General features: G+C 32.9%; 54 protein-coding genes (2 of these 54 running past the window's edge). 17 read left to right on the top strand and 37 right to left on the bottom strand.

Features of this window, described 5'->3' with window-relative positions:
- The 12 genes from OZP08_RS00875 to OZP08_RS00820 form a co-directional block, all read right to left on the bottom strand.
- A protein-coding gene (locus OZP08_RS00875) for a glycoside hydrolase family 19 protein (RefSeq protein WP_281322760.1) crosses the window boundary here: on the bottom strand, positions 1–478 show its 5' portion. It extends 128 nt beyond the left edge of the window; 478 of the gene's 606 nt are visible here — the first part of the coding sequence; the start codon lies at positions 476–478; its stop codon lies beyond the left edge, outside the window.
- A gap of 103 nt (positions 479–581) precedes the next feature.
- Positions 582–1,241: a peptidoglycan-binding domain-containing protein gene (locus OZP08_RS00870; protein ID WP_281322759.1), complete on the bottom strand. Its 660-nt coding sequence runs from the start codon at positions 1,239–1,241 to the stop codon at positions 582–584.
- Positions 1,242–1,252: 11 nt separating this feature from the next.
- Positions 1,253–1,678: a hypothetical protein gene (locus OZP08_RS00865; RefSeq protein ID WP_281322758.1), complete on the bottom strand. Its 426-nt coding sequence runs from the start codon at positions 1,676–1,678 to the stop codon at positions 1,253–1,255.
- Positions 1,678–2,112, bottom strand: coding sequence for a hypothetical protein (locus OZP08_RS00860; protein ID WP_281322757.1), 435 nt, complete (start codon positions 2,110–2,112; stop codon positions 1,678–1,680). The genes OZP08_RS00865 and OZP08_RS00860 overlap by 1 nt, the downstream gene beginning before the upstream one ends.
- A gap of 21 nt (positions 2,113–2,133) precedes the next feature.
- Positions 2,134–2,337, bottom strand: coding sequence for a hypothetical protein (locus tag OZP08_RS00855; RefSeq protein WP_268847878.1), 204 nt, complete (start codon positions 2,335–2,337; stop codon positions 2,134–2,136).
- Complete coding sequence (locus tag OZP08_RS00850; RefSeq protein ID WP_281322756.1) at positions 2,325–3,089, bottom strand: hypothetical protein; 765 nt, start codon at positions 3,087–3,089, stop codon at positions 2,325–2,327. The genes OZP08_RS00855 and OZP08_RS00850 overlap by 13 nt, the downstream gene beginning before the upstream one ends.
- Complete coding sequence (locus OZP08_RS00845; RefSeq protein WP_268847876.1) at positions 3,077–3,391, bottom strand: hypothetical protein; 315 nt, start codon at positions 3,389–3,391, stop codon at positions 3,077–3,079. The genes OZP08_RS00850 and OZP08_RS00845 overlap by 13 nt, the downstream gene beginning before the upstream one ends.
- Before the next feature lie 23 nt (positions 3,392–3,414).
- Positions 3,415–3,780: a hypothetical protein gene (locus tag OZP08_RS00840; RefSeq protein WP_268847875.1), complete on the bottom strand. Its 366-nt coding sequence runs from the start codon at positions 3,778–3,780 to the stop codon at positions 3,415–3,417.
- A gap of 73 nt (positions 3,781–3,853) precedes the next feature.
- The gene (locus OZP08_RS00835) at positions 3,854–4,402 is read right to left on the bottom strand and encodes a hypothetical protein (protein WP_281322755.1); all 549 of its coding nucleotides are present in this window, start codon (positions 4,400–4,402) and stop codon (positions 3,854–3,856) included.
- 46 nt (positions 4,403–4,448) lie between these two features.
- Positions 4,449–5,057, bottom strand: coding sequence for a hypothetical protein (locus OZP08_RS00830; protein ID WP_268847873.1), 609 nt, complete (start codon positions 5,055–5,057; stop codon positions 4,449–4,451).
- Between the two features lie 20 nt (positions 5,058–5,077).
- Entirely contained in the window at positions 5,078–5,833 is a 756-nt protein-coding gene (locus tag OZP08_RS00825; RefSeq protein WP_281322754.1) for a hypothetical protein, read from the bottom strand.
- Between the two features lie 11 nt (positions 5,834–5,844).
- Positions 5,845–6,552 (bottom strand): transglutaminase-like domain-containing protein, encoded by a 708-nt coding sequence (locus tag OZP08_RS00820; RefSeq protein WP_281322753.1) that lies wholly within the window; start codon positions 6,550–6,552, stop codon positions 5,845–5,847.
- A 370-nt stretch (positions 6,553–6,922) separates the two neighbouring features.
- Between OZP08_RS00820 and OZP08_RS00815 the strand changes: the two genes are divergently transcribed.
- The 4 genes from OZP08_RS00815 (at position 6,923) to OZP08_RS00800 (ending at position 9,449) form a co-directional block, all read left to right on the top strand.
- Positions 6,923–7,813: a hypothetical protein gene (locus OZP08_RS00815; RefSeq protein WP_281322752.1), complete on the top strand. Its 891-nt coding sequence runs from the start codon at positions 6,923–6,925 to the stop codon at positions 7,811–7,813.
- Positions 7,810–8,280 carry a hypothetical protein gene (locus tag OZP08_RS00810; protein WP_268847868.1) on the top strand — a complete coding sequence of 157 codons (471 nt, stop codon included), beginning with the start codon at positions 7,810–7,812 and terminating at the stop codon, positions 8,278–8,280. The genes OZP08_RS00815 and OZP08_RS00810 overlap by 4 nt, the downstream gene beginning before the upstream one ends.
- Before the next feature lie 112 nt (positions 8,281–8,392).
- Entirely contained in the window at positions 8,393–8,866 is a 474-nt protein-coding gene (locus tag OZP08_RS00805) for a hypothetical protein (protein ID WP_281322751.1), read from the top strand.
- A 109-nt stretch (positions 8,867–8,975) separates the two neighbouring features.
- Positions 8,976–9,449 (top strand): hypothetical protein, encoded by a 474-nt coding sequence (locus OZP08_RS00800; protein WP_268847865.1) that lies wholly within the window; start codon positions 8,976–8,978, stop codon positions 9,447–9,449.
- Positions 9,450–9,469: 20 nt separating this feature from the next.
- Here the strand turns inward: OZP08_RS00800 and tssD are convergent, their stop codons facing one another.
- The 5 genes from tssD to OZP08_RS00775 form a co-directional block, all read right to left on the bottom strand.
- Entirely contained in the window at positions 9,470–10,147 is a 678-nt protein-coding gene (gene tssD / locus OZP08_RS00795) for a type VI secretion system tube protein TssD (RefSeq protein WP_268847864.1), read from the bottom strand.
- Positions 10,148–10,670: 523 nt separating this feature from the next.
- Positions 10,671–11,006: a hypothetical protein gene (locus OZP08_RS00790; protein WP_268847863.1), complete on the bottom strand. Its 336-nt coding sequence runs from the start codon at positions 11,004–11,006 to the stop codon at positions 10,671–10,673.
- Between the two features lie 24 nt (positions 11,007–11,030).
- Positions 11,031–11,261, bottom strand: a complete 231-nt coding sequence (locus OZP08_RS00785; protein WP_268847862.1) for a hypothetical protein — start codon at positions 11,259–11,261, stop codon at positions 11,031–11,033.
- 45 nt (positions 11,262–11,306) lie between these two features.
- The gene (locus OZP08_RS00780; protein ID WP_281322750.1) at positions 11,307–13,055 is read right to left on the bottom strand and encodes a hypothetical protein; all 1,749 of its coding nucleotides are present in this window, start codon (positions 13,053–13,055) and stop codon (positions 11,307–11,309) included.
- Positions 13,056–13,169: 114 nt separating this feature from the next.
- Positions 13,170–13,406 (bottom strand): hypothetical protein, encoded by a 237-nt coding sequence (locus OZP08_RS00775; protein ID WP_268847859.1) that lies wholly within the window; start codon positions 13,404–13,406, stop codon positions 13,170–13,172.
- A 232-nt stretch (positions 13,407–13,638) separates the two neighbouring features.
- Here OZP08_RS00775 and OZP08_RS00770 point away from each other — a divergent pair, with 232 nt between their 5' ends.
- From OZP08_RS00770 to OZP08_RS00765, 3 genes are all read left to right on the top strand, one after another.
- Positions 13,639–14,073 (top strand): helix-turn-helix transcriptional regulator, encoded by a 435-nt coding sequence (locus OZP08_RS00770; RefSeq protein ID WP_281322749.1) that lies wholly within the window; start codon positions 13,639–13,641, stop codon positions 14,071–14,073.
- Between the two features lie 814 nt (positions 14,074–14,887).
- A complete protein-coding gene (locus OZP08_RS19750; protein ID WP_489886167.1) occupies positions 14,888–15,166 on the top strand; it encodes a DUF8464 domain-containing protein in 279 nt (92 codons plus the stop codon).
- Between the two features lie 46 nt (positions 15,167–15,212).
- Positions 15,213–18,869, top strand: a complete 3,657-nt coding sequence (locus tag OZP08_RS00765; protein ID WP_281322748.1) for a YobI family P-loop NTPase — start codon at positions 15,213–15,215, stop codon at positions 18,867–18,869.
- Between the two features lie 272 nt (positions 18,870–19,141).
- Here OZP08_RS00765 and OZP08_RS00760 read toward each other — a convergent pair whose 3' ends face one another.
- Entirely contained in the window at positions 19,142–19,498 is a 357-nt protein-coding gene (locus OZP08_RS00760) for a hypothetical protein (RefSeq protein ID WP_268847853.1), read from the bottom strand.
- A gap of 291 nt (positions 19,499–19,789) precedes the next feature.
- Here OZP08_RS00760 and OZP08_RS00755 point away from each other — a divergent pair, with 291 nt between their 5' ends.
- Both OZP08_RS00755 and OZP08_RS00750 read left to right on the top strand, forming a co-directional pair.
- Positions 19,790–20,182 carry a helix-turn-helix domain-containing protein gene (locus OZP08_RS00755; RefSeq protein WP_268847852.1) on the top strand — a complete coding sequence of 131 codons (393 nt, stop codon included), beginning with the start codon at positions 19,790–19,792 and terminating at the stop codon, positions 20,180–20,182.
- 46 nt (positions 20,183–20,228) lie between these two features.
- Positions 20,229–20,456, top strand: a complete 228-nt coding sequence (locus OZP08_RS00750; protein ID WP_268847851.1) for a hypothetical protein — start codon at positions 20,229–20,231, stop codon at positions 20,454–20,456.
- A 117-nt stretch (positions 20,457–20,573) separates the two neighbouring features.
- Here OZP08_RS00750 and OZP08_RS00745 read toward each other — a convergent pair whose 3' ends face one another.
- Positions 20,574–20,936 (bottom strand): ribonuclease E inhibitor RraB, encoded by a 363-nt coding sequence (locus OZP08_RS00745; RefSeq protein WP_281322747.1) that lies wholly within the window; start codon positions 20,934–20,936, stop codon positions 20,574–20,576.
- Positions 20,937–21,256: 320 nt separating this feature from the next.
- Between OZP08_RS00745 and OZP08_RS00740 the strand changes: the two genes are divergently transcribed.
- Together OZP08_RS00740 and OZP08_RS00735 are read left to right on the top strand one after the other, a co-directional pair.
- Positions 21,257–22,222 (top strand): MvdC/MvdD family ATP grasp protein, encoded by a 966-nt coding sequence (locus OZP08_RS00740; protein WP_281322746.1) that lies wholly within the window; start codon positions 21,257–21,259, stop codon positions 22,220–22,222.
- Positions 22,223–22,232: 10 nt separating this feature from the next.
- Complete coding sequence (locus OZP08_RS00735) at positions 22,233–22,433, top strand: hypothetical protein (RefSeq protein WP_268847848.1); 201 nt, start codon at positions 22,233–22,235, stop codon at positions 22,431–22,433.
- A gap of 307 nt (positions 22,434–22,740) precedes the next feature.
- Here the strand turns inward: OZP08_RS00735 and OZP08_RS00730 are convergent, their stop codons facing one another.
- The 18 genes from OZP08_RS00730 to gldJ form a co-directional block, all read right to left on the bottom strand.
- On the bottom strand, positions 22,741–23,139 hold the full coding sequence (locus tag OZP08_RS00730) for an SMI1/KNR4 family protein (protein ID WP_281322745.1): 399 nt from the start codon (positions 23,137–23,139) through the stop codon (positions 22,741–22,743).
- A 343-nt stretch (positions 23,140–23,482) separates the two neighbouring features.
- Positions 23,483–23,677, bottom strand: coding sequence for a hypothetical protein (locus OZP08_RS00725; RefSeq protein WP_268847846.1), 195 nt, complete (start codon positions 23,675–23,677; stop codon positions 23,483–23,485).
- Between the two features lie 5 nt (positions 23,678–23,682).
- Positions 23,683–24,687, bottom strand: coding sequence for an RHS repeat-associated core domain-containing protein (locus OZP08_RS19710; protein ID WP_432419625.1), 1,005 nt, complete (start codon positions 24,685–24,687; stop codon positions 23,683–23,685).
- A 143-nt stretch (positions 24,688–24,830) separates the two neighbouring features.
- Positions 24,831–25,352 (bottom strand): hypothetical protein, encoded by a 522-nt coding sequence (locus OZP08_RS00715; RefSeq protein WP_268847845.1) that lies wholly within the window; start codon positions 25,350–25,352, stop codon positions 24,831–24,833.
- Complete coding sequence (locus OZP08_RS00710; protein ID WP_268847844.1) at positions 25,345–25,635, bottom strand: hypothetical protein; 291 nt, start codon at positions 25,633–25,635, stop codon at positions 25,345–25,347. Before OZP08_RS00710 ends, OZP08_RS00715 begins: the two co-directional genes overlap by 8 nt.
- A gap of 187 nt (positions 25,636–25,822) precedes the next feature.
- The gene (locus OZP08_RS00705; protein ID WP_281322744.1) at positions 25,823–26,296 is read right to left on the bottom strand and encodes an Imm26 family immunity protein; all 474 of its coding nucleotides are present in this window, start codon (positions 26,294–26,296) and stop codon (positions 25,823–25,825) included.
- A gap of 163 nt (positions 26,297–26,459) precedes the next feature.
- Positions 26,460–26,936, bottom strand: coding sequence for an Imm26 family immunity protein (locus OZP08_RS00700; RefSeq protein ID WP_281322743.1), 477 nt, complete (start codon positions 26,934–26,936; stop codon positions 26,460–26,462).
- Between the two features lie 15 nt (positions 26,937–26,951).
- On the bottom strand, positions 26,952–32,255 hold the full coding sequence (locus OZP08_RS00695) for a DUF6443 domain-containing protein (protein ID WP_281322742.1): 5,304 nt from the start codon (positions 32,253–32,255) through the stop codon (positions 26,952–26,954).
- 11 nt (positions 32,256–32,266) lie between these two features.
- On the bottom strand, positions 32,267–35,584 hold the full coding sequence (locus OZP08_RS00690) for a hypothetical protein (RefSeq protein WP_281322741.1): 3,318 nt from the start codon (positions 35,582–35,584) through the stop codon (positions 32,267–32,269).
- Between the two features lie 10 nt (positions 35,585–35,594).
- Positions 35,595–37,271 (bottom strand): T9SS type A sorting domain-containing protein, encoded by a 1,677-nt coding sequence (locus tag OZP08_RS00685; protein ID WP_281322740.1) that lies wholly within the window; start codon positions 37,269–37,271, stop codon positions 35,595–35,597.
- Positions 37,272–38,129: 858 nt separating this feature from the next.
- Positions 38,130–40,319, bottom strand: a complete 2,190-nt coding sequence (locus OZP08_RS00680; protein ID WP_281322739.1) for a VapE domain-containing protein — start codon at positions 40,317–40,319, stop codon at positions 38,130–38,132.
- Between the two features lie 96 nt (positions 40,320–40,415).
- Positions 40,416–40,742, bottom strand: a complete 327-nt coding sequence (locus OZP08_RS00675) for a hypothetical protein (RefSeq protein WP_268847830.1) — start codon at positions 40,740–40,742, stop codon at positions 40,416–40,418.
- Between the two features lie 16 nt (positions 40,743–40,758).
- Positions 40,759–41,043: a helix-turn-helix domain-containing protein gene (locus OZP08_RS00670; protein WP_268847829.1), complete on the bottom strand. Its 285-nt coding sequence runs from the start codon at positions 41,041–41,043 to the stop codon at positions 40,759–40,761.
- 85 nt (positions 41,044–41,128) lie between these two features.
- Positions 41,129–42,142: a hypothetical protein gene (locus OZP08_RS00665; RefSeq protein ID WP_281322738.1), complete on the bottom strand. Its 1,014-nt coding sequence runs from the start codon at positions 42,140–42,142 to the stop codon at positions 41,129–41,131.
- The gene (locus tag OZP08_RS00660) at positions 42,094–43,416 is read right to left on the bottom strand and encodes a tyrosine-type recombinase/integrase (protein ID WP_281322737.1); all 1,323 of its coding nucleotides are present in this window, start codon (positions 43,414–43,416) and stop codon (positions 42,094–42,096) included. Before OZP08_RS00660 ends, OZP08_RS00665 begins: the two co-directional genes overlap by 49 nt.
- Before the next feature lie 290 nt (positions 43,417–43,706).
- Entirely contained in the window at positions 43,707–45,170 is a 1,464-nt protein-coding gene (locus OZP08_RS00655; RefSeq protein ID WP_281322736.1) for an FAD-dependent oxidoreductase, read from the bottom strand.
- Between the two features lie 262 nt (positions 45,171–45,432).
- A complete protein-coding gene (locus OZP08_RS00650) occupies positions 45,433–46,719 on the bottom strand; it encodes a UDP-N-acetylmuramoyl-tripeptide--D-alanyl-D-alanine ligase (protein ID WP_268847824.1) in 1,287 nt (428 codons plus the stop codon).
- 62 nt (positions 46,720–46,781) lie between these two features.
- Complete coding sequence (gene gldJ / locus OZP08_RS00645) at positions 46,782–48,479, bottom strand: gliding motility lipoprotein GldJ (protein WP_281322735.1); 1,698 nt, start codon at positions 48,477–48,479, stop codon at positions 46,782–46,784.
- Between the two features lie 251 nt (positions 48,480–48,730).
- Here gldJ and porU point away from each other — a divergent pair, with 251 nt between their 5' ends.
- The 6 genes from porU to OZP08_RS00615 form a co-directional block, all read left to right on the top strand.
- Positions 48,731–52,561, top strand: coding sequence for a type IX secretion system sortase PorU (gene porU / locus OZP08_RS00640; RefSeq protein WP_281322734.1), 3,831 nt, complete (start codon positions 48,731–48,733; stop codon positions 52,559–52,561).
- Positions 52,562–52,600: 39 nt separating this feature from the next.
- The gene (porV, locus tag OZP08_RS00635) at positions 52,601–53,770 is read left to right on the top strand and encodes a type IX secretion system outer membrane channel protein PorV (protein WP_268847822.1); all 1,170 of its coding nucleotides are present in this window, start codon (positions 52,601–52,603) and stop codon (positions 53,768–53,770) included.
- Between the two features lie 160 nt (positions 53,771–53,930).
- Positions 53,931–54,413, top strand: coding sequence for a cytidine deaminase (gene cdd / locus OZP08_RS00630; RefSeq protein ID WP_281322733.1), 483 nt, complete (start codon positions 53,931–53,933; stop codon positions 54,411–54,413).
- Positions 54,414–54,565: 152 nt separating this feature from the next.
- The gene (gene pdhA / locus OZP08_RS00625; RefSeq protein ID WP_268847821.1) at positions 54,566–55,564 is read left to right on the top strand and encodes a pyruvate dehydrogenase (acetyl-transferring) E1 component subunit alpha; all 999 of its coding nucleotides are present in this window, start codon (positions 54,566–54,568) and stop codon (positions 55,562–55,564) included.
- Positions 55,565–55,571: 7 nt separating this feature from the next.
- Complete coding sequence (locus OZP08_RS00620; RefSeq protein ID WP_281322732.1) at positions 55,572–57,206, top strand: dihydrolipoamide acetyltransferase family protein; 1,635 nt, start codon at positions 55,572–55,574, stop codon at positions 57,204–57,206.
- Positions 57,207–57,301: 95 nt separating this feature from the next.
- On the top strand, positions 57,302–57,671 hold the 5' end (the start) of the coding sequence (locus tag OZP08_RS00615) for a hydrolase/aminopeptidase (protein ID WP_268847820.1). Its footprint extends 1,478 nt past the window's final position; the window shows 370 of its 1,848 coding nt (coding positions 1–370); it begins with the start codon at positions 57,302–57,304; its stop codon lies beyond the right edge, outside the window.

The following is a 57,671-nucleotide window of genomic DNA, read 5'->3' as shown; positions in this document are numbered from 1 at the left end:
AGGCTACGAGTTTAATACGCTCTTCCAGTCCGTTTGTACCTCCGTTAATCCCTTTGGTAACACTGGTAACATTGTCGAGATCGGCATATTTGTTAAGATTACCCCATGCACTGCCATAAACCCAATACCAACAGGCAATATCAATAGAGATTGCTAAATCGGATGCCAAACTGGGGTTATTTACAATATCAATTCCTGAGAAATTTTTGTAACGTTGGTAATTGGCTCGACCTGTCAATTGGATGAGTCCACGCCCTCGAAATCGATAACCGTCACCGACTTTGGTATTACCCAAATATTTATGGTTTTGATATTTCTTTTGGGCGTTGTTATAGGATATAGATTCAACGGAAGCGGTGAAATTTCGGCTCTCGTGAGCCAATTGTCCTAGAAAATGGGCAATTCTTAAAGGGGTGGTGATACCATATTTTACGAATGCATTGTAAAACAAGGTTTTATTAGATAAAACAAAACTCATTACAGGATTACTTTTTGAGGTTCAACTTTTGGTTTTTTAAATAATAGATACAATCCGATTACGGCAATTGCACCAATAACTACTTTGGTTTGTGTGGTCATAATCAATAAGGTTTTACGGCATCGGCTTTTACAAAAGCAAAGCCGTCAAAAATTTTGACTAAATAATTACCCGTCGCATTCACATCAACAAAAGTTCCCGCGAAATCCCCGTATTTTAAATCACCACCGCTAAAGAATTTATCTCCGGTACCAAAGTATTTTCCGTTGGCTCCTTTCTTGGCAATAAACAAACTGGTATCCTTTATCGCCTGTAATTTTTGACCCACTTTAGGTAAAACCTTTCTTGCGGCTTTTGCAATAGGTTTTGCAACGATCTTGGATTTTGTTTTGACGTTTGTTTTAACGTTTGCTTTTTTGGAAAAAGCATTGATACTTATCTTGCTAACCCCTTTCTGTGCCACTAAAGCTGCAAGGGTAATAGAACCAAAATCACCATCAATGGGTACACCTAACAAGCGTTGCAATTCCCTAACTTCAAGACCTTTGCTACCTTTGGTTAATAGTAGATTTCGGTTTAAGGAAGCACCGGTTTGCGGATTTGGGTTAGTGGCTTGCGAACTGGGTTCTGCGGACTCCAGCATAACGTCCGTTGTATTGTCTAAGGCTTCATTTTGCTTTTTTTTCCAATAAAAAAATCCCAAAGCTCCTACGCCAATTACGGTAACCCCAATTAATATTTTATTTTCATCACTCAATTTCATCGTCTCTATTTTTATAAATGCATTGGGAATTTCTTTCTCAATAAGTTGTAATCTGCTGTGCTCAGTTCTTCTTTTAACCACGTCTTTAAAGACAGATTCGCACCACCAATGGTATTGTAGCCTAATAATCGGTTGTAGTTTCGAAGACCAAACGCTTTACTGATTAAGGCAAACTGATTTTGTGTAACTCCTGTTAATTCTTCGATAATAGTTTGCTCATCCGTGCCGTTGTAAATGTTCATGGCATTATACAAAGCCGTAGCTTTTTGACTAGGGGAGAAAACAGGGACTTGATTGATATCACCTTCGTCAATGTATTTTTTCTTCCCTCCAAAAAGTGTTTTACCGTTTTTGCCTGTTTTGGTGGCAAAATAAATTCCCGCTCCCAATACCAGTACAGAAACACTTACGAGTACTGCTTTTTTTGTGTTTGTCATTAGAAAAATCCTTTAATTAGAAATCGGAGTTTGGCTATTTCCTTCTCATTAAATTGGTCTTGAAGCCATTCTACCAAAGTCAGTTTAGAAAGTGTTGAACTTCTGCGCTCGCCAAATGCATTAATGATTTTGATAAAAGCATTGTGATTTAGACCCGACAAATTGTTTTCTACGGTGGGGTAGTTGGCACCCATCCCCAATAAAGCGGTGTAAATGGCTTCGGCTCTGGCTTTGGCTTGACTATCATTTATGCTACTGGGTGCGTACCTTGGATCTAAACGAAGGGGCTTAAAACCCATGAATAATTTGTAATAGGCTATTCCAAAGACGGTACCAATTAGAGCCACTTTCAAAACGGTAAAGCCTAATTTTTGTCCCTCGGGGCTTGTTAATGCTTTTGTTATTGCGGGACTCCTTAAACCTTTCTTATTCATTTGATTACTGTTTTTTGATTTTTACGACGTCAAAAAACCTTTTATCATAGGAAAATTGGTTTTTAGCTGTGTAATAGCCATTGGATTTTTGGATAATTCAGCCAGCTTTGTAAGTACATCCAAATCCAGTTTGGACAATTGACTTAAAGCACTAGCTTTTGATTTGGTTTCAAAAGGATTGTTTCCTTTAACTATAATTTGTGAGGTGTTATTTATGCCTGCCATAATTGATGCTTTTGTAATAGTTCTGCTAATTCGTTCGTAAATTCGGGGTTGGTACCCATTGCGTTGTTGATACTCTCCAGTACGTTTGCGGTAGAATCATCAAGGTTTTGCAAAGCCCTTGCAAGATTTTGTTTTGCGGGAGTTGAATAGTTTTCGGTAGGGGAGGCTAATCCAGTAACCGGCGCGGCTCCGTTGAAGGTTGCCAAAATGGTTGGTAAATGTTGCATCGCTCCCAATAACATTTCCTGTGTCCCGTTGCTTCTAGCCGTATCATATTTTGATGCTAAACGCTCTTCTTTGAGTTCTTCAATCAGCTTTTTGTTTTCTTTCTCGGTTGCTTTTAAAATCTCATTTTCAGTATGCAATCGTTGAGCATCGTTTTTGGCCACAAACAAGTTAATCATATCAAGTGAACCCAAGCCAAACGAGTTGGGAAACATTTCAGCCTTATGAACAGTAGCGGGTTGTTTAACCACTTCTGTCGATTGGGTATTTTTAGAAAAATTCACATCAAAACTCTTGCCGTCCACTTTATAAGTACTACCGTTTTTACGCTTTAAAGTCAAGGTTAATCTTCTGTGCCCATTGGCAAAAAGAGTTTCAAAAAATTCTTCGGCACTACCGTATTCGGCTAGGATTTCGGCATGGCTTTTATTTCGAAACACAAAAGCGGAAGTATCCAAATCCAAAACCGAAACAGCGGAATACATATCGGTGTTAAGCTTGTCTATAAGTTTGTCTAATTCTTGCATGTGATTAATTTTCTGTAAATAATGTCCAACTCTTTTTTGTGCCAACTGAATTTTTTAAACTCTTCATTGATACCGTTGTCAGTTTGACTAAATTGAATATCCAAGACCACTTTTGTGATTGTGCCATCAGGGACAGCAAGGGTAAAGTGTTCGTTTGGTTGAAGTTCAAGCTCATTGATAAAGACACTAACAAGACCATTGTTTTTGACTTGTAAAGTGGTCACGTTATCGATTGTAATTTCTCTGTCGGATTTCACTTTTAAAAAGACTAAACCAGTCTCTATTAATGAAATATCATTCATAGGTCAGTTTTTAACGGTTTAATTTAAGCGCAGTCTTCCCTGATTTTGTACATTAAAATCAAATGAAAATAGGTGTCTTTTGATACTGCATTTAGCGTCTTTACTTTGAAACTAAAGGTTTTAGACTCAGTTTCAAAAAGCAAAGGCTTGTAGCTATCGTCGAATCCCGAACCCTCTCTGCGCTTCCAATGGTTAATATGACATGGTTTTGAGAATGCCACACCACTATCGTCATAAATACCATAAACCGCCATATTGTTTATATCCTCGTGGTTGGTGTGCAATTCAGCCCCAAGAATAAAACCGTTGTCTAATGCGGTGGTAAACGACATTTCGGTTTCATTTTTGGGAATAATTAAATGGATTACTTTTTCTCTTATTGCTGACATAATTTAAATTTTAAAAAAAGCCGTAAGCCTTTACGATTACGGCTCTTTATGTGTCTGTTAAAAAACTTTTGGATTATCGTTTAGCTTGGTGTGCCCTAAATTCAAAACGAACGTTATAATCCTTGTCGGTTGGAACCGATACGTTCTTAGGGTACTCGATTTCAATCTCGAATTCTAAATTGCTTCGGATTAATGGAGAGGTTGACAAGCTTCTGAAAGCCACAAATGGGTCAATGGTTAAATCCGTAATCGGCATATCGACCAAGACGGCACCCGCTTGTTTAACCCTAAATTCTGCTGCCAGAAACTCAGCGGGCATAAGGTTTTTTACAGTACCCCAATTTTGGGCTTTTAGGTTAGCATCCTGTCCCCATAAAACACGGATACCGTCTATAACATAATCACGCCCCGCATTCAATTTATTTCCGTCAATATTGGTGATTCCCACCTCTCTACGGGTATTTACATCAACAAGGTTTACAATACCCGCCTGACCTTTTACCGCCACATTTAGGTACAGCGTTTTGTCCGTTAATTCTACCTGACCGATTTTAGGGATCCCCCCTTTACCTTTAGCCTTGATTGTGGCTACTGCTGACGCTAGTTCTGTTCTTCTGCTCATTTGATTATTTTTTGATTGATGATTGTTTGATTTTTTTTTTTTGCTATTAATAAATTTCGTTGTACAAATCTTCCTCCGCTCCGTGAAGACCGTCTTCACCGTACACTTCTTCTTCTACACCTTGAAGTCCATTTTGATACAATTCGTCTTCCAATGCGCCATGAAGACCGTCTTGAACTTCAAAAACGTTTCCGTATTCATCCGTGAAGGTGCCATTTAGCCCGTTCTCTTGAAAAATATTTCCCGCCTCGTCTATATACGTTCCGTTCAATCCGTTTTCATCGTATTGGTAAACATGACCGTCACCACCCATAAAAGCGCCGTTTAAGCCATCTTCGTAAGGACAGGCAAGACCGACAGCCCCTTTCATAAACTGGGTTGCTTTACCGTCAGCGATAAGGCGTGCACTTAGGTTTTTTGTGGCAATCTTTTTGATGCTTATAGCAGCTTGTGTGAGTGTACTTCCTATCAAAGCCCCTTTTAGTAAATTGTCTCTAGTGCTTGTTCCTTTTACTCTGGTGACTCCAAAAGCGGAAGCTCCCGCAATTGCCAAATTGATAATTGGACTTTCGGAGTAGGGGATTAATGCGGTCAATCCATTGGATACTACACCACCAACTACACCACCCCCAATAATTACTACCTCTTTATTCATTTTTGTGTTGATTTAATTACTTACTTTTTTTTTGTTGCCATGTAAATTCCACCCACTATAACAACCGCTCCAATGACATAAAGCATAGTGTTGTTCTTTTTTCCCGCATCAGGTGGTATCAATTTTTCGGTAACGGGTTCTACCTGTTTTACAGGGGTTAATTCGCCTACAGGCTCATTCACGGCTTCCGATGTGTTCGTATTGGTACTGCTATTGGTGTCGTTAATTGCAATCTCTTTTGCAGCAGTTTCCGAAAACCCTCTAGGTTCAATCTCACTTACGCCTTCAATTTTTGCCCTAGCTTGGTTTACAACCGCTCTACCTACCTTTGACTGCGCCAGTTTGACCCCTTTTTTTACGATTTTGGATTTTGCCACTTTCATAACCGTTTTACCCACTTTGGAATCCAATACCTTCATTGCCGTGCCTCCTCCTGGTATAATTCCCGCTACTAGAGGACCTGCAAACTTTGCAACCTTAATAGTGTTTTTAAGATTCACTTTTCGAACCAGTTTTTTGAGACCTTTCTTAGGTCTTTTTGACCTTCCTAGTCCTTGCTCTTCGCTGTCTTCAAAGGAATCAGTTTCATTGTAACTGGATTCGGCATCGTCGTATATAGGTGGCGGAGGTGGAGGCGGTGGCGGAGGTCGTTTTGGATGCTTTTTCAAAATCAAAGTTTGTGGCGCAACTGTCGCTTTAACAGCATTTTTTAAATTGACGTTTCGCATCCACTTCGGTTTTCCTAAACCGTTTTCATCTGCATTAATAATTATCATACTTCATTGTTTTAATTTTTTTTTCCAAAAACAAACACACCGCCTATAATTCCGCCTATGACGGCATAAATCCCTAGGTTTGATTCTTTTTTTGAAAAGGTTTTAGTTTTCTTCGCAAACCCTTTACGGGTAGACCTAGGAGCGTTTAACCCATAATGCGGTAAATTAACTTCGGTATCTTCTGCCATTGTATATATCGGTTCTCTGTTATTACTGGTGGTTGCATCTATGATGAAATAACCGTCTTTTATGTCTGCTGTTTCTTGATTTAATGGCACTATCACATACACGTGGGTAAATAATTCAGGTTTCCAACTCGGCTGTTTTATTTGTCGGATATAGTGCCTAATTCCTAAATTAAGCAATATGCAACTCGCGAAAACGGAATATGATTTACAATCCATTCCTATTGCGCGATGCTCGAATGCATAAGAAGGACTTTGTAAGTCTTGGTTCTGCGTATCGGCTTTATACTGAATATGGTGATATAGGAACCAGTAAATACTATCGCATGTTTCTTTCAATGTGTCCTTTTGCAAAAGCTTTGCAATTTTCTTTGTTTGATAATTGTGCTTTGCTATCCATTTCTGCATGAATTGAACAGTTACAAAAGTATTGCCGTTGCCTAGGTAGGTTCTTTTTGAGCTAACCTTGGGGAACAACGGCTCATACTCTTGACCGCCTAATAAAGTTCTGTGTAACAAGTTATCTGCATTCATTTTCGTTTCGGTCTTGTATAGAGTATTAGGGGTGTTGTTTCATTGTTGAGTGCAAATATTAGACAGGATTTTATAGCGATTAGGGGTAATGCGGACTTTTGCGGACTTTACTTGAGGTTGGGTTTCTTTTGCAAAGGCTTTGCAAAAAATGGTGTAGTTTCACAATTCTAATCTTGTAAAAAACATTTTCTGCAATAGGGTGTATATTAAGAAAAAGCTTTAGATTTGTTTAAGAACTAATCTTACAAATTAGAATATCAAATGATGCTTTTACCGATTTAAGAATAATTACTATTAGCGATAAAGTAATACTGAAGGTATAGCGGAACTAAAGAAAGAAGTAAAATATAAACCTAGTAGAAAAAATATAATGGGCTTAACTTATCGAATTAAATCAGTAGACGGTGACACTAGTTTTCAGCACGTAACATTAAGAATTCTTGACATAGAAGAAGGTGACTATTTTGACATGTCAGGTAATTATCTTGGCTCAACAGAGAATAGCACAAAAAGAATATTCATTACAGGAAGGGATACCGCTAGAATACCTTATTCACATGGTACTCTCCCTAAAGAATTCTATGACAAAGATGTTTCTTTTACTGGTATTGGGAATATAGTAAACTTAGAAGCTGCTAAAAAATATGGAACTATAATAACTGATTTATCCTATGTAACCCGAATGAATGTTGCCGAAAAAATATACAATCATTACTATCAAGAAGCAGGTTATAGCTTGAATGAATTGAAATATAAAACTATCACAGATGCTGATAATTTAAATAGGCATTTAAGTAAAGCTGAAATAAAAAGAAGGACAGATGGATGGACAGATGGAGCAAGAGAACAACTTGAAGGAACAGAGCTTGGAATTACAAGGGTTGGGGGCTATGCTAAATATTCAGAATACTTAAAAGACCTAGAAGCTGAAATAAGCATAGATTATGGTCGAATTGGTCTGAATTTTGACACGGGTTATGATATTATGAGCGTTTGTGCCCACGAACACAAACATTTAGTAGATTGCATTAACGATGTAAAAAACAAAACACATATAAATTCAGAAAGAAGAGCTTATACCCATCAAACTTTAGTTGACAGAAATTGGAAATTTGTTTCCTTTCGTTTTAAAGCTGGTCAGTATCATTATGGTATGGCACAAGCTAATATGTATCCTGACGACTTTAAAAAAGCATTCGGAAAGCTTGAAGATTATAAGGGATTTATAGAACAAATTGAAAGTAAAAATATAACCTTATGAAAAAAGTATTAATCTTTTTAACAATAGTATTTATAGTTTCATGCCATACTGATAAAAAAACAAAATCAACTATTTGTGTAGAAAGTATAAAGTACTATGAACCTTTAAACGATAATTTAGGTGAATCACCAGCTGTAACAATAAATATTAAAGTTGAAGATTCGTCTGTTTGCAAGAAACTAGAAGGAGGAAAATTAAAAGAACTCCTTATATTTTCTATAAAAAAAGAGGATAAGCTATTTATTTATTATCAAACTCATGAACGCCTTTTTAGATCAGGAAATACCTTTTCTTTTCTAATTCGTACAAGTTATTTCAAACCTAATGTTCTAAATAACAGAAAAACATGGAAATCAGATGAAATAATAAAAGCATTGAACGGAGATATAGGTTTAGTTTTTGACAATGATACAATACGAGTTGGAAGTTGTAAAGACAGAAAATTTATAATTCAAACAATTAAGTAATTGACTCATATAAATTTAAAACACTTTAATGTGTGAAATCATTTTATTAAAGCTTTTAGGAATGAAATGCTACAGGCTTTAATCTAATTGTTACTAGTAAAAATATAACCTTATGAAAAAAACATTATTAATATTTTTATTCATAATCTCATGTAATTCGAATAAAGAAACAAAACCAACTGTTTGTATCGAAAGATTAGAATATGAGGAGTTTTCTAACTATAAATCAAAACAACCAACTTTACAAATAAATATTAAAGTTGAGGATTCAGCCATTTTGAAAAAAATTCTAAAAGGAAGGCTAAAAAAAATTATTATATTTTCAATGAAAAAAGGAGACAGGAATGTTGTTCATTGTATAGTTAGTAAAATACCATTAAAAAAAGCAAATTCTGTTTCATTTTTATTTTGGACAAAATCTTTTTTGCCTCTTAATTCAGATGGACAACTTCACAGAGAAAATGAGGATTTATTAATAATTACTGATAAATTAAGCGGAGATATAGGGTTGATTTTTGACAATGATACGATACGGGCAGGAAGTTGTAGCGACAATAAAGTAATCATAAAATTAATAAAAGGCTAAGGCTTTGAAAATATGAATATCCTAGTAATGTAATAGATTATTTCATAAAGTTTTGGGAATGTAAGAATATCAACAGCTTTATTCAATTGAAAAAGTAAAATGTAACTCTATGAAAAAAATCATATTTCTTGCTCTTCTTTGTATATGTTGTAATGAGAAACCAAAATTAGACGATTACTGTGTAACTAAAATAGAGTATAGCCCTCAATTAAAAATGATGGTACCCCAAGGTGCAATTATGGTTTATATCGAAGATAAAAATCATATTTTACGAGACAAATGTCCTTTAGATAAATTGACGAAAGTTATATTTTACTCTATAAAAGAAAACAGTGATTGTGATTTTCATTTAATTAAATATCAAGTAGAACCATTCAAGATTGAAAATAACATAATACATTTAACTATTTTGACTGCTCGTTTCTGGCCAGATATTTATATTAATGGTGTAAGAAGTGAAAATAAATGGACTCCTCAACAAATTCAAAAGGTACTAAAGGGTGATATAGGACTTGTTTTTGAAAAAGATACTGTTAGGGTAAAAGCTTGTAATAATGAACAATTCATAATGCACGAAAATTAATTTTGTAGGTTCAAAACAATTTAAAAAAGATTTGCTTCTTCTTTTTTTGCTGGTGTATGTATCATAACTTCTTTTTTTAGTTCTGCAAAACCGTCAGCATTTACTTGTCCACTAAATGTAATTTCTTTAGTATCAGTTTTAATATCTTCCCCATTTGCTTCATCAATTATTATAGATACAGTTTCGCCCTCTTTATAATTGATTGTTCTAACCAAAAGACTTACTTTGTTTCCAACATCAGCCTTGTTTATAGTTTTTTTCATTTCGGGACACATCCATTTTATATCAGTAATCCATTTGGACTCTTGCGGTTCTATTTTTACAGGTTGTACAATAGGTTTTTTAGGCAATAATTGTCTTGGTTCTGATATTGTTATAAATTGGTATAGGGGTAAGGTTCCATCGGACATAAACATTTCTGTATGCGAAACACAATATGCTTTTTTAAAATTTATGTCTCTATACTTACTCTCACCATCGGCTTTATAAAATGTAAAAGTACCGTCTTTTGGTTCGGCACTAATTATCCATTCTAACAGATCGGTACTATCATCTGATTCAATCACTACATTATAACTAAATGGACTTTGGTGTCCTTTTGACTTTCCCCAAGAATCAACTGGCTGCATGATATGGTAACGAAATGAGAGTAGCCTGTATTCTACGTTATCTAATTTTAAAATCCCTAAAAAAAACATATTCTTAATTGTATGAAATTATTTGTAAAAATCTGGCTTCAAATATAACAATGTTTTTTAGTATTTTAGCTACAAACAAAATATAATATTATAAAAATTAAAATGTAATGTGTTTATATCGAATTGTCAACAATGAATTTCCACAAATTTTTGAATTTGCATTTTCTAAATTTTTGAATAATCAAATAAAAAATGATTTTACTCCTAAATAAATACCATTTTTTTGAAGATTCTACCACTATAAAAGACTGGGGGATATTTATACAGAATATTTTGATTTAAATTGTGTAGAATCTATTAAGTTTTATCCATTTCAAAAAAAATATTACCGTATGAAGTTTTTCAATTGCATTCGGGTTATACATATCTTAATATAAATGCATATTTACGAGGCTATCATATAAAATATTATCCTTCATATTTGTAAACACTGTAAAGCTCTTTAAAAAAAATAGGCTGTCTCAAAAATGAGACAGCCTATTTTTTTAAATACATTTTAAATAATAATCGACATATTATATGCTTATTTAAAATTGTCTCTGCTTATTTTCTTATTCTGTTCAAACTCCCATTGCAATAGTTTATTTCTAGTCAATCGGTCTCGATACTTATTTAATTTAATTTCCAATTCCTCTGACAATAAATAACCGTCAGGTGTTCCGTTCCTGTCAATGAATATTATAATCTCATGTGTCAGTAAAGCTTTTGCTTGATGCCTCATACCCATCGGAACCCCAGTTCTTGTTTCTTTAAGAATGTCGTTAATTTCCCTTTCCAATACTCTTTCGGGTATTTGATTTAAATACAAATCCTGTAATTGGGATTTATTTCTTATATAATTTAAAGTTTTAAGATTCATAAATTATGTATGAGATTTGATTAGTTAATCAATGAGGTTTATTTGTTCAATTAAATTTCCATTTTCGTAAAATTGGATAACATTAGTTATTTTAGCTAGTTTGTGCTTATCAAATCGTCTTAGCATACTACTAATTATCGATTTACTATTGCGTTGGTTTTGTTGTATGGGTGAATACCAGACCGCATTACTCTCATTGTTTTGGGTAAGGATTACCATTTTTATTTTAGAATTTTCGGGTACAAATACAGCCATACATAAATGATATAGGTTCGTTAGTTAATTAGCGCTTATTAGGTATTAAAATTCAGAGAGATTATACTTTAAAAAATCATCATCGAAAGCCGCCTTTTGATTCATATTTAATGATTTCTTTTCAATCATAGTTGGCAGCTTTTCTAAGAAGTCCGCTGGTAAATTCTTTTCTACATAATCGAACAACTGGGGCATTGTGATTTTCTTCTTGAAGAATCGGTTTATTTCGTTTTCACATTTTTTAGAGTGGTTTATTTTTTCTTTTCTGCGTACAGCATTCGCTTGTTGTTTCTTTTTTAGTGCCGCATACTTCGCTTTTGACTGCAAATGTTCTGCATATTTTACCTTTGTATATTCAAAACCAACTTCTTTAGAGGTCTTGCGGGTCATGTCAAAATAATCGTAAGGGAATAGGGGAGGGAATTCATTTTTTACAAACCACTTTCTAGCCCACTCACCACGCCAACGCATTTGGGTTATATCTTCTAAAATATTGGCTTTATTAAAAGAATCTCCATTAAATGAAATCCATTTATAATTCATATACAGGGTAATTGCCTTTTTCCAAGAACCGGAATAAGGGGTGCTGTTCTTATAAATTTTCGATATACTCTTGAAAAAATCTTGAATACAAAGCTCTCTAAACTCTTCTTTTAGCATTGTTCCGTTGAAAGCTTCTTTTTCGAGAATACGCAAATCTATCGGTTTGTAGTTGCTGTATTGCTTGTCAGCAAGGTTTTCCGCCAGTTCTTGTGGGTGCAAAATTAGATTTAAGAGTTTTTCGGACTGAGTTTCTGAAATTTTAGTGTTTTTCGCGCCCGCCCCCTGAGTTGGATTTTGCTCTTTGCTTGTCGGTGTTCCAGTAGAAAAATTAGAAGACGTGACCGAAGGGAACTCCTTATCAGAAAGAGGAATGTTTTTCACATTCTCTTTCTTTTTATATTCATTTAAAAATGTTCTAGTATTTTCATTGTTATCAGGTAAATCTTTCCCATTTTCAGAGCTAACAGATTGATTCCCATTAACGACTAATTTTGAAGTTTTGAGGTCTAAAACTACAAGAATTTCAGTATTTATATGTAATTCGACAGGCTTGTTTTGACCTTTGTAGCAGTAATCAACAAAAACGCCGCATTCTTCTAAACGCTTTCTATGATTGCGTACAGTCTTTCTGCAAAGGTCTAAACTGTTTATTCCATTACGTTTCAATTGGGTTACCAAAAATGAATTGACTTTGAACTCTTCAATGGGTCTAATATCAGTAACGCCCAGCTTCATATATTGCTCATTGCGTTTCATAAGTTGTGAATTATACAAGTGCAACAAGTTTTGAAAAATTAATTCGGTTGCATATTTAACTTCCTGTATTTTCTTTCTGCATATAATCATTCCGTATTCTTTGCAAAACTCATCTACCAAATTGTTATAAGCTTTAGCGGGCAATGATTTATTTTGCTTAATAAAAAGTTTTGAAAATTCATTTTGAACCTCGTTTAAATAATTTTCTGCTAGAAAAGACTCAACATGTAGGTTATGTTTAATGGTTTGTTCATTTTCGGCTCTAGCCATAAAATTATAGCCTTCAATATGTTTTCTGTAGTTATCCATTGTAGAAGAAAAAGCCTCTTGGGTAATAGCGGGATAAACCGCCATAATTCGAGTTTCAATTTTCAAATCAGTTACAAGAGTTGTTGCTATTGTATTTTGAATTTCTTCCTTTTTAGCTGTATTACCAAACCCCAAAAGGGTAGAGGCTACCGAAAAAACATTGCTGTCTAAAATTTGTTTCTTCATAATCATTTTTTATAACCTTTCAGCATCGGGCTTTATGCCCGAATGCGTTAAGGAATTTGAGCAATTGCTCGTCGGTTCTTTTGGTTTTTTAATTTAAATATTCTTGATTTAGACTTAGCACGCAGCACGCAAATGCTTAAATTTTGTAGCCTTGGCTCGTTTTAGACTTCTCCAAACCTTTTGCATGCTTTCGGCATCTGTGATAAGGGGTATTTTAGTATTTTTTTGAACAATCCTTTCCTTTTTCTTTTCCTCTGCTTTTCCGAGTTCTTTTAGAATCAATACATAGAAACGTTCCAACTCCTCTGGAGCGAGTGCTTGAGCTACGCTAAGTACTGTTTCTGCATTCATAAAGACTGGATATACAATTAATTGTAATAATTTGAATAATTATTTTTAGTATCTACAATTATTAATACTTAAACCTTTTAATAGAAAATAAAAGCATTATTTTATGTTTTATCACATTTTTAATAAAAATCCACAATAAATTTCGTTTTATTTTCGTATATTGTCAAGGCAAATGTATTACAATATTTGAAATTATTACAATATTAGTTAGAAAAAATATTACAATTTTGTTATGGATAACTTTATAGGATTGAATATCAAAACTTTGTGCTTGCTGCATAATTTATCTCAAAAAGATTTTGGGAATTTGTTTGACATCAAACAAAGCACTATTAGCACATATTTAGCGGGAAGGAGTAATCCCCAAATAGAAACTATCCAAAAAATATGCGAATATTTTAAGATAACTATTGACGAATTAATTAATATCGATTTAGCCCAGAATGATAACCATAGTAATAAAAATAAAACAAATATTACTTCAAAAAAAAACGCTCATCAGATTGGGAATCGCATAGTTGGGAATCATAATAAAAGTGACTTTTCTGGCAATACAGTAAGTAATAGTGAATTAGAACTATTGAAACAAAAGCTTGAATTTGTGGAACGAGAAAATGTATTGTTGAGAGAATTGTTAGCTGAGCATAAAAAGAATAAAAACAGTTAATCCCCAAAATTAAATAACTACATTAATAATAATTTTGAAATATTGCCTAAATAACAAATCACGAGAAGAAAAAAAATAAATTAAAAGTTTGGTATAGTTGTTGGAATTTCAGACATTTAAAAAAATAAATAGTAACAAATATAATTATAAACCCTAACACATTTCCGTACACGTTTATTATAATATTTAAATCAAAGGTTTCAGTAAATACAATACCTGCCAACTTCCAAAAACAAGGGTATGTAGTTTACACCGAGGGGGTCGGGGGTTCGAACCCCTCATCGCCCACAAATAAAGTCCGTAACTACTTATTTAAAAAGTATTTACGGATTTTTTAATTACATTCTTCCCGAAATTTTCCCGAAAAACATTTTATTTGTGTTACCCTAATTATTGGCTTTTCGGGATTAAATAGGCTTTCTGAATCAAATACTTTTTATAAGTTCAATATAAATCCTCATGCTCCTAACACGATACTTTTATAAAAAAGTGTTCCATGAAAGAAATTATGTAGTAAATAATAGGAGGTAGGAAAAGGAGATAATCTTATTGATTTTGGCATACTCTATCATGACTGTACTGTTCGTGAGTTTTTACAAAAATTTAATACTGCTAGTTTTTCTCTTCATCAGCCAAAGATTGAATATTCAAACGACTGCTTCAGTACAGAAAATAAAATCAAAATACTGATAGATTTTCCGCTTACTTCACCATCTTTTTGCAATACCTTCAAGAAAGAAAAATCCTGATTGAAATTGCAGACTAATTTTGTCGTGAAGTCCGTTACGAACTTAATGGCAAAACGTACTTTTAAATTGGTTTTAAGAACAATTCCGGAGGCTATGAAATCCGAAATTCCTATTTCAAAACTAGTAGCTCTCCAAAAGATATTATCATCATAAATAATGGTGCAGAAGAAGCTGTAGCCTTTGAAGGTTTTATAGACTTCCTAAATTTCTTGTTATACTATTTTATTTCTTGTCGCAACTTAAAATTGAAAATTGGTTGTCATTGTTCTTGTAATTTGCATATTAATATGACTTTTGAATTGAGAAAAACCCAGCTCCTTAATTGGGATTCGATTTTTAATTAAAAAAAAACTTAATAATTATATTTACTATTTTTGATAAAAATCACACATGATAAAAAGAAGTTTTGCATATAGTATTTTGATCAAAATTAATTTACACTTAACTAAGTTAATCAATAAACTGGAATATAGTCAAACTACAAGCCAATCAAATAGATTTGAAGCTTTAACACCTATTGACAATGCTATTAACAAAGGGATTTACTTTATTGCTCTTAAAGAAGCATTGATGAATGATGATATAAAAAATATTGCTCTAACTGGAACTTATGGTTCAGGTAAAAGCAGTATTATAAAGACTTTCCAAAAGAATTACACAGAGTATGATTATCTAAATATATCATTAGCATCATTTAAAGATATTGTTAATCCAAAACCTGATGAAGATGAAAATGTAAATAGACTTATTGAATTAAGTATTCTTCAACAAATTTTTTATAAGGAGAAACATAATGATATTCCTGATTCAAGGTTTAAAAGAATTAAAAATATAAACAATAAGAAAATCATATTTAATTCATTTCTCTTTTTTATTTGGAGTTTGTCATTGGTATACATATTCAAACATAATGAGGTTAACAAAGATTTCTCTGAAATTAACAATGTATTAAATAGTTCATATTTTAAGTATACATCACTCGTTATTAGTTTATTGGGATTATATTATCTTTCAATAAAACTTGTTAGAGTATTTAATAATTCAAAACTCAATAAGTTAAATATACAGAGTGCCGATATTGAAATTGGAGACAATAATGATAAATCAATATTGAATCATCATTTGGATGAAATACTTTATTTTTTTGAAGTAACTAAATACAATACTGTTATAATAGAGGATTTAGATAGATTTGATGATACTGAAATATTTACCAAATTAAGAGAACTAAATAATTTAATAAATGGTTCTAAACAAATAGGTAGAAAAATTGTTTTTCTATATGCTATTAGAGATAATATGTTTCAAGATAAAGATAGAACAAAGTTTTTCGACTTTATTATTCCAGTAATACCAATTATAAATCCATCAAATTCTAATGAGATTATTAAAAACAAACTCAAAAGATTAAATACAATAAATATACCAACAGAAGATTTTATAGATGATGTTTCAATATTTATTGAAGACATGAGATTATTAACAAATATCTGTAATGAATATTCTTTGTACAAGGATAATTTAGGAGAAAGGTTAAATCAAAATAATCTTTTTGCAATGATTATTTATAAAAATTTATGCCCTGGTGATTTTGCAGATTTACATAATGGAAAAGGTAGTATCTATAAATTAATCATTGAAAAGCCGAACTATATAAAAGAAAAAACAACTGCTCTGGATAAATCTATGCTTGAAATTAAAAAGCAAATAACGGATATAGAAGATGAACTAATTAGTGATATAAATGAACTTCGAGCTATCTACATTCAGGAATTAATTAAGCAGATACCTGATGCAGTTTCTATTAAATTGAATAATGTTGATTATGGTTTTTCAGAACTAATTGAAAATAAAACTTTTAAGTTACTAAAGTCTGTACCTCAATTATGGTATAAATATTATTATAGCCATAACGGATATAGTTTTCAATTAACTGAAAATACAATAGATAAATCGTTTGGCAATATTGAAGATGCTGTAAATTCCGAATATACATACGATGAAAGAGAAGATTTCATATATAGTAAGGAAAATAATAAAGTGAATAAGTTAAAACAAGAAATAGAAAAATTAAATTCTAAAAAAATTGAAATAAGAAGTTGGTCATTGAAACAGATACTCAATTCAATAACAGTTTCAAGTATTTTCTCTACTTCAGATATAAAAAACAAAAAACTTATTTCTTATTTATTGGTTAATGGCTTTATAGATGAAAATTACTACGACTATATCTCATATTTTCATGAAGGGAGTATTACAAAACAAGATTGGGAATTTTTACAAAATGTAAAAAGTCAAATGAATACTGAATATGATTTCAAATTAAATAAACTAGAAAACTTAATAAAAAAAATATCAGATAATGATTTTGGAAAAGAAGCTATTTTAAACTATAGTCTACTGGATTATTTACTAAATAATAAAGCAAACCATTTAACAAAAATAAATTCAATTTTTAAGCAATTATCAAATGAAAAAGAAGATATGTTCAATTTTGTAAAGGGATATGTCAATCAAGGAGAATGCAAAGGTGAGTTTATAAAGTTATTATGTAAAAATTGGGTCAACTTTTGGGGCTATATAGAAAGAGTAAGCTTACTTACAGATGAAAAAAAATATGAGTATTTAAAATTAATTTTTAAATACACTGATTTAGAAGATATTAAATTACAGAGTGAGAACTCTGATCTGATTGATTATATTGAATCAAAAAGTGATTTTTTTAGTTTTATTAATGATGAAATCGCACTAGGTAAAATAGAAAAAATAATTAAAGAGTTGAACATTAAATTTATTACTATTGAAAATCCAAATGTTAATAAGGAACTATTTAACTCTATTTATAGCAACAAATCTTATGTCATCAATCTAACAAATATATATACTATTTTGGATTATTGCAGTCAAGATATTTCTCAAATTGAAACATCCAATTATACTACAATTCAAAATTCTAGTTGTAAAGAGCTTAAAAATTATATTGAAGAAATGATAGATTTCTATTTGTCAGAAGTATTATTAAAACTGCCAAATAATTGTTTTGAAAGTGAGGATAAATATATTGATTTACTAAATAATCCAAATGTTTCTTCAAAAAACATTGTTGCTTTAGTAAATAAAATTAAAACTAAAATAACTGACATTACTTTAGTTAAAGGGTCGAGTGTTCCAGAGATTCTTTTTGGTTCTTTAAAAGTCAAACCAATATGGAATAATTTATTCAAATATTTTCAAGATAATGAGAAGAAAATGGATGATGCATTAATAAAATTCTTTAATCATAAAGAGAATTATGAGGAGCTTTCAAAAAGTCCCATAAGCGTTGCAACAGATACAGATTACTTAATGTTTAGAGAAAAAATTATGCTTTGTGAAAATCTGAATGATGAAGCTTATTCTTATTTAATTAAAAGCATTCATTACACAAGAAATAAACTATCATTTGAAAATCTATCATCTTTTAAAGTAAAGTGCCTTGTCAAGAGTGTATTAAATCTTACCCTTGAAAATTACAATCTTTTAAGAGAGTATTTTGCAAACCAACATATTGATTTATTATGCCAAAATCCAGAAAAATATATTACTGAATTTGAAAAGTATAAAATAGATAGTGAAGATTTATTTCTTATTTTAGACTCAGCTTCATTTTCTAACAAACAAAAGATTGAAATAATTTTAAAAGTTGATAATGCATTAATTATTGAAAAGGTTGAAACATCAGATAAAGTGTGTGAGACACTATCTAGCAATCCTAAAATTGAGATAGGATATACATTTATCAAAAAATTATTTTCTAAAGCCAAGCATATTGGTAATAGACTGAAAATATTTAATATTTATTTTAAAGACTTTTCTAAACCGAATATTGATGAATTATTAGTATTGTTACCTATTCCTTATTCAACTATTGCCCAAAAAGGGAAGAGACCCGAAATTGGTAAAACTGATTTTGAAATTGAATTAGTCGAAAACTTATTAAGTACAAGATATATATCTTCAAAAACAGAGCTACAAAATAGCATTAAAGTCAATACAAAAACAAAGTAACACTTATAGAATCTTGCTCTAGTTATTCTGGTGTTCTAATAATTTCAATATAAATAATTATATGTCTACACAGCAACTATCCGACGGCAAGCTTCTTCAAATCTTGCGAGAAATGGTTCGTAAACAGTTCCGTATGACCCTACCAAAAAACTCCTTAAAAAATTAAGGAGTTTTTTATGCTTTATATTTTTCTAAATATGTATTGTCCTGAAATAAGTTAACTTTTGTGTCAACCTATTTCAGGAGGACTCACTTTTACATAAAATTCTTCGTTAGGAATTTTGATTTTCAGGGACATGATTACTGTTTTCCTTTAAAAATATTTCCCGTGACTTGTCTAAAAATGCAGCTTCATCAATGGGAAGTAACTCAATTGCAATATTCAATATTTGTACGATATTGACTTTTGAATTTTCCTTAGAATCAGAACCGCGCTCAGATTCATCCTCTATGGCGCGCACGCAAAGACTTATAAGGTCGGAGATAATAAGCATTAAGTGACTGTAATCATAAACAGTAAATGATACGGCATATAAATCCTTTTTCTGTTTATCAGGTGTTAATGTTGTAAAAAGCGCACTCACTAGTTCATGTAATTCTTGTTTGGTTTTAATATTATTGGTTTCCATAGTTACTCATTTTTCAATTGGATTAATAATTTTTCAAGATACTCTGATACTTTACGTCGAAGCTCATTTGTCCAGATTTGAAATTTCCTATATCGCTTTAATAATATAAACCAATTCATATATTTTACTTTTTAGATGTTAAACACTTTTTTTAATTTGTATTTTTGTTTATTACATGCAAGTAAAAAAGATAATATTTCTCACAGAATCATTTTTGAATGTATCGTAATGAATTGAATATGTTTTTTACATATTGCTTATTTTTTTATTCTTAATTATTATCTTTGAGCTATGAGCACATTAGAAAAACCAAATCATATAGGGCGAAGAATCAGCCGTATTCGCGAACTCCGAGACATGAAACAAGAAGCTTTAGCACAGGCTTTAGGAACAAACCAACAGGCAATATCCGCTATGGAGAATAGCGAAACAATAGAAGATGAAAAGCTTGCGGAAGTTGCAAAGGCGCTGGGCGTTACAGTTGAAGCAATTAAAAACTTTTCAGATGAAGGTGTGATTAATTATTTCAATACTTTTAATGAAGCTATTGCAAATAATAATTTTGGACGCCAAGATACTTGTAACTTTAACCCGTTAGATAAAGTCGTTGAACTTTACGAACGTTTAGTTCAAGCCGAGAAAGATAAAGTCGAATATTTGGAAAAATTACTAAAGGGGAAATAGCCTTTTATAAAAGATATATTAATTCCCAGAAAAGCCTTTTCGTATAATGAAAAACGAACCTCCTTTTGCCTTAGACAGTTACTTAAAACATTGTTCTGGCGCAATTATAAAACTGGAACGTTATGGCACACAATTAGTTTCTAGTTTGCATTTGTGTATTGATGGGCAAAACATTAAAAAAGTACCTAATTACAATTTTCTATATGGTATTGAAGTCGTTACCAATAAAGATTTTTCAGGGTTGACTAAAGAATTTAAACTAATAGATCTATAAAAAACCTCGTATTTTCGCGAGGTTTCTTCTTTTTATCCTTTATCTAAATTATTTTTAATTATTGTTCTTTTTTAGTACCTTAGAAATGTAAAATCGCATATCACTAACTCTGAAACACTACCTTATATTTTCTGAACTAATAATACTGCCAACATCAAAACCGTCGTAAAAATCAATATTGTTTTCTGTTACCAAATCATAAAAAATATTGTTTAAAGCATATAGAGAGTCTACTGTATGATGTTCAATCTTTTCAACGTGAAGATAATATTCTGCTTTATCTCCTTCATTAATCTTTTCTGCTTCAAAAATATTTTTGAACCTATATCCAAGCTGTTCAAGCTTTAAAGAAAAATCTTCAAGCTTTTTTTTATTGCTATCTAAGAAGAAATAGCCCCAAAGCAATTTTTCATTAGAATTAAAATCATTTGCTTCTTTTAAATCTTTAAAAAAATTTATAACTGTTTCTTGACTTATCATATAAAATATTTTACGTTCCTGTTGGTTTTGTTCTTTTTTAAGTAGGTACTTGATGCAATCGAGCACCAGTGGGGCACCAACATATCTGATACATTACCTTCATTTCTATTTTTGTCAGTAAAATTTTTAAAGGCAATATAAGTTAAAAGAATCATTTAATCAATAACTAATTTTAGTGATATTACATCTAACTAAATTTGGTTAGAATGATGTAAAGTTTTAATTTTATTAAAAAATATATTACATTAATTATGATTTGCTATATATTTATATCAAATTTTTTTTAATAAATAAAATAACTCATTAAAAAACTGATATAAATGATTCTTATTCTAACGGAAAAAAATGATGCTCATGCAAATGTTTTGATAAGCAAGCTAAAAGAAGATAATATTGAATATTTTAGATTTAATTTGGATACAGGTTCATTAGAAAAAACAATCGTTACATTCAAAAATAAAACTTGGTCGATAAAAACAGAGGACGGTAATATTTCCATCGATAAAGTAGATTGTGTTTGGAATAGAAGAACTTTTGTTCAGTTAATGCTTGATGAACAGGATAAAGATTATAAATTTAATATCTGGAAAAACGAATGGAATAAAACATTATTAGGAATCTATTTTTATTTGAAAGATGTTAAATGGTTAAATTATTATCGTAAAAACCATAAAGCTGAAAACAAATATTTTCAATTAAAAGTTGCTGAAGATATTGGATTTCAAGTTCCAGATTATTTGCTTTCAAATGATAAAAAAGAAATTTTAGAGTTTGGTAAAAAACATGAACAAGTTGTGTTGAAACTTTTGAATCAAGATTTTTATAAAATTGAAGATAATCAATTTGTAGGTTTTTATGTAAATATAATTCCTTATAGCAAGCTTTTAGAGTTTTCTGAAGAAGAAGAAAATCCAATTTTTTTGCAAAAATATATTGAAAAAGATTTCGAGGTTCGTTATACTGTTGTAGGGAATGAACATTTTGTTTGTAAAATTGATTCTCAAAAATCAGAAATTGCAAAAACTGATTGGAGAAGATATGATTTAGCTAATACACCACATTCAATAATAACACCACCAGATAATATAAAAGCCAAAATTTATATATTGATGAAAGAATTTAATTTAATATATGGAGCATTGGATTTTATTGTATCAAAAGATGGGACTTGGTATTTTTTAGAAATAAATCCTAGTGGACAATATCTTTGGATTGAAGATTTAACTGGTTTAAAAATTACAGATGCAATTAAAAATAATTTAATATATTTACAATCAAACCTTTAAATAATTTTCAATGAAAGTATTTGCGACAAATTTTTTAGAAAGACCACAAGAGGAAACTGTTAGTAATCCAACAAAGTGGAATTGGGAACCATACAATAAAGAAATAGAAAAAATTTATGCTAGCGGTTCCAAAACAGCAACTCGCCAATCCACCTATGCAGCAGAAAAAGATAACGAATCTGATTCTGACAGACCAAATGAAGGGGCATAAATACCTTATTATTAAAAAATAAAACCTAATGCTTGTTTTAAATTCTAGTGTTAGGTTTCATTTTATTCAATTTAAAAGCATTTTAGCGCTTAAAAATAAAAAGGATGAGCATTATACTCATCCTTTTAAACTAAACTTTATTTAATAAGTATTCATTATCAATCTTATAATATTCAAAATAACAAAAACCACACTATTGATACATTACCAAAAATGTAATAACTCTATAAAAGTAAAAAGCCACTCCGTAATGAAGTGGCTTTATTTGTTTTAACCGCGTTGCAAACGCTATGATTTATTTTTTATTTTACTTTTCAGACCCATCATAATTATAATCTTCAAGTGTCCATTCAATCATCACTTCTTTGATCCATTCAATAAAACTATTATTACAAGTTTCGATTTCATTTGCATTATCATATTGAAAATCCCATTGCCAAAATACAATTGGACTTATGCCATTATCGTATCTTGATAAATCTAAACAATAATGATTTCCTCTGCCATCAGGTGAAAACGGAACATATTCAGGAGGCATTTTGTTTGCTACTTCAAAATGTTCAAACTGATAAATTTGTTCTAAAGAAGAACTTTGGAATTGTTTATCATAACCGAGAATTTCTTTCCCAAGAATAGAAATTCCATTATGCTTTTTTAAAATATTTTTAAAATCTGTTGGTAATAAAAATCCCAATGCTTTTTTCAAAAATTTCTAATCTATCATCATTTATTGGCTTCCCAAAAGTTATAACATCACTTGAAAATTTATATAATTCTTCTAATAAATCTTTACATAATATATTTATATCCATATTTCTATTTTTTAGGAAATTTGCTTTTCCAATATTCAGTTCGAGCTTTGTTAAATTCTTTTCGTTCTGCTTTTGTCAGCGGAGTAGTATAATTAACCACCAACATATCTTATACATTACCACATATCTGATGCATTACCAAAAAGCCACTCCGTAATGAAGTGGCTTTTTTATTGGTTTTGCTTGTGTTCAGGAGCGAGATACTCGCGCCAGCTGGGTCATTTTGTTTTAAAATTTTTATTCATTAAGTATTACATATCCAACAATACATGCGAATAATAATGTTATTATATAACCTGCCCAAACATTTCTATTCTCACATTCTTTAGTGTATTGTTCACTTATGTTCCCTTTAAATCCTTTTATAATCCAAAAGAAAAATCCTCCTATCCAAATTGAGGTAAGTTTCGCTGCGAAAGGTTCTCTTGCCATTTTTTTTACTTTTTATTAAGTGTTGTTCCTACTATATTTAATGCTTTAGAATAATTTATATATCCTGCATTATTAAAATCATTGCTTCCTAATTTACCATTATTAGATTTTGTAATCGCTGATGAATACTGATTGGCAGTTCCACGAGCATAGTTTATTAATGATTCTCCTAATCTACCAAAACCTCCGGTAGTACCATCGCCTGCACCTGGCACGTCTGATGTAGTCTCTCTAAATTTTTGCTGGTCATTTTTTAATGGGACTACTAAATCTTTCATCCCATCTACACTTCCCGAAAAAGCTGTTGCCAATGGACCTGTTAAGTTTTTATCAGACGATGTTTTTGTTTCAGAACATGTTACTTTTCCTAAATCAAAAACATTTGAAGTATCTCTTTCTGTCGTTGTTTTAGTTGTTTCAACAGTATTCGATTTACTTACAATTTCTCCTTTAGAATTAATTACAGTAGTAAAATTAGCACTTGTATTTGTTGTATTAGTCACTTCTGTTTTTGCTCCAAATGCATTTACTTGAGTAGAAGAATTTGAGTTACTTACAGAAACATTTTCCTTTATTGTATAATTACCTGTTTTCTTATTATAATTAACAGATTGCAACAAATATGTTGGGTCACCATTTTCAACCGCAGACATCCCATCAGGATCAATAAAAAATACAGGATTGTCATTAGCATAAACATAAGGACTAAATCTTCTACTTTCTTCAGCTTTCGGGTCAATGTTCATCCAACGTCCTAAAGCAGGGTCGTAATTACGTGCGCCATAGTCGTACATGTTAAGCCCCAGTTCATCTTGCAATTCTTTTCCGTTGTAAAGGCGCTTTCCTGCTGGATTTGCAGAAGTAACCACAGAATTATACCCACTATGCTTGAGACCGAAAGGGTAGTAGTTACTCTCCTCGATAATCTCAGCACTGATAATGGCTCCGTCGTTATTGGCATCCCCGTAACTCAATCTAACATTCCCTAAATGGTCTTTGTATTGAAACACGTATTTGAAAGGACTTCCGTTAGGTTCTACATAATCCTCCGCGATTGGAATAGAAGAGGTGACCTGTTGATCACCTCTGTTTTATTCGTTTTTTTTAAATACATATTCATTTTCAGGTAATTACTTTTTTTTTGTAAAAACACCTAATCTGAAACATTTCCCCAATGGTTTTTAATTTCTACAACGCTATTTACTAATTTATCAATTTCTTTTTGAAAAATTTCTTTAGCATTTTCATTTGGAAGTAAAAAAACAAATCTATTTAAAATATCATTATTTACTGAGACATATATAATCCCTTTTATATTTTCTTTATCAATGTAAGTAAAATAGATCTTAATCTTTTCATTTAAATCCTCTACTGCCAATATTTTCAAATCTCCTAAATCAAATAAATAGTCTTTATAGTTATCAATATTAACAGATACTATTTCTTTGTTTGTTTTATTTGACATTAAATACAAGATATATTTAGGCTTTTCATTAACAATAAACTGATAAGCATCAATATTTGCTAATTTCTCGTGAGTAGAAGCAAACGTTTTTACAGATGTCTTTTCAGGTACTTTAATACTATAAAATTCTGTTTTTATAGTATCTTGAGAATACAAATTATTATTTATTAAACTAAACAGAACCATAAGTCCTATAAGCAACTTATTCATAAAACATTTTTTTAATTATTCTTAAGACTAGATTTCCAAAAATAAAATACAACCAAACAAAAAATGACACTATTAAAACAACGAATGGAATGAATAGTACAAGAATAATAATTCCCTTTATTCCATAAACCTCTTTGCCATTAAAATTTACAGGTATAACTTCAGTTATGTTTAAAATAATGTGCAAAATCGCAAAAGGGATATAGCCAAATAAGAATGTAATAAATACTCTCTTGAATAGATTTTTAGGCATTTCTGAATACTTTTCAATTATCTTTTTCATAATTTTTATTTTTTAATTCCCATTAAAATAATTTGTGGCATAATCTCCCAAATTCTTTTTTAGCAGCTGCTTCATATTGTGGTGCTTTTGCAGGAAAGAAAAAATTAAAAGATGCACTCTCAGGCGTACTGAATGATGTTAAATAAAAAAGCTCCAATTCTGGGCTTTTTTCGTTTTAAATTATAACTTATTCTTTAAATAATTCTAAATCTTCTTTCATCCAAATACTTGTTGTCCCTTCATAATGAGACCTAATTCTATCCTCAACATGATTGGCATCCCATACAGCTGCTCTTTCTAACCCTTTAACTTTATCTTTTGTTGTAGGTGTAATATCCCCAGTGTTAGGATTATAAAACTCAAATCTATCAGGATGTTGAGCGTCTTGGATAAATTGCATCGGTTGGATTTCTAGTTCTTGTCTTATATCAAGTTTACCTACTTTTAACCAATGCCCTTTTTTAACAACATCTTCGTATACACCAACTATAAATAGAATAGGCTTTTCCTGTAGTATAGATAAGTCGGTCAAGTGTTTTTCACTTTTATAATCAAAAAAAGCATAACCTCCTTTATCTAAAATTTGTACATAAGCGTAATATCTATCATCAATGTTTATTTCAAGTATTGAACCTACCGTTATTTTTTGTCTTTTATTCATTATCCAAATATTTTAATTATCTCCCAAATTCTTTTTTAACAGCTGCTTCATATTGTGGTGCTTTTGCACGAAAGAAAAAATTAAAAGATGCACTCTCAGGCGTACTGAATGATGTTAAATAAAAAAGCCCCAATTTGGGGCTTTTTTCGTTTTAGATTATAACTTATTCTTTAAATAATTCTAAATCTTCTTTCATCCAAATACTTGTTGTCCCTTCATAATGAGACCTAATTCTATCCTCAACATGATTGGCATCCCATACAGCTGCTCTTTCTAATCCTTTAATCTTATCTTTTGTTGTAGGTGTAATGTCCCCAGTATTGGGATTGTAAAACTCGAACCTATCTGGATGTTGAGCGTCTTGGATAAATTTCAAAGGTAAAATTTCAAACTCTTTTCTTATTCCCAACTTACCAACTTTTAACCAATGTCCTTTTGTTATCACATCATTATAAACTGTAATAATAAACAGAACTGGTTTGTTTTCCAGTATTGAAAAATCCTTTAGTGGACTAGGACTTTTGTAATCAAAAAAAACAATCCCATCCCCATTGGATAGTATTTGTGCATAAACATAATATTTATTTTCAATATTTATTTCTAATATCGAACCAGTCGTTATTTTTTGTCTTTTATTCATTGTTCAAATATTTTATTAATTCCCAAATTCTTTTTTAGCAGCTGCTTCATATTGTGCTGCTTTTCGATTCTTAGGACCTATTCCATTTATGGCATTACCCGATGTTCCTCCTTCTGATTTAGCACCACCATTATTATTAATATTTTGTTGCTCTCTTCCTCTAATAGCATCTGAACTAGATGAAGATTTGTCCAGTTTAGCTGGACCATAACCTTTATCATTCATGTGGTGGTTTGCGTCTCTAGCTCTAACATTCGCCTCAGGCTTACCAGTCCCGCTTGTTCTACCAGAATATGTTCCTTCTGTAGGATGTTCTTTAGTATAGGTTTGATAAGTTTTGCTTTCTGTTTTAGTTACGGCAGATTCTGCCCCATGCTCCGCAATAATAATACCTTCTTTAACTTCAGCTTTTACAGGTGTAGCTGTCATCAAAATCATCATTCCGGCTTGTGCTCTATTTGCATCATTTCCATCAAAATCTTTCCCTGTAACAAGACTATAAATATCTTCAATAGGAGTCATAACCCTTACTGCAGTTTGAAATACAGCCTGATTGGCACTACTATTATCTGTTTCTGCTCTGGCTTGAACGCCTCCTTTGGCTATCTGGGCTTGTCTAAAACGAAAATCTTCAGGTTCTCTTCCTTCAAGTTCTACCGCATCAACAACTCTGTTTCCACTAAACACATATGGAGACCAATCAGAATATTCTTCAGTCAACGGATCGATAGACATAAACCTACCTATAGCAAAATCGTAGTTTCTGTATTTAAAGCTGTCCCAATTTAGTCCTAATTCATCCTGACGTTCCTGGCTTTGGAAAAGCTTTTTTTGCCCTGGATTGGTGGAAGTCACCACAGAATTATACCCACTATGTTTGAGACCGAAAGGGTAGTAGTTACTCTCCTCGATAATCTCAGCATTGGTAATGGTTCCGTTTTTATCGGCATCACTGTAGCTCAATCGTACGTTTCCTAAATGATCCTTGTATTGAAACACGTATTTAAAAGAACTTCCGTTAGGCTCTACATAACCTTCCGCCGTTGGGAAAAACTGCAACACATTGTCTTTATATTGATACCCGCCCAAATATTTAGTCAGGGTAATAATACCGTTATCAGTTACCTTTTTTTCAAGTTTTTGCCCAACTGAGTTGTAAATATATGCAATAGAATTTCCAGTTCCAAATGTTATTTTAGTAGGAAGATTCAAATGGTTGTACACAATCCCGGTAATGTTCTTGTTTTTATCCGTAATCATATTCCCGTTGGCATCATAATTATAGTCATCTCCCGTTTTATTTCCATCTATAAAACCCTGATTGTCATTACCCATTGAACCATCGGTTACTCTCGTAAGTTGGTTAGAGTTCGCATTACTGTAATCATACAATAAATCATCTATCTGAAAAATGATTGAAGGCGCATCGCTACCACCAAATCTTTGCAGAGACAGGATATTACCATTCTTGTCATAACTCAAACTCTCATTATAAGCACCCGAAACTGGAATATTTTCCCCTGGTTTTTGGTAAATAGCCTTTTTCAATCGGTTTAGATCATCGTATTGATACCCATAGGAACGGAATGTACCATCAGAGTTAGATCGCCAGAATGTTTCGGCTATATTGCCATTATATAACGGTTTAACACTGGTATTAGTGGTAGGCTTGTTATAGTTTATCGCAAAAGCAAACCAATCTCTTGGGTCAGTATCTTGTTGCAAATTGGCTTTTTTGTTAATCTCAGTCATCCAGCCGCGAATGTTATAGCTGTAATCTACTTTTTGCAAAGGCATACCACTATTGTTCCCTACTTTTTTACTGGTCAGTTGTCCCAATTTATCATAGGTATTGTCTGCCAATAGCTGAATTGCACCACCATTTATCTGGTGGGTATGTGTGAGCAAACGATCTTGCGCAGAATAGGTGAATTCTTCTTTTACAGTAAGTTCAGTACTACCACTCATGAGTTTATGCTTGGTTATGGTATATATTGGTTTTCCGCTAAAGTCAAGTTTACTGTCAGTACTGGTATATCCACTCAAATGATTTTGGGAATAACTGCCTATTGGTCTGGCTTTACTGTCATAAAAGGTAACGTTAGTTTCTCCCGAAATTACAGATGCCAAGCTAAGCGCTCTTGTCCAACTACCGGTTGCGAGACCTTTGACATTAGCCAAAACCGTTTGACCTTCTATAGTGGTAGGAGCGGTTCCCATATTAGGAAATGCATAATTATCATAATAATTAACCGTTAGGAGTTTAAAACCAGTAGGGGCAATAGTATTGCTATAATATGCCTCAATTCCATCTATTGCACCCGAAGTCTGTTTGGTCTCAAACAAAACCGTGGCAGTATTTTGAGCATTTTGCATACTGGTTCGGCTCGAAACATTCGCAGTAGAATTTAGCCAACCCGTATAAACCGGTCTACCAAAAGCATCGTATTTAGTAATTAACCAACCCACTGCTGTATCGTCTTTAAAAGGGGAATTTGCAGGACCTGTGGCAACAGGTCGGTCCAGTTTATCATATACAATAAACTCCCATTGTTTGCCCGGTAGTTTTCTCTCGACCAATCGATTGCGATAATCATGTTTGTATTGGTAACACAATCCGTCAAGTACTTCCTGATTTATGGTTCCATCAGCCTTAGGCGGAATTACATAGGTTAGGTTTCCGTACGTATCATACACATAATACGTATCGTGTTTAGTTCCTGATTCGTAGGTTCTTTTTAGAATTACTTTTCCTTCTTTGTCTTTAAACTCAACAGTACTTCCTGCTGTTTCGGTAGGACTTGCGGAAGTGTTTTCATCATAAGTAATGGTTTTTATTAATTCATTGGCTGCATAAGTACCATCCTCAGAGAAGGTAATATCATGCAATCCCGATCCGGCATTCCAGTTTGTGGTTGCTCGATACCACTTTACTTCTGTAGCTGTATTGGTTTGATAAGCCATTTTGATTTCGTGACCGCTATCCATAGCCCAATCGGTTCCCGGTGCGGCTTGTTTTAAGACTCTGCCTAGGGGGGATGATTCTAGTTTCTTTTCAGAAAAAGGGTTCGCCGTATTTTCATATTTCTCTGTACTGTAAAAATTGATGGCATTTGTTACAGCATTTCCATCATAAGTCATATTACCAGAAGTTGAAGCATAAGGCAGATATTCCTTTGTTGGTCTGCCAAAATCATCGTAGCCAATATGCGTTATAATATCTTTTCCTTCTGTCGATTGCTTATTGGCAATTTGTTGTACCGGTTTTCCCAGTCCATCAAAATACGTAATATTCACTAACGCTTTTTCAGGAGATGGATTCTGCAAAATAGTTCCAGTAGGTTCTTTATAAGTCGTAGTTATAACATAATTGTAGTCTGATGAAGGAGATGCCAAACTACTACAGTCTGGACTTGTTCCTGCTACAGACGGACAATTATCCGAGTAGTTGGCGACATAATTTCCGGGAGGTTTTGTACATTGTTGTATATAATTTAAGGGATCACCTAAACCATCGGGTTCATTATCTGCATACCATTTTGTGTTAGGGTTTAGCTCGCCTTTACTATCATCACAATCGGTATTATTAGCTACATATCCTGTAGGCTGGAGACTATAGTAAAGGCTTATATTTGGATTCCCAAAAGTATCTTTATCATAATCCTCATAGAAAGTTCGCGGTTGGATATTAGTAATAAACTCAGTTCTATCATTATAATCACTGGCATTGGTTACATAACCCGTAGGTTGAAGACTATAGTAAAGAGTTACGTTTGGATTCCCAAAAGTATCTTTATCATAATCCTCATAGAAAGTTCGCGGTTGGATATTGGTAATAAACTCAGTTCTATCATTATAATCACTGGCATTGGTTACATAACCCGTAGGTTGAAGACTATAGTACAAACTTACGTTTGGATTCCCAAAAGTGTCTTTATCATAATCTTCATAGAAAGTTCGCGGTTGGATATTGGTGATATTTCCTGTAGTATCATCATAATCGGATTTGTTTAGTACATACTTGTAGGGTTTCTTACAACTTGAAATGGCGTCTGCTGCATTGCCAAAACTATCGCCATCTTCATCACGATACCAAATAGCAACTTCATATACAGTTATATCATAGTCATAACAATCATCTGCCTTATCAACATATTTTTCTGGTTTTGTGCAACTTTGTTTCGTTTGCGAACTAGTGCCATGTCCGTCGCCATCGTTATCAAAATACCAAATAGTATTTGGTTTTACGAACTTATCTCCATCATCGCAATCTCCAGACAAAAGAACATAGCCTCCTGGTTTTGTACAACTTTTAATAAAATTGGTGCTTAAACCAAAACCATCACCATCTACATCACGATACCACATTACATCTGGATGTACAGTAATGTCTTTGTCATCACAATCCCCTCCCTTTAGTACATAATCATGATTAAGGGGAGGATAACATCCATAACGAGAACCAGTACCTGTACCAAAATTATCATGATCACCATCATGATACCAAACAGTATTGGGATTTAAATCGCCATCAGAATCCTCACAGTCATCTCCGTTGTCTGTATATCCAGCGGGTCTTGTACAGCTTAAAACTTTGTCTCCCTGAATTCCAAAATTATCTCCATCTACGTCTCTGTACCAAACTGTATTGGGGTTTATTGCGATATTTCCATCATTACAATCTAGATTATTGGTTACATAACCGGCAGGTTTTACACTACAATATACGGTCACAGTTGGGCTTCCAAAAGTATCGGTATCATAATCCCTGTAAAAAGTTTGTGGCTGTATATTGGTAATCGCTCCATTGCCATCATCATAATCACTTGCATTAGACACATAGTCTGTAGGTTGCAAGCAGCTTTTTGTAGTAATTGAACCGGTACCAAAACCATCGTGATCGCCATCACGATACCAAACAGTATTGGGTGTCAAAGCTCCATTTTTATCATCACAATCTAAACCATTCGGTACATAACCCGGAGGCTTTATGCTATATAACCTTCCTGTATTTGGATTCCCAAAAGTATCCCCATCTATATCCTGACAAAAATATAGGGTAGGGGTTACATCAGTAATATACGGGGTACTATCATCTAAATCAAAATCATTCCATACATAACCATTTGGTTTAGTAGGTCTTAAAATGCTTAAATTAGGATCTCCAAATCCGTCTTTATCACGATCAATAAACCATGGATAAGTATTCCCATCACCACCGCCGCCAATGACTGATGGAACTGCTTTAAGGGTTTTAATCTGTCCGTATCCTAATGAAACAATCAGTAGTAATAAAAAACTAAATATATTTTTTTTCATGGTGCTCTTATTTAGTTTTTATAATGATATTGGTTTTCTGTTACAATTTTTCCTTGACTATCCTTTACTACTTTCAAACGATTAAATTCGTCATATTCATAATAAGTTGTTAAGCCTTTGGGATCGGTAACTGTTTTTATTCCTACCAAAGGAATATAAGTATAAGTAGTAATCATCGCATTTGGTAAACTGTTTCTGAAAGTATTGTCATTTGTCGAATAAACAGCATTAGCCTGTTCATAAGTTGCATTTTCGACTTTGGCTATCGGTTTGGTTTTATTGTATCCCCAGATTATTGCCACTGGTGTTCCGCTCTCTAAAGTATATTGGAGAATATTCCCAATTTCATCGTATTTGTCGAATGTAATTTTTCTTTCCAAAGAATTTGCCGTAGACAATGAATTAGGAAATTTTGCAGCGTAAATAAACTTAGGCAATAACAAATTACTTGTTGTGGCATCCTTTGCATATTCTGTTTTTTGCTCGGATAGTTTGCTATTCCCTCTATAGGTTTCTGTTTTCAGCGGAGAATCAATTCTATTGCTTGCTATCATATCCAGTACAAAAGGTTCTGAAGCCATAGCTAAATCCAGAGGATAATAATACTTGGTTTCTAATGTTTCCTTTGCTGAGGATTTGGTGCTTTGCGAAGTCAGCTGAAGATGTGATGGATTGTTATATCCATAGGTTGTTATTGTTTCTACTGGATTTAGTCCGTTAAGATTATATTTTTTGGATATGGATGATTCCAGATAAAACCAGTATGATTTTGTTTTGTATTCTACTATACTCAAATTATCGACAATTTCAGAAAGTGAGAAGGGATCGTTAAAATGTTTTCGAACATTATACCCCCTTACCTCGTTGGAATAAGAAGTATCTAACTTATATTTATTTTCATTCTCGGCTACAATTACAAATGAAGCATTTTCGTTTCTTTTCTGAAATACCTGTGATTTTATCTCGAGACCATTATCCCATCCGAAATTAGTAAGCGGGGCACTTTTAATATCAACTGTCCCTAAAATTTTGCTATTACCATTTACACTATGATCTACTGTTACCGGTTCACCGTTAGTATCAAAATCATCTTCCCAATTATCTCTGTGTATAATGAATTCTTTTGTTTCTCCACCATTCTCAAAAGCATCCCCACCCTCACTAATGGTTACATATTTATAAAAACAATTGCTACTGCCGGTATCAAACAAAGAAATTATACTACTGGAACTAACCACGAGATTGGTATTATCTATAAAAATATTACCAAGTCCAGTTTGGCATGTCCTTCTTAGAAGTTCTATATCCATATAAAAAGGAGTTTTTCCTTTGTCTCCCGAAGAATGATTTATATCGTCCTTGCTGCCATAATAATACCGTTTGTAGTTGGCTTTAGCAGTTGGCTCTGTAATGTCTTTGGTCGATTTAATTCGAACACCACCTGTTTCTATATTTGTATTTGTCGTTAATGGGAGAGTAGCATAATACACAATATCAGTCTTTGCTGTAACTCGAATCCCTCTTTTTACAAGTTTAATTTTATAACTCTTGCCTGCTACTGCATCAAAATAAAAAAAATTGGTTTTTTTCTTTATAATAGTAAAACTGCTGGGATAATAATTTTTAGTTCCAAACTGAGTAATATCATAAAATGAAAGATACGTATCTGGAGAATCGGTACAACTTATTTGCATGTAAGCATTATAATTTCCGGAGTCTGCAGGATCTGGTATTGGATTGCCATTCTGATCGTATTTAGGCTCTTCTTTACTTACATAAACAACAAATCCTTTAAATTCAACTCTTTGATCAATTGGGGAGGTAATAGTAAGGGATCTCTCATTTCCATTATCATCCAAATTATCACCATCCTCATCTGTAAAGGTCAAGTCTATGCTTTCTTCTGTTTTTGGAGGATAAGTTGTTTTTTTTCCCCAATAGGTATTGCTCTCATAATCAAACTCAGTATATCCTTTGGTAGGGTAAATAATTTTACTTAATAATCCTGTTTTAGCAAAATTTGCATTCGGTTCTTTATCGGCTCCACTATACTCTATATTGTTTAAGCCTGTATTAAAATCGGCTATGTTTTTAGGTACTAAATTGGTATTATTCTTACCATTATAATACCCCCAATGGTCCTGACTTGTTGCAAGTCTTTTAGGAAAACTTGACTGGTTTACATACTCAAAAGCATATTTTTTAGTAGGATCTATAAATGTGATGTTTTGCAGAAAAACACGCTGATTGGCTGTTTTTAAATAATTGAAGCTTATTTTTTCAATCACAACTCCATCAGCATTGTATTGGGAAATGAATTCAATTTTGCTATTACCTTGTACTTCTTCATTAACTCCCGAAGCCGTATAAGCAAAAGTGATATAGCCATCACTGCTATTATTGCTGTATATTTTGTTTACTCTTTTGCCAATAACGGTCATTTTGTAAGAAACAATACCGCTAAGTGTTGGAGCATAAGTATACGGAGCTCCTTCACAACCATTTTGTATTTGAGGATAGGACATGGTGAGTGTTTGGGAATTTGATGCCGTGTAATCCATATTGGTGTCATCATAGGTAAGATAAATCTCAGACCCGTTAGGATGCACTATTTTGCTTAAATACCATGCGGTTGTAGACCCACTTATCACAGAATGTCCAGCCCCCATATTTCTAAAGGTGGTGGTTTCTTCTTCTGTAAAATAATATTTGACACCATTGGTGGTAGTCAATAGAAAATCGGCATTATTAGTTCCGATTCTTTGTATTTTAATTTTTTGATTGTTTACAAAAACCGGTGCATCGTTTTTATCATATACAAATTTCCCTGAGTTGCCATTAAAATTAAAAGAATACTGATCTCTTTCAGTATCCGCATTATCCTGTCCTGCTGCTCTGTAAAATTGTAATTTTTCTGCATTGGTAGCAGTTGATAAATTATCTGGTGGGTAAACTCCTGTTTGATTATCATCGGATTTATCTCTTACGGTTCTGGTGATTACGCCTCCAAAATTAAGATTCCAACCCAATCCTACATTTGAGGCAACTTCATCGACCTTTATTCCATTAGAACCATAAAAAAGCGATAGGGGTGATTCTAAATCCTTTGTTTTAAAAGTAATCAGCGGAACCGAAATATTGGCAGCTCCAGTAAACATTCCAACAGGAACGTTGCCGTATTTACCCAATTCTCCCGCTGTAGGAGATGGTGGGATTATATTGGGTAAAAATTTACTGGTATCCTGTGCAAGAGTATGCAAAGATGTAAAAATGAACAACAGAAAAAATGCATATTTGATACTGTTGTTGGTAGTATGTATTCTATTCATTGTGTTTCTTTTAATTTTTTCCTTTTTTTATTATTTTCACTCCATCACTATGTACATTGGTTTTTATGTTCACGACATAAATTCCCTCGGGATATTGGCTTAAATCTACCGGAACGGTTCGCTCTGTAATAGGGAATCGTTGTAGTATACGACCTGCTATATCTACTACAGTTGCTGTTCCGTTTTCAAATTCATAGCCTATGATAATATTGGTAAATGCCACTGTTGGATTAGGAATGGCCTCTACGCTTGTTTTTACTTTCTCTAGTTTGGTTTTGTCTTTTATCTTTACTACCCAAAAATCATTTCCGCCAATATTTCCGTTTTTATCTTTAGAGGCATTGGAGTTTGAGGTTCCAGCCATAAGATAGCCGCCATCTCTTGTTTCTATTAGTTTGCGTAGTATGTCTTCTCCGCCACTTCCTACTGTTTTCTTCCAGGTTTCTTCGCCTTTTTCATCAATTTTTAAGGCGATGTAATCATTAATTCCTTCTCTATCTTTGTTTACAAGGTTAGTTGCTTTTCCAACCAGACCTTCTCTTGGTTGTTTGTTTTCACTTTGGGCATATCCGCCAATGAGATAGGTATGATCTTTATTTTCGACCAAGGAGGTCAAAATATCGACTTTTCCAAAATCGTAGGTTTTACTCCAAAGAACTTCGCCTTTTTCATTCAGTTTCAATATCCAGTAATCGGTTCCATTACTCACATTGCCTCCTAAAGTGGTAAGAGGTGTTGTGCTGTTAGAATTTCCTCCTACTATATAGTCACCATCCTCTGTTTGATGAATTACGTACAATTGATTGTCTCCATTGCCACCATAGGTTTTTTGCCATTCTATTTTCCCTTCACTATTAATTTTTAGAATCCAGTAATCACCAATTCCAGTATTAGCTTCCGTTTTATCTCCTGAGCGAGATGAATTAGAATACCCTCCCAAGATATACCCTCCATCTGAGGTTTGTTCCATGCTTCTCAGTACATCTGCATATTCTCCACCGTATGTTTTTTGCCATTGTACAGCGCCAGTCTTATCCAATTTTACAATCCAATAATCCATGTTGCCTCTACATTTTTCGGTTTTACCCGTTAAGTCGGGTTTTACATCTATAGTACCTTTTTCTGTAAGGTCTGTTTTGGGATCTAGAGTACTGTTGGAAGAGCCTCCGAGCATATAACCTCCATCAATGGTTTGAAAAGCACATAGGAGTTCATCCTGACCGCTGCCGCCAATTGTTTTTTGCCACAGTTCTTCTCCTTTAGCATTGAGTTTGATTACCCAAAAATCAGTAATTCCTTTGCAGTTCTCTTTTTTGTTGCCAATGGCTCCTGTAGGTGTTTGAGGGCTGTTTGAGGTTCCAGCCAAAATAAAGCCTCCATCTGTGGTGTTTTTGATGCTTTGAAGCAAATCAAAACCACTGCCTCCGATACTTTTTTGCCAATCGAGTTCGCCTTTTTCATCCATTTTCCAAATCCAGTAATCCAGATCTCCATGATTGTTATCTGTTTTATTTCCGGTTTTATCAGACAGGGAACTCCCTGCTAATATGAAACCATAATCGGCTGTGGGTTGTGCATCAAATAGATAATCAGCATGTTTACCTCCATACGATTTTTCCCAAAGTATATCCTGAGAGTGTATAAGTAGGGGGAAAAACAATAGGGATAGTAAGTGTTTTTTTTTCATTTTTTTTTAGGGGTATTAATTTAAAAAAAGTGCTTTTTTTTTGCACTAAAAGTTGTGTGTATAAAAATTCGCACAAGATTAGGTTCAATTATTGGCATATACAATACCCATTTTTAGTGATATTTAAGTGATATTTAAAGGTTTAATCTTGTTAAAATGACATATAGCCTTTTTTTACAATAAGCGATAAGACAAAAAAACGCCACTATCAAGAAACACACAAACACAAAGACACATCTGTTTGTTACTACGGTTTAACTATTGCATTTGGTGTTCTAAGCATTCGATTACATCTTCAGGAAAAACAGCTTTTGGGTTCAATTTCTTCTTCTGAGAAATAGCTATTGATGTAATGAAAAACCTTAGAGGGTTGATTTGAGAAATCTTTAAATAGCCTTTATTTTGGATAAAGGATTCGGTTTGGCTTTGCCCTAATTATTAGTAGATGTATTTTTTTTCTAGAACAAGGCAAAATTGTTGGAAAATATCACTTCCACCCAAAACAATAAATAATAAAATCACTTAGGGAACCAATCACAAATGCAGAAAAATATAAAACTTGGAATAAAATTTTCATTGGGTCAAAAAAAACGAAATAATCTTACCTATCTTACCCAGCACAATGATACCAAGGGTTAAGAGTCAAAAAACCTATCTTACCCTTCTTACCCATCTTACCTACTTTTTTATAGTTTTAAGATTGTAATAAAGGTAAGATAGGCAAGATAAGGTAAGAAGAAATAGAATTAAGTTACCCACTGTTAGCCCAATGGTCATGGGACTTAGCAAAGATTAGGTAAGATGGGTAAGAAGAAAAGCATATTTGCAGTGATTTTTATTTTTTATTGTAAATTTATTTTAGGTGAAATTCTTTTTTACCCAATATCCGTAAACTTGATTGTGCTTATCTCGTTTAAAGCCAGCGCTTTTTAACGCTTTTCCGATTCCAATGTTTGAGAGTCTAACCCCAGATGTATACAAACTTATATGATGCAATATTTCTGTCGATGTTAAAAATTCAGCAGATTCAATTTTTGCAGGAATTTCAAAATGTTTGTGTATCAAATCTCTTTCGGGAGAAACAATTTGAAACTTTTCGTTTCGGATTTCATTTTGCTTAATGTCGTCAATACTCAAAGTTTCATCATAGCTTTTGTCTTTTGAAAGGGCATAGGCTTGCGCCCAAAGAGTATTAATGTCAAACTCTTTTTTGTAATTCCAGTCTATTGATTTTACAATGAAACACAACCAACGAACTGAACCCGTTTCGTCTTGCAAAAAAGTGGTCATGTTGGTAGAACCTATAAAACTGGAAACCCTTTGAATGATGGAATTTTTTCTATCATAAGGCAGTCTCTCATTTATTTGCGCCTTACTGAAATAGGATTTTAACTGGTTAATTTCTTTTCGGGACAAAGCAGCCAACTCATCAAGGTTGATTAAAAAGTTTTTGCAAAGCAAAATACGCGCATCTTTATCGTCACTCATGTCTTCAGCCATATAATTTGATAATTCGTTTGGACAAAGAAACCTACACCAAGAACTTTTACCAATGTTTTGCCCGTTACCATCATCGGTTAATACAAATGCCTGTTTATTAAAATAATCATCAACTATGGCACATTTAACGGCTCTTACGCACCATTTTTTAAAATGATATTCAAACTGTTCTTTATCCTCTCCCAGTTCCAGTTTAACATATTCTGAAAACTGTTTTATATAATCCGTTTCTTTGTCCCATTGGGGTAAATTGGCAAAGTAATGTATCAATGGGTTGTAGTTCGGAACGAAATCACTTTTTAGTATGGCAATCAAAGAATTTAAAGGAATTTTTATGCTTTTCTTTTGCATTTCCAACCAAAGGGAATTTTCATTGCAGGCTGCCCATTTATTTTCGTCTTTATGGCTAATTTCAATTTCAAGAGAAATTACATTGTTTCTGAAATCATAATGCTCCAGTAAATAATCTTCTGCTATATGAAATATGGTTGTTAAGTCTTTGTTTTCAACATTTTGAACTGTTGTGACACTTTTATTTTTTACTGCCAAGTCCATTATTTTTTGAAAATCCTGTGCAGAATGCTCTTGGAAATAATCGGTAATGTCATAGCCTTTAAAGGTTTCATTTTCGGGAAGTTTCAAGGGTATGATTTCAGAAAAACGGTTTGTGATTGCATTACGTCCGTTTTCTCCTGTTTTATCATTGTCGTAGCATATAAACAAGTTGTTGCAAAGAGAATGCAATTTTTTAATTTGTTCGTCTTTTGGATGGATTGCTTCACTTCCAAAAGTTACAGCGTGAAAACCCCTTGAATTAGCAACGATTACATCTTTTTCGCCCGCACAAATGATTAGATTTTCTTTTTTTGCTGTTCCGAGTTGTTCCATTCCGAAAATTTCCGTTGGAAATGGAGGTAAAACATTTTTCTTAATTCCGATTTCAACTTGATTGGGAATGTACATTTTAAAATTTTCCTGCAATTCAATTGCAAAAGCAACACTTTCCTTTTTGGTATAAATCGGTTTCTTATCCGTCCATGTATAACTTGAAATAGAATGCAATTTATACTTTTCCAATGTTGTTTTTTGAACCCCTAATTTATTCCAGTACTCTAAATCTAATGTTGTGAACTCCCTTGTGGAAACGGTTAAAAGTGAAGGCTTTTTTTCTTTTGCAAAGGTTGCGTCTAATTGTTGCAAAGGTTTTGCAAAAGGTTGGTTTTCCTTTGCAAAGGCTCTCTTGTTGGTTCCTATTGCTAAAGTCAAGTTCATTTCGGATGCAATGGCATTTAATACTTCATTGAATTGGCTTTTGCAATCCCAGCTATTTAACTCCGCAACAAATTGAAATACATCGCCCTGTTTTCCAGTACTGTTACATTTGAAACTTCCATTTTTCCATACCTTAAAGGATGGTTTTTTGTCCTTAGAAAACGGACTTGAAATATTTCTTTTGGGGAAATCATTTAAGCTTAGAAATTTCGTGTAAATATCTTCTACAGTAGTGTGCTTTAAAATTATATCTTTGGTTAGATTTTTTTCATTCATAACTATATCTATTTTTAACCCCATTGCAATTCCTTTGCAATGGGGTTGTTTCTTTTGCAAAGCCTTTGCAAAGCTTTGCAAAAGAAATGTTAGGCTTTAAAAGGTTGTTACACCTTTACTTTTTTCTGTCTTGTGTGTTCTTTTTTGATTTTTAAAGAACTCCCGATATTCTTCTAACATCGTTCTCAATTCGTCAGATAAAGTATAGCCATCGGGTATCCCGTTTTGTTCTATGAAAATAATAGCTTCTTGTGTAGTGATATTTTGAGCATGCATTCGCATTCCTGCTGGAATTGACATTCGGGTTCCTCGAAGTATATCGTTTATCCCGTTTAGGATATGCAATTCAGTGATCTGGCTCAAATACAGCTCTTGCAATTCCTTTTTATTTCTAATGGAGTATAGAATTTTTAAGGCTTTCATTGGTTTGGTTTTAAAATTATTCAAATTGATTTTTTTGAATTAATGATTTTAAAACCTCACTTTTTTTGTATCGTATTTTATTTCCGATTCTGTAGGCGGGAATAATGTCTTTTCGTGTCCAGTCCCAAAGTGTGACCAATGAGACTGACAACATTTTTGCCGTTTCCTCTCTGGTCAATAATTGGTCGCTTTCGCTTTGCAAAGTAGTTGCAAAATCCGCAAGACAGTCTTTTATGCCTTTTAAAATTTCATTTTTGAAATCTAAAGCGTTTGTGTTTTCTAATTGAAGTAAGTTTACCATAATATTCTTTTTTGTTTTTAAAATTATATTACGGCAAACTTAATGTAGGTGAATGTTTTTTAACTTCTGGGGTATACCCCAAAGGTTACCCCAAAAGTTTAATTATGTTTTGAGCCTTTAGTAAATCTTCTTTGAATTTATTTGAAGCAGAAGACAATGATTTGTTTATTTCTGATAATGTCCGTCTTATGTTGTCGGGATTCTTATCAATGATTCGAGATATAATTTCGGCTTTTTTTCTATCGGATGCATTTCCCCATTTATCGCTTCTGATTAACTCTTCAAGCAATAAAACTTTTTGGGATGCGTCCAATGCTTCTTGGGATTCTGAAGTGATATAGCTATCGGAGATATTGATTTTGTCATTTTTCCTTTTCGCATTGGGGTTTAATATACTTGCCATTTCCAAAAGACTATTATTGAGGTGTTTATCAAAAAAAAGGGTTAGATCATGTATATTTTTACTGGTAAGAGCGTTGTTTATGTCTTTCACGTATTTTTTCACAATAAACGAAAGGCATTTCTTTTGTTCTTTATTTAGGTCTAATGTTTCAGATTCTAAATTTTCATCTGAATTTTTGCCAGTCTTTTTTTTGTCAGTCTTTTTAAAAATATTTGATTCATACGAAAAAGGGTATTCATCTAAAATACAGGGAATGCACTCCGTGAGAACACCAAACATTTCAATTTCTTCATTTTTCTGTTTTATTAATTTTAGTGTTTCTTTATAAGTTGTTTTATCATGTAACAGTAAGGAAAGTATATTTAAAAACTCATTGAAAATCAATTCCAGATGCCCTTTTTCAGTGTAATCAAAGACTTCCATTTTGTTGTTTTCCTCTACTGTATCATTTCCTTCTACTGTATCATTTCCTTCTACTTTATTTTTCTCCTTTACCTTATCATTTTCCTCAATAGTGTATTGGCAATCCCATTCATATATATCATATAAATAATCATAATATATTTTAAAAATGGGATTCCCATTCACTAATTCGTCTAAGGTATAAGGCTTGCTTATATATTTGTAATCAACGGTCATTTTATATTCTATAGTTTTTGTTTCTTGGCTTGTTTTTCGGCTTCTACTTTTTTCCAATGTTCTTTTAACTTTTCTGCGTGTTCCCTTGGAGTGATTTTTATGTATTTTAAAAACATGGTTTCGGTTTTGTGTCCAGTAATTGCCATTATGGTTGGATTGTCCAATTTTCCGTAAAGATTACTTGCAAAAGAACGTCTGCAAGTGTGTGAGGTTATTAATTCGTGCTTGGGATATGAGCCAAACTCTTTTCGCATCATACTTTTTATTTTTACTTTACTGTCTCCAAAAAAGTCTTTTTCGTCTTTTTTGTTTATCATTTTTGCGCCATCCACCATATCAGCAAAACCAATGGTTTTACAAACTTCTTTCACGTATTCATTAAATTTTTGGTCAGATATAGTAGGGGGGAGTGCACCGTTTCTTTTTTGCAAAATTGCCTTTACTTGGCTGTGCATTGGGATAACTACGGGGTGCTCGGTTTTGCTAGTTTCAATTTCTATATAATCACCTACAATATTGAGCTGTTTTAATTTCATAAAATCTGAAATCCTAAGTCCAGTACGCAATCCAATGATAAAATTGTCCCTTGTTCTATCCAATCGCTCCTGTTGCTCAAAATTATAGTTAAAAACAGTGTCTATTTCTGCTTCTGTGAGGTAAACATCTTTGGTTTTATTTGAAATAGCTTTAAAATCGCTGTGTTTGTATTGCGGACTTATTGGCAACCCATCAATTTCTATTTTACTGCACCAATTCTTTATAATGGTAATAAATCCACCAACAGTATTATTGTTCAGCATTTCAACTTTTTGGCAGTAAAATAAAAAGCTTTCGTAAAATTTCAAATCAATATCCTGAAACCGAAGTTTGGTTTCGAAGTGCGTTTGATAATCGGTAAGTTTGTTTTTAACCCTATTGAATTTTATGATTGTGCTTTCTGAAGGAGGCATTGCTTTATTGGGGCAATCGGCAATAAATTTCTCAATCCAAGCCACAAAATAAATTTTATGGGATTCATCAGTATTTACTCTTCCAAAAAAAGTATTTATTTGAGTCTTTAACCAAGTGTTATTAATATTTTGTTGTGAATTAAAATCGATGTTGTACTGGTCAAGAATAAAGGTTTTTAAATTGCGTAGTTTACTGTTTGTAAAATCTCTGTTTGTAACCGTGGCTATATTTTTAACTTCCTGCTTATCTTTGTTCCAATGCTCAAACTGAACATTTAATTTTGTTCCCGCAGTTTGGTCGATTCTGTTACTGTCCCAAAAACGAACATAAATATTTGAGGTTGCCGATTTTGATTTTTTAATGAAATATTTTAGGTTCATATCCAATATTTTGAGAATACGAATATAGTTAAAATCCCGAAATATTCCCGAAAAGATTCAAATTTATTCAGATTTACCTTAATTCAACTTAATTTTTTTGTAAGTATTATTTTTGACAAATCATTAATTTTACTGGGTTTCTTGTGGTTTTAGCTCTTTTTCAGATTCTTACAAATTAAGAAGGTTCTGTTTCCTCATCGCCCACAAAAAACTCCTTAAGGAATTAAGGAGTTTTTTTATGCCTAAATTTTACTTACGATATTTAGGTTTGATTAGTTTTTGATCCCTTTTTATCTATATTTTTTCTTTAGACATCGTCCTCTCGGTTCATCACTCTCATGAAGGACAATTTCAGAATGTAGGAACTGTGCGGCATCGGCTGAATCTTTTACTTTGATGGCACTGCGTTCTAGCATTTCTGATTCAAACTCTGTTAATACACTTTCTCTTATCCCAGCTTTTCTCCATTGTGATAATGGTCTACATCCTCTTGTGATTCCTCGGGCCAACGTGAGTGCATCCAGCAGGGCTTGATTCGCCCCCTGTCCTTTGAATGGGCTCATTGGGTGAGCTGCGTCTCCAATCAGAGTCACTTGTCCTCCTTTCGTTAATAATTTTGAGTCGAGTAATTCTCGGTCATATACAGGATAGCCAGAAATCTGAGTTTCCTGAGTCATTGCTATAATCTGAGGAATTGGATCGTGCCACTGAGTTCGACGAGATGCTTCTTTTTTTAATGCTTGAGGACCTTTAGCACTTAATGTTTTGGCCTCTTTTTCTGGTATCGGGAAGCTAAGTTGCCACATCACTGAGTCTGAGGTATAAGGCATAATATAGATCCGCTCATTACCATTGGCGGTTTGAAATACAGTAGATGAGTCTAATAAAGAGCTGTTAATACCTTTGAGAGCACTCAAAGGACAGATGCCTAATATCACAATACAGCCTAGGTAACGCAAGGGAGTAATATCTTCACCAATGATTAATCTTCTTACCGAACTGCGAATACCGTCAGCTCCAACCAGAAGATCTGCCTTGAAGCTTTTTATCTCTCCATTTACATTAAAATTTAAATTAATGCAATTACCTTCAGATTTCTTAAAATCTATTAACTGATGTCCCCATTGTACTGCATTATGTTCGCCGAGTTGCTTTAGTAGAGCTAAACGCAAAGATTGTCTTGCAATATGTACATTTGTGCGTTTTGGTGAAGTTTTTGTGTCTGACTGCAACCACTTTCTGATTCCCCATTCACCAATCACTTTTCCTTCTGTAGTATGAACCAAATGTCTAGTTGAAATTACCCCTTCGTCTAATGAGAAAATTCCAAATCCTTCAATTGCTTTACTTGCTTGTTGCAAAGTAAGTCCATAGCCTTGAGATCGGGCATCGAAGTTATTATCACGTTCATAGAGAGTGAAAGGAATGCCGCGGTGTAAACATGCCACTGCTAAAGCTACTCCGCCTATACCGCCACCAATAATAGCGACATGTGGATAGTTTTCTTTATCTGCTGCAGGGTGGCTGGTGGAATGAAGCAATCCGGATCCGGTACAATTTAAGCATGAATTTAGATGGCTTTTAGGACGAACTGGTGCAGTTCCTTCGTCTTTAGTTTTTTCAAATTGATCAAATTCTTTCTGGTAACGAAGTCGTGCTTTCTTGCTGAGCCTTTGTCTTTTTTTTCCAAGTCCTTGACATTCCTGGCAAATAGTCCAGCTTGCTTCTGCATTTTGTGCTTTTTTTACTTCCAATTTATTTAACTTGATCTTGAGTTCTCAGTCTAAGAAAAAATGAGAATAACTTCTATGTGACTTAATGTGAGAAACTTATATTTTTAATGTTTTGCCGGTTGAAACGGGCGTGCAAATTTAAGACAAAAGATTGCCAGTGCAAAATTGCTTACATTGTTTATGTGTGGTTTTAATTTTTTTATCATAAACATTAAATAAAGAAAATATAAACCACTTAAAAATTACAACGCCTTTAGGGATACTGAAGGCGTTGTTTTGTATTTTATGAAATAAAGTTTAATGTTCTCTCTAGAGCCATTCCTCTGGAGCCTTTTATAAGTATCATTTTATCTTCAAAGCTTTTTTGTTTTAAGATTTCCGAAAATTGATCGAAGCTTTCATAAAAATGGAAATTGTTTTTCTCTATTTTATTATGATAAAAATCTTTTCCGATAAAATAACAAACAGTCTTTTCCTCTTTTGAAAGTAAATAAATGATGTTTTTATGTTCCTCTAAGCTCTCAGTTCCTAACTCAAACATGTCGCCAAGAATAGCAATTTTATTAGGTTTGTCTAACTGTGCAAAATTTTCAATTGCCACAGCCATGCTGCTAGGGTTTGCATTATAGGCATCTAGAATAATTTGGTTTGTGCCTTTTGTTAATAATTGTGAGCGGTTATTTTCGGGAATATAACTTTCTAAAGCTTCTTTTATAGCTTTATCATCAACTCCAAAATACTTTCCAATAGTAATTGCAGCATTTATATTGTTGGAGTTGTATAGGCCAATTAAATGTGATGAAATTACAATATTTGAATAATTAATTGTGACAAAAGGATTTGCCTCTATAGATTTAATATTGAGATTGGCGCTTTCTTTGTTTATGCCAAAAGAATAAGATTTTAAAGTTTTTGCTTTTTCAACTTGAATTGGATCTTCGAGATTTATAAAGCATAATTTATCATTTTTAGATAAATAAGCATACATTTCGCTTTTACCTTCAATAACTCCTTGGACTCCGCCAAAACCTTCTAAATGGGCTTTGCCAAAATTGGTTATATATCCATAGTCTGGCTTTGCTAATTCACATAGAAATTCAATTTCTTTTTTATGATTCGCTCCCATTTCTACAATACCAATCTCTGTTTCGGAATTAAAAGATAACAAAGTTAGAGGTACGCCGATGTGGTTGTTTAAATTTCCAACAGTAGCTTTTGTGTTGAATTTTTTAGAAAGTACAACATGAATAAGTTCTTTAGTTGTTGTCTTTCCGTTGCTACCAGTTAGAGCGATTATGGGTAATTTTAAATAGGCTCTGTGAAACTTTGCTAGTTCTTGTAAGGTCTCTAAACTATTTTTGACTAAAATGGTTCTATTGTCTATAAAAAAATCGGCATTGTCAATTATAACATAGGAAGCTCCTTTTTCTAATGCTTCTTTTGCGAATGTATTGGCGTCAAAGTTTTCACCTTTAATAGCTACAAAAAGTGAATTGGACTCAATCTTACGTGTGTCAATTGAAATAGAATTGCATTTTAAAAACAGATTATGAATGTATTCGATATCCATATTATATAGTTTAAAAAATAAAAGCCCTAATTAAAGGGCTTTTAGATAGATTTTTATAAATATTAATTTCTAGGTGATTTTTTTGAATTAGATTTTGAACCCACTCTAGACATTGCACATCTGAATCCGATGTAATCAGTTGCCATATCTTGAGGGAAGAATCTTCTTTGAGCTGGGTCTAACCAATAAGCTCTGTCTCTCCAAGATCCTCCTTTGTATACTCTAACAGCATCATTAATTAAAGTAGTTCTTTTAGATGACTTGTCATATTTTCTTTCCATATTTCCTAAGCTGTCAATTTTTACATTGTGCTTTGGAGCATTATACATGGCTTCTTTTTCAGTCATTTTACCTTTGTCAGCGTCAGCTCCACCAAATTTATAGAATTTAGTAGATTGCTTGTCACCATCTCTGTAGTTGATGTTGTCGCTAGTGCTGAAATTTTGTCTTAAATAAGTTTCGTTATCGTCAACTGGAACTTGAGCAATTTCACCAGCTAATCTTTTAGCTACTAATTTACCATTGCTTAAAGTATCATATACTATATTTTGGCTTGTGATAACATCAAGTTTTCCGTCTTTTCCAATTTTGTTTTTAGTGTAAACGTTACCTCTGAAGTAGTTAAAGTCATTTGTTTCAACATCTACAATAGGTCTGTATACATCAGCAACCCATTCTGCTACGTTTCCAGCCATGTCATATAAACCAAAATCATTAGCAGGGTATTTTTTTACTTCATTAGTAATGTCAGCTCCGTCATCAGACCATCCAGCAATTCCACCGTAATCTCCATTTCCTTGCTTGAAGTTAGCCAATTGGAATCCTTTGTTAGATCTTTTTCCAGAACGTGTATAACTTCCAGACCAAGGATATTTCTTTTGACCTTTATAGATATTGTACTCTCTTTGTCCAACATCTGCAGCAGCTGCATATTCCCACTCAGACTCTGTAGGTAGTCTGTATTCTGGTAAAAGGATACCAGTTGATCTTTGCGCGTATACATTTTTTTCTTCAACAACTTTACCGTTTTTATCAGGTTTAGGACCTTTTCTAGCTCCTTTTGCTTTTAAAACGATTTCTTCGTTACCACCGTAAGTAAGTGTTGGTGCAGCTAAATATGTTTCTGTACTAAAATTGCTTTCTGCAGAAACATCTAATGATTTAGCGTTTTTCTTTAAATAACCATTTTTTTCTAGGATAGCTTCGTTTACACGTTCAGTTCTCCATCTGCTAAACTCAACTGCTTGAACCCAGTTTACACCAACTACAGGGTAGTTTGCATAAGCAGGATGTCTTAAGTAATTGTTTGTCATAGTTTCATTATAACCCAATCTGTTTCTCCAAACTAATGTGTCTGGTGAAGCTCCTTCATAGATGTTTTTGTAGTTTTCTTCTGTTGGAGGGTATACTTTTTTCAACCATTCTAAATATTCAAGATACATTAAGTTGGTAACTTCAGTTTCATCCATGTAAAATGACATTACATGTTGTTGGTTTGGTACATTGTTCCAATCGTGCATTACGTCATCTTGGATTAATCCTTTAGTAAAGGTTCCTCCTTCGATAAAAACCAATCCTGGTCCTGTTTCTTGTTCTTTGTGGCTTGATGCATTTTTGAAACCGCCTTTTGCACTACTTACATTCCACCCAGTTCCTCTTGAGGTGCTGTCGGATTTAGATTTTTTGCTACAGCTTGCTAAACCCACGACTAATGTTAGGGCTAACATCGTTTTTAAGGCTATGCTTTTAATTACTTTCATGTTTTCTAGTAGGTGATGATTAATTTAGGTGGCGCAATGTAGTAATTAAGTATTAATACACAAAACCAATTTACAACTTATTTTAATGTTTCTTTTTGATTATTTCTAAACGCAAAATTATATTTTTTATTACACAAAACAACAAAAAAAGGAATTTAATATTTCATGATTATGAGGTTAACAAAAATGATTATTGATATTTTTTATTTACTTTTAACAATTATTCCAAGCATATTTAGTTAATTGTTTTCATGAGAAATCTTTTTTTTTCCTTTATCATTTTGTTGCCCTTAGTTGCTTTTTCACAAGCAAAAGGAGATGTTGTAATAGAATGGAATACTAATTCTGAAATGGTTTTTGGTAATCATGTAAAACATATCCCTCATTTTAAGGGCTCTAGCTATTATTATGATTCCAATCTAGAGTCTATTTCGTATAATTTAAATCTTGCTAATCCTACTGTTTTTGATGAAAGTAATTTGCAAATTTCAAATTTGATTTATGAGAGTATTTCGATTGCTGACTTAGGTGATTTAAAGATTCTGAATATTCCTAACGCCGTAAATGCTTTAGTATACTCTATTGATTCTAGAAATTTAAGGCAGACATTTTTAAAAATAGCTCCAATTATTAAGGATAACAATGGGTATAAAAGGGTTAAATCGTTTTCATATAATCTAAATTTTGGGTCTACCAGAAAATCTGTTGCTAATAAAAGGAGTTCTTCCGTGAGTAATTCTGTTTTAGCTTCAGGTGAATGGTTTCGATTTTATATCGAAAAATCAGGAGTTTATAAAATTTCCAAAAGTTTTTTACAGGATCTCGGTCTTAATTTAAATGGAGTTGATCCTAGGAAAATAAAAATTTATGGTAATGGTGGAAGGATGCTTCCGCTTTCTAATAGTATAAATTATCCTTTTGATTTAACTGAAAACGCCATTCAGGTGCAAGGAGAAAATGATGGTGCTTTTAATGCGGATGATTATATTCTATTTTATGGAGAGGGTGTTGATAATTGGAATGATGAGAGTCAAACAAATTTAAATTTATACGATTCTAAATCATACTACTATATTACTGTGCAAGGGGGTGATGGTAAAAGAATTCCTGATATGCTTCAACCTTCAGGAGGAGCTACTTTAAATTTGTCAACTTTTGATGATTATCGATTTCATGAGGTTGATCTTGTAAATATTGCTCATTTGGGTAGACAATGGTTTGGTGAAGTTTTTGATGTTTCCCAAGATCAAGAATTTTCTTTTGATTTTCCTAATATAGATGCGACAGTTCCAGTAAAAATTAATGTAGGATTGGCTTCGGCAGCCTATACACCTACCTCTTTTAAAATTTTGACAAATGGTAGTGATTTGGGTACCGTTTCGTTTCCATCTTTAAATACGAACTCAGAAATACAATATACTTCGGGGTTTCTGCCGGATAACACAACGTTTGCAGGTTCGCAAAACATAAAAATAAGATTGACCTACAATAATAATGGCGTTCCGGGATCTAAAGGTTATCTTGATTATATTCGATTGATTGCCAAAAGTAAGCTTCAGGGATACGGGAAACAATTCCGATTTCAATATGATTTATCAAATTCGAGTTTAGGGATTGTTAATTACTCTGTTTCTAATGCATCTACGATTTCTCAAGTGTGGGATATTACGGATATTTATAATGTTACTAAAGCAGAAAATGCAAACCAAAGTATTTTTTCATTCAAAGCTAACCTTGGGGAACTGAAAAAATATATAGCTATTGATTCTCAAGATTATTATACACCTTTAAAAGAATCTAAAGCAAAAATTTCTAACACAAATATTAAAGGTACAGTTTTTAGAAATGCTCAAGGTCAGTTTCAAGATGTAGATTATATAATTGTAACTCCAGAATTTTTAAAAACACAGGCCGAAAAGTTGGCCAATTTTCATCGGAAAAATTCTAATTTGAATGTGAAGGTATTGACTTTGGAAAATATCTATCAAGAGTTTTCGTCTGGCAAACAAGATATTTCCGCTATACGAAACTGTATAAAATATGTGTATGATAATGCATCTGCCCCTGATAGAAGAGTACAATTTGTCAATCTTTTTGGAGATGCTTCATATGACTATAAAAATAGAATTGTAAATAACTCAAACATTGTACCTATATATGAGTCTTTAAAAAGTAATACTATGGGTGAAGATTCTTTTGCGTCCGATGATTTTTATGGATTAATGGATGATTCAGAAGGAAATATTGTGTCTTTTTTTGGAGGTATAGATATTGCGGTTGGTCGAATGTTGGTTAGCAATACAATTCAGGCAGATGAAATGGTTAATAAAGTAGTCGAATATTATGATAAGCAATCATATGGAAATTGGAGAAATAATTATATGTCACTTGCTGATGATTCGGATAAAGCATCAGATGCTTCTTTGCAATCAAGACAAAATGCAATGGCAGATCAGATTACTCTTCAAAAACCATTTTTGAATGTGTCTAAAATATTTCTGGATTCCTACACTCAAGAAGCTTCCTCTGGTGGAGAACGATATCCTAAAGCTAAATCGGATTTCTATAACGAATTCGAAAAAGGAGCTTTAGTTTTTAATTATTTAGGACATGGCGGAGAGGATGGATTGTCTAGTGAACGAATATGGGATAAAGCGGATAGTCAAAATGTGAGTAATCAATTCAAATACCCTTTATTTATAACTATTACTTGTGAGTTTTCTCGTTTTGATAATCCATCACGCCCAACTGCAGGAGAATATATTTATTGGAATCCAAAAGGTGGAGCTATTTCTCTGGTTACAACCATACGTTCTATAGGACAGTTTAGTGCTGAGAATTTTAATGATTTATTTACAGAAAATCTTCTGTCTTATGGTTCAAATAAATATGTATCTATAGCTGAGGCATTGAGAGTTTCTAAAAATTTCAATCCAAATTCAGCAACGAATGTTGTGCTCTATTTGGGTGATCCTGCTTTGAAATTGGCAATTCCAAAACCAAAAGTGACACTTACTAAAGTTAATGATATTCCGATCAATCAAGTAATACCTGATTTTAAATCATTGGCTAAAATGAAAATCACTGGACAAGTAACTGATGAGAATGATGTTCCGATGACTAATTTCAATGGTGTTTTGTCTACGGTTATGTTTGATAAAATGATGACTAAAACTACTTTAAATAATGATGGATTTAGCCCGCCAATGAGTTTTAGTGTATTAGGTGAAGCTATTTTTAGAGGAAATGCATCCGTTACAAATGGTCAATTTGAATATAGTTTTATAGTTCCTAAAGATATACGTATTCCGTTGGATAAAGGGAAATTAAGTTTTTATGCTAAAAAAGGAGAGGCTCTTGAGGATGTAACGGGATATAATTCGTCTATAATGGTTGGGGGGATCAATGAAAATGCTGCTGAGGACAATATAAGTCCAAAAGTAGAGTTATATATGAACGATCAGACATTTGTCTCTGGAGGAATAACAAATGAGTCGCCCTTTATTCTTGCCTTTATGCATGATGAAAGTGGTATTAATACTGCTGGAGGTATCGGGCATGATATTGTTGCAATTTTGGATGGTGATGTAAGTAATCCTTATATATTAAATGATTATTATCAAACGGAGTTGGATGATTTTACTAAAGGGAGTTTGCGATTTCCGCTTCGAAACCTTAAAGTAGGTTTGCATACATTAACTTTGACAGTTTGGGATGTGTATAATAATCCAACAACAAAAGAAATTCAGTTTTTAGTTGTTGGAAATGAAGATATAACACTGTCGAACGTATTGAATTATCCAAATCCGTGCGTTAATTATACAGAGTTTTGGTTTTCTCATAATAAACCAAATGAACCTTTGGAAGTTCAGGTTCAGGTTTTAACAATAACCGGAAAAGTAGTTTGGACTAAAAATCAGACCATTACTACACCGGGTTTTTTGTCAAGAGAAATTTCTTGGAATACTAGAGATGATTTTGGTAATAAATTAGGAAAGGGAGTTTATGTTTATAAACTTAAGGTAAAATCAACGCTATCTAATAAGAGAGTTGAAAAATTTGAAAAACTTGTAATTCTTTAATAATATAGTATATTTACTGCAAATTAATTATTTTTGATAATGAAAAAAACTGTCCTATTTATTGCAATTTTATTTGCCTTTAATTGCGCCATTGCCCAGGAGAATACAATAACTACTGCGGTTCCTTTTCTAATGGTTGCTGCAGATGCTAAGGCTGCGGGTATGGGTGACAATGGTGTTGCTTCTTCTGCAGATGCTTTTTCTCAGCAATGGAATCCCGCAAAGTATGCTTTTTCAACTGATAAGCAAGGTTTCTCTTTGAGTTATACCCCATATTTGACTGATTTAGCAAATGATATTTCTTTAGGACAAATAACATATTATAATAGGTACGATGAACGAAGTGCTTTTGGTGCAAGTTTTCGTTATTTTGGGTTAGGGGATATTGAATTAAGACAAAATCCTGACCCGAATGACTTTTTGGTAGTTTCTCCAAACGAGTTTGCTTTTGATTTATCATATTCTTTGAAATTAAGTGATGTGTTCTCAATGGCTGTTGCTGGTCGTTATATAAATTCGAACCTGAAAGTAGCTACAGAAAATAATGACGCCTCTTCGGCAAGCAGTTTTGCAGTAGATATCGCTGGATTTTATCAATCTGAAGAAATTGCTTATGCAGACTTTAATGGTAGATGGAGAGCTGGATTTAACTTCCAGAACATGGGGCCTAAAATGAGTTATGATAACGATGATATAAATAATAACTTTTTGCCTGCTAATATGAGATTAGGTGGGGGATTTGATTTTATATTAGACGAATATAATAAGGTTGCCGTGAATTTGGAAGTAACTAAATTAATGGTTCCTACTCCGCAAGATCCAACTGATTTAAATGGGAATGGTATAATTGATTCTGATGAAGAACAAAAAAATAGAGACGATTATAAATCTATTGGATGGTTTTCGGGAATGTTTCAATCATTTACAGATGCGCCAGGAGGATTTAGTGAAGAATTAAAAGAGGTTACTTACTCTTTAGGGTCTGAATATGTGTATCAAGATGCATTTTCATTTCGTGCAGGATATTTTTATGAAAACCCTAATAAAGGAGCAAGGGAGTTTTTCTCTCTTGGGGCAGGATTTAAATATAGCTCTGTTAAAATAGATGTTTCTTACTTATTCTCTGCGTCTAAAGTACAAAATCCACTAGAAAATACTTTGCGCTTTTCTTTGACGTTTAACTTTGGAGAAAAATACGAAAATTATTAAAGTTTCTTAAATTTTACATACAACGAAAATCCAAGTTTCATTTTTTGAAATTGGATTTTTTTGTTTTTAATTAACTAATGATTAGGAAGAGAAAAAAGGTAGAAGCTATTGTAAAGTTCTATTTTGTTCAATAACGTTTTTAAAAAATAATATATAATTAATGAAAGATATAGTAATCACTTCGCAATTAACAGTTTTTGAGACTATTCAAGAATTGCCAGAGGATGTCCAAAATCTGATGGAAAAAGCAATAGAGGTTAGAAAAAGTGCTTATGCGCCATATTCGAAATTTAGAGTTGGAGCTGCAATTCTTTTAGATAATGGAGAAGTTGTTCTAGGATCAAATCAAGAAAATGCTGCATATCCATCAGGATTGTGCGCAGAACGTGTCGCTATTTTTCAGGCTGGAGCTATTTATCCAGAAGCAAAAATCTTGAAAATTGCTATTACAGCTGCTTCTGACAATAGTTGTACAGATACTCCGGTTCCTCCGTGTGGATCATGCAGACAATCAATAGCTGAATATGAAACTAGACAAGAAACTCCTATTGAAATTTATTTTATGGGAGAAATAGGTGCAATTCATAAATCGGCTTCACTTAGAAACCTGCTTCCTTTTATATTTGAAAAAAAATTACTTTAAAAATTACGTTATAAATTTTAGTTCTAAGTAGGAATGTCTTATTTTTGCATCCCGACCCCTTCGGGGCGCAAATTTGTGGTGAGGAGACTATTTTGCGTTACTAGGTCATAATTGATAATACAATAACACTTAAGCAAAAGAAAATAATTCAGATGAAAGAAGTTACAAAAGAGGTGTATTTGAAGTGGTATGAAGACATGTTACTTTGGAGAAAGTTTGAAGACAAACTCGCGGCATTATACATTCAACAAAAAGTTAGAGGTTTCCTACACTTATATAATGGTCAAGAAGCTGTATTAGCGGGTGCTTTACACGCTATGGATTTGACAAAAGACAAAATGATTACTGCCTATAGAAATCACGTTCAGCCAATTGGTATGGGAGTAGATCCTAGACGAGTAATGGCAGAACTTTTAGGAAAAGCAACTGGAACATCAAAAGGAATGGGTGGATCAATGCATATTTTCTCAAAAGAGCACCGCTTTTATGGAGGTCACGGGATTGTAGGAGGTCAAATTCCACTTGGAGCTGGTTTGGCATTTGGTGACAAATACAATGGTACAGGTGGTGTAACTATGACTTATTTTGGAGATGGTGCTGCACGTCAAGGTTCTTTACATGAAGCTTTTAATATGGCCATGTTGTGGAAACTTCCAGTAGTTTTTATAGTAGAAAACAATGGTTATGCTATGGGAACTTCTGTAGAAAGAACAGCAAATCACACTGATATTTGGAAACTTGGTTTAGGATATGAAATGCCTTGCGGACCAGTAGACGGAATGAATCCTGTAAAAGTTGCCGAAGCTATGACAGAAGCAATAGACAGAGCAAGACGAGGTGACGGACCAACTTTTCTTGAAATGAAAACGTACCGTTACAGAGGACACTCTATGTCTGATGCACAATTATACCGCTCTAAAGAAGAGGTTGAAGAATATAAAAAGATAGATCCAATCACTCAAGTTTTAGACGTGATTTTAGATCAAAAATTCGCTACACAAGAAGAAATTGAGATAATTGATCAAAGAGTAAAAGATTTAGTAGAAGAATGCGCTCAATTTGCTGAAGAATCTCCTTACCCAGAAACTCAACAATTATACGACGTAGTGTACGAGCAAGAAAACTATCCATTCACACCTCATAAATTATAAATCAATTATGGCAACAATTGTAACAATGCCTCGCTTGAGCGATACTATGACAGAAGGAACGGTAGCAGCTTGGCTTAAAAAAGTAGGAGACAAAGTAAGCGAAGGAGATATCTTAGCGGAAATTGAAACCGACAAAGCAACAATGGAATTTGAATCCTTCAATGAAGGAACACTTTTATATATTGGAATACCAGAAGGAGAAACTGCACCGGTAGATTCTTTATTAGCAATTATAGGAAAAGAAGGAGAAGATGTTTCTGCTTTGATTTCTGGAGGTTCAGCAGCACCAGTTGCAGCAGAATCAACACCAGCTCCGGTTGAAGAAAAAGTAGCAGAAGTAGTAGCACCAACTCAGGCGGCAGCTTTGCCAAAAGGAGTAGTCGTAGTAACAATGCCTCGTTTGAGTGATACTATGACCGAAGGAACTGTAGCCACTTGGTTGAAAAAAGTAGGAGATAAAGTAAGCGAAGGAGATATTCTTGCTGAAATCGAAACTGATAAAGCTACAATGGAATTCGAATCTTTCAATGAAGGAACTTTATTGTTCATTGGAATTCAAGAAGGAAATACAGCTCCTGTAGATAGTCTTTTAGCTATCATAGGACCTGCAGGAACAGATGTTAGCGGAATCGCAGAAAATTATAAAGTTGGTGGAGCAGCTCCAACAGCTACAGTAGAAAAAGAAGAAGTTAAAGCTACTTCATCTGATAATTCTGTAGAAGCAGTTGAAGCCGTAACTGACGGGAAAAGAATTTTGGCATCACCTTTAGCAAAAAAAATAGCTAGTGACAAAGGAATTCAATTAGCACAAGTAAAAGGAACAGGTGAAAACGGTCGTATCGTGAAAAGCGATATCGAAAACTTCACACCAGCAACTACTGCTGCTCCAGTTGCGACAGAGGCTAAAGCTCCAGAAGCTGTAAAAACAGAAGCTCCAAAAGTATTTGTACCGGCAGGAGAAGTTTTTACAGAAGAAATCAAAAATTCGCAAATGCGTAAAATCATTGCGAAGCGTTTGGCTGAATCATTGTTTACAGCACCACATTACAACCTTGTAATAGAAGTAACAATGGATGAGGCTATGCAATCGAGAGCAGTTATCAATAGCGTTCCGGATACTAAAGTATCTTTTAACGATATGGTAATCAAAGCTTGTGCATTAGCATTGAAAAAACACCCGAAAATCAATTCACAATGGAGAGAGGATGCAATTATCATCAATCACCATGTAAATATAGGAGTAGCTGTGGCAGTTGAAGACGGATTAGTAGTTCCAGTTTTGAGATTTACAGATGCTATGAGTTTATCTCAAATAGGTGCAAGTGTTAGAGATTTGGCAGGAAGAGCTAAAAACAAAAAATTATTACCTACAGAAATGGAAGGAAGTACTTTTACAGTTTCTAATCTTGGAATGTTTGGTATAACTGAATTTAATTCTATCATCAACCAACCAAATTCAGCTATTTTGTCTGTAGGAGCTATTGTTGAAAAGCCAGTAGTGAAAAATGGACAGATTGTAGTAGGAAACACTATGATGCTATCTTTAGCTTGTGATCACAGAACAATTGATGGAGCAACAGGTGCACAATTTTTACAAACATTAAAACAATACATCGAAAATCCAGTTACTATGCTGGCGTAATAGATTTATTTTTATATTTACAAATCCCGTTTTTTGAATATCAAAAACGGGATTTTTTTATTTAATTTACAGTCTTAAAATAAGTATTTTATAAAATGAGAAAAATAGTACTATTAACAATCTTTTTTGCTGCTTTGGCTTGTCAGAAAAAAGATAATTCCGAAAAAACCACATTCGTTAAAGACGAGCATTCCTTTTCTAAGCCAAATCTGGCTGTTGCCAAACATTTAGATCTTGATATTAAAGTTGATTTTGATACACAATCTATTTCTGGGAAAGCATCATGGACTATTGACAATGTTAGTAAAGGCAACGAAATTATTTTTGATGAAAACACACTAAACATTACCAAAGTTACTTTGGGTGATGATGAAAAAGAAACAAAATTTGAATTAGGTACAGAAGTTAAATTTCACGGAAAACCACTTCATATCACGATTGAACCTAATACTACTAAAGTCAATA

Origin of the sequence: Flavobacterium aestivum (assembly GCF_026870175.2) — a bacterium.
GTDB lineage: Bacteria > Bacteroidota > Bacteroidia > Flavobacteriales > Flavobacteriaceae > Flavobacterium > Flavobacterium aestivum.
Note: the sequence above shows the minus strand (reverse complement) of the source record. Positions and strands in the feature narration are given on the sequence as shown.

Coding starts and splice junctions, on each gene's coding strand:
- gldJ (WP_281322735.1), bottom strand. CDS start 48,479: ATGAAAGTAATTAAAAGCATAGCCTTAAAAACGATGTTAGCCCTAACA.
- OZP08_RS00855 (WP_268847878.1), bottom strand. CDS start 2,337: ATGGCAGGCATAAATAACACCTCACAAATTATAGTTAAAGGAAACAAT.
- OZP08_RS00760 (WP_268847853.1), bottom strand. CDS start 19,498: ATGGAAACCAATAATATTAAAACCAAACAAGAATTACATGAACTAGTG.
- OZP08_RS00775 (WP_268847859.1), bottom strand. CDS start 13,406: ATGAATGCAGAAACAGTACTTAGCGTAGCTCAAGCACTCGCTCCAGAG.
- tssD (WP_268847864.1), bottom strand. CDS start 10,147: ATGTTTTTTTTAGGGATTTTAAAATTAGATAACGTAGAATACAGGCTA.
- OZP08_RS00680 (WP_281322739.1), bottom strand. CDS start 40,319: ATGAATGAAAAAAATCTAACCAAAGATATAATTTTAAAGCACACTACT.
- OZP08_RS00700 (WP_281322743.1), bottom strand. CDS start 26,936: ATGAATAAAAGACAAAAAATAACGACTGGTTCGATATTAGAAATAAAT.
- OZP08_RS00685 (WP_281322740.1), bottom strand. CDS start 37,271: ATGAAAAAAAAACACTTACTATCCCTATTGTTTTTCCCCCTACTTATA.
- OZP08_RS00825 (WP_281322754.1), bottom strand. CDS start 5,833: ATGATAATTATTAATGCAGATGAAAACGGTTTAGGAAAACCGAAGTGG.
- OZP08_RS00735 (WP_268847848.1), top strand. CDS start 22,233: ATGAAAGTATTTGCGACAAATTTTTTAGAAAGACCACAAGAGGAAACT.
- OZP08_RS00840 (WP_268847875.1), bottom strand. CDS start 3,780: ATGTCAGCAATAAGAGAAAAAGTAATCCATTTAATTATTCCCAAAAAT.
- porU (WP_281322734.1), top strand. CDS start 48,731: ATGAGAAATCTTTTTTTTTCCTTTATCATTTTGTTGCCCTTAGTTGCT.
- OZP08_RS00805 (WP_281322751.1), top strand. CDS start 8,393: ATGAAAAAAACATTATTAATATTTTTATTCATAATCTCATGTAATTCG.
- OZP08_RS00755 (WP_268847852.1), top strand. CDS start 19,790: ATGAGCACATTAGAAAAACCAAATCATATAGGGCGAAGAATCAGCCGT.
- OZP08_RS00690 (WP_281322741.1), bottom strand. CDS start 35,584: ATGAATAGAATACATACTACCAACAACAGTATCAAATATGCATTTTTT.
- OZP08_RS00810 (WP_268847868.1), top strand. CDS start 7,810: ATGAAAAAAGTATTAATCTTTTTAACAATAGTATTTATAGTTTCATGC.
- OZP08_RS00860 (WP_281322757.1), bottom strand. CDS start 2,112: ATGAATAAGAAAGGTTTAAGGAGTCCCGCAATAACAAAAGCATTAACA.
- OZP08_RS00745 (WP_281322747.1), bottom strand. CDS start 20,936: ATGATAAGTCAAGAAACAGTTATAAATTTTTTTAAAGATTTAAAAGAA.
- OZP08_RS00845 (WP_268847876.1), bottom strand. CDS start 3,391: ATGAATGATATTTCATTAATAGAGACTGGTTTAGTCTTTTTAAAAGTG.
- OZP08_RS00675 (WP_268847830.1), bottom strand. CDS start 40,742: ATGAAAGCCTTAAAAATTCTATACTCCATTAGAAATAAAAAGGAATTG.
- OZP08_RS00650 (WP_268847824.1), bottom strand. CDS start 46,719: ATGGATATCGAATACATTCATAATCTGTTTTTAAAATGCAATTCTATT.
- OZP08_RS00815 (WP_281322752.1), top strand. CDS start 6,923: ATGGGCTTAACTTATCGAATTAAATCAGTAGACGGTGACACTAGTTTT.
- OZP08_RS00710 (WP_268847844.1), bottom strand. CDS start 25,635: ATGAAAAAGATAATTGAAAAGTATTCAGAAATGCCTAAAAATCTATTC.
- OZP08_RS00620 (WP_281322732.1), top strand. CDS start 55,572: ATGGCAACAATTGTAACAATGCCTCGCTTGAGCGATACTATGACAGAA.
- cdd (WP_281322733.1), top strand. CDS start 53,931: ATGAAAGATATAGTAATCACTTCGCAATTAACAGTTTTTGAGACTATT.
- OZP08_RS00660 (WP_281322737.1), bottom strand. CDS start 43,416: ATGAACCTAAAATATTTCATTAAAAAATCAAAATCGGCAACCTCAAAT.
- OZP08_RS00765 (WP_281322748.1), top strand. CDS start 15,213: ATGATAAAAAGAAGTTTTGCATATAGTATTTTGATCAAAATTAATTTA.
- OZP08_RS00865 (WP_281322758.1), bottom strand. CDS start 1,678: ATGACAAACACAAAAAAAGCAGTACTCGTAAGTGTTTCTGTACTGGTA.
- pdhA (WP_268847821.1), top strand. CDS start 54,566: ATGAAAGAAGTTACAAAAGAGGTGTATTTGAAGTGGTATGAAGACATG.
- porV (WP_268847822.1), top strand. CDS start 52,601: ATGAAAAAAACTGTCCTATTTATTGCAATTTTATTTGCCTTTAATTGC.
- OZP08_RS00715 (WP_268847845.1), bottom strand. CDS start 25,352: ATGAATAAGTTGCTTATAGGACTTATGGTTCTGTTTAGTTTAATAAAT.
- OZP08_RS00725 (WP_268847846.1), bottom strand. CDS start 23,677: ATGGCAAGAGAACCTTTCGCAGCGAAACTTACCTCAATTTGGATAGGA.
- OZP08_RS00695 (WP_281322742.1), bottom strand. CDS start 32,255: ATGAAAAAAAATATATTTAGTTTTTTATTACTACTGATTGTTTCATTA.
- OZP08_RS00820 (WP_281322753.1), bottom strand. CDS start 6,552: ATGAATGCAGATAACTTGTTACACAGAACTTTATTAGGCGGTCAAGAG.
- OZP08_RS00835 (WP_281322755.1), bottom strand. CDS start 4,402: ATGAGCAGAAGAACAGAACTAGCGTCAGCAGTAGCCACAATCAAGGCT.
- OZP08_RS00790 (WP_268847863.1), bottom strand. CDS start 11,006: ATGAATCTTAAAACTTTAAATTATATAAGAAATAAATCCCAATTACAG.
- OZP08_RS00770 (WP_281322749.1), top strand. CDS start 13,639: ATGGATAACTTTATAGGATTGAATATCAAAACTTTGTGCTTGCTGCAT.
- OZP08_RS00780 (WP_281322750.1), bottom strand. CDS start 13,055: ATGAAGAAACAAATTTTAGACAGCAATGTTTTTTCGGTAGCCTCTACC.
- OZP08_RS00670 (WP_268847829.1), bottom strand. CDS start 41,043: ATGGTAAACTTACTTCAATTAGAAAACACAAACGCTTTAGATTTCAAA.
- OZP08_RS00850 (WP_281322756.1), bottom strand. CDS start 3,089: ATGCAAGAATTAGACAAACTTATAGACAAGCTTAACACCGATATGTAT.
- OZP08_RS00870 (WP_281322759.1), bottom strand. CDS start 1,241: ATGAAATTGAGTGATGAAAATAAAATATTAATTGGGGTTACCGTAATT.
- OZP08_RS00750 (WP_268847851.1), top strand. CDS start 20,229: ATGAAAAACGAACCTCCTTTTGCCTTAGACAGTTACTTAAAACATTGT.
- OZP08_RS00705 (WP_281322744.1), bottom strand. CDS start 26,296: ATGAATAAAAGACAAAAAATAACGGTAGGTTCAATACTTGAAATAAAC.
- OZP08_RS00800 (WP_268847865.1), top strand. CDS start 8,976: ATGAAAAAAATCATATTTCTTGCTCTTCTTTGTATATGTTGTAATGAG.
- OZP08_RS00830 (WP_268847873.1), bottom strand. CDS start 5,057: ATGAATAAAGAGGTAGTAATTATTGGGGGTGGTGTAGTTGGTGGTGTA.
- OZP08_RS00785 (WP_268847862.1), bottom strand. CDS start 11,261: ATGGCTGTATTTGTACCCGAAAATTCTAAAATAAAAATGGTAATCCTT.
- OZP08_RS00740 (WP_281322746.1), top strand. CDS start 21,257: ATGATTCTTATTCTAACGGAAAAAAATGATGCTCATGCAAATGTTTTG.